Here is a 57,671-nt window from a genome sequence, read left to right as displayed (position 1 = left end):
CAGTTGTGTTCGAATCAGACGAAGGCCTCGTAGTGAACGAGGGCCTGCGCGAAATTTTGACAGAGTGATGGGCGACAGCACCATATCGGTCCCCACGATAATTTCCTGCACGACACCGCGCCTGGTGAGCAACAGCGAGATCGGTCGTCGGTATTCAGCCGAGAGCGTCGAGAGCTCGGTTGCCAGCTCAAGTGAAAGGACCTCATCGACCGCATTCCGTCGCCGGTAGAGATGCTCGATCGCGGCGAGTTGGCTGGCACGAAGCCCGAGGGTTTTGCCCTGTATGTCAGGAATAAGCGGCCTCTTGGTTAACGTGTGAGGACGGCTGCAGGACTGGCATAGGCGCCCGGCCGCAATGATGGAAGAATCTCAAGATCGGCGACGGGGCGTTGTCCGCTGAGGAGCGATTGTCTCCCGGCAGAGGCAATCATCGCGGCGTTGTCGGTACAGTAGGCCATCGGAGGTAACGCGAGTCTGATCTCTTCTGCCTGGGCTCTGGCGGTGAGCAACGCGCGGAGGCGTGAGTTAGCAGAAACCCCTCCGACGACCGCCAAGGCCCTCACGCCGGATGACCGCACTGCCACAAAGGCTCGATCGACGAGGACGCGCACGATCGCTTCTTGGTAGCCCGCTGCCAGGTCTGCGGCCTGGGCCGCGCGTGCAGCTGCGTCCATATCGCGAAGCCGATACAGCAATGAAGTTTTCAGCCCGCTGAAGCTGAACTCCAAACTGCTCTTCTGTAAACGAGACAAGGGGAAGCGAATGGTCTTGGGGTTGCCTTGGCGAGCCAGTCGATCAATCGCGGGCCCGCCAGGATAGTCCAGGCCGAGCATCTGTGCGCCCTTATCAAACGCTTCACCGGCGGCATCGTCTCTCGTACGGCCTAATAGGACAGTTTGACCGTCGGCTTCTCGTCTGAATAAATGGGTATGTCCCCCGGATACGACAAGGACAATGCATGGGAACGGGAAGGTGGGATCTGCCAACCAGGCAGAGGCGATATGACCTTCCAGATGATTGACGCCGATCAGCGGGAGAGATAAGCCATAGGCTAATCCTTTGGCGTAATTGAGCCCGACCAGGAGTGCGCCGGCCAGGCCAGGGCCTTGTGTGACGGCGATGGCCCCAAGGTCCTGCTTGGATAGATGTGCTTCGAGCAGTGCGGCCTGGACAACCCGGTCAATAGTACTCAGATGGGCGCGTGCGGCCAGCTCAGGAACTACGCCGCCGAATTGGCGATGCACCGAGTCTTGTGACGATACGATATTTGAGAGGACGGTCCCGTCGCGATCCAGAATTGCAGCCGACGTTTCATCGCAGGATGATTCAATCCCCAGTATCGGGCATGGGATCCAGGCTGTGGATTGTTGAGGTGCGGCGGATGGACTTATCGGCATGACGCTGTAGAGTTACCACACTCTGTCGCTGAAAAGCATGTACCCCCTGCGGTCATTGACCGCAGGGGGTACATGCTGAATCAATTCCTGTCTGTCGTGCGAGCGTATTCCTCTGGACGGGTTATACGCTCGCCAGCGTCTCTTGCTCGATGAAGGTTGGGGCTCCGTCGCGAAGCACAACCTTGATCTTGCGGCTATCCTTGAACCGTCCTCTGATGAGGTCATCGGAGAGCGGATCGCCGATGGCGCGCTGAATGGTCCGGCGCATCGGGCGGGCCCCATACAATGGCTCATATCCTTCTTTGATCAGCCATTGTTTGACTTCGTCGTCCAGTTCGATCTCGACACCCTTTTCCACAAGGCGTGAGTTCAGCTCACGGACCAGGATATCAAGAATGGTGTAGAGCTGTTCCTTCTCCAGCTGATGGAAGATCACGACTTCGTCGATCCGGTTCAGGAATTCAGGACTGAAGGAACGGCGCAATTCGCCCATCACTTCTTCCTTCTTTCTCCTCGCCTGCTCCCCTTCCGTGCTCTGGAAGCCGAGCGACACACCCTTCTGAATCATCTTGGTCCCGATGTTCGAGGTCATGATGATGACGGTGTTCTTGAAGTCCACTTTACGGCCGAGGCTGTCGGTTAAGACGCCGTCGTCCAGAACTTGGAGCAACACGTTGAACACGTCCGGGTGAGCCTTCTCGATTTCATCGAAGAGCACGACGGAATATGGCCGACGGCGGACCTTCTCGGTCAACTGGCCGCCTTCTTCATAGCCGACATAGCCCGGAGGGGCTCCAAAGAGACGCGAGCTAGTGAATTTCTCCTGGTATTCGGACATATCGACGCGAATCAAGGCATCTTCACTGTTGAATAAGAACTCTGCCACAGTCCTGGCCAACTCGGTTTTACCGACGCCGGTAGGACCCATGAAAATGAACGAGCCGATGGGCTTCTTCGCATCTTTCAAGCCGGCCCGCGAGCGGCGAATGGCGCGCGACACGGCGGAAATCGCTTCATTTTGACCGATGACCCGCTTGTGGAGGAAGTCCTCCATGTGCAGCAGCTTGTTCGACTCTTCTTCTTCCAATTTAAAGAGCGGGATGCCGGTCATCTTCGAGACGACGTAGGCCACGTCTTCTTTGCCGATGGTCGGCTTATTCTTTTCCTGGCTCTTTTTCCATTCACGCTTGGATTCGTCGAGCAACTTTCGCAACCGCTCTTCTTCTTCGCGGTGGCGTACGGCTTCTTCGAAGTTCTGCATCGAGATCGCGAGCTCTTTATCCCGCGAGACCTTCTTGAGCTCCTGCTCCATCGCCTTCAACTCAGATGGCAAGGCATAGGTCTGGAGTTTGGCGCGCGAACCGGTTTCGTCGATCAAATCGATCGCTTTATCCGGGAGGAACCGATCGGTGATGTATCGGTCGGACAGTTTTACCGCTTCGACGATGGCATCTTCTGAAATTTCGACGCCATGGTGTTCTTCATAGCGGTCCCGGAGTCCCTGGATAATGAGCACTGCTTCATCCATGCTCGGGGGCTGCACGTGAATCGGCTGGAACCGGCGCTTGAGCGCGCCGTCTTTTTCGATGTGCTTCCGATACTCATCCAACGTGGTGGCTCCGATGCACTGGATCTCGCCGCGAGACAGCGCAGGCTTCAGCATATTGGAGGCATCGATCGATCCCTCCGCCGCCCCGGCTCCGACGAGGGTGTGCAACTCATCGATGAAGATGATGATATTGCCGGCCTGCACGATTTCTTTCATCACGACCTTGAGCCGTTCTTCAAACTGGCCGCGATACTTGGTGCCGGCGACCAGCGAGCCAAGGTCGAGTGCGATGACTCGGCGCGACAAGAGATTGTCCGGCACTTCAGACTGTATGATTCGTTGAGCCAAGCCTTCGACGATGGCCGTCTTGCCGACTCCCGACTCTCCGATGAGGACCGGATTGTTCTTGGTTCGGCGGCTGAGAATCTGCAGGACGCGTTCGATTTCATCGGCGCGACCGATGACCGGATCCAAGAGCCCTTCTTGGGCCATCTGGGTCAAATCCCGTCCGAACTCATCAAGCGCCGGGGTATTACTTTTCCGGTCTCGCTCGCGCGGCGCGGACTTTCTCAGGAAGGTGACCGTTAATTGCCTGGCCGTTAGTAGATTGGCTCCGAGGCTGCGGAGAATTTTCCCGCCGATCCCCTCTTCTTCCCGCAAGAGGCCAAGCAAGAGATGCTCGCTGCCGATATGGTTATGGCCCAATAGTCTGGCCTCCTCCACACCGTACTCGATCACTTTCTTGACACGTGGGCTAAAGGGAATTTCCCCGAACGTCATCGTGGTGCCCCCGCCGGGAAGATTCCGCTCAATTTCGAGTCGGATCTGCTCCGTGGAGAGTCCCATCTTTTTCAGGATCATCAGGGCGATACCGTCGGATTCACGGAGAATTGCGAGAACCAAGTGCTCCGTCCCGAGATAATCGTTCTGGTGCCGCTCGGCCTCTTCCCGTGCCAGGATGATGATCTTCCGACCCTTGTCCGTGAATCGTTCGAACATCCTGCCTCCTTATGGTCTGGTCTAGACTGGTAGTACTGAGTTGGTTGCGCGAACCTATGGAAAATCTTGGCCTAATTCTAACTACCGCCTTTTCGAGTGTCAAGGTTGCATGCGAATCCGGCAAGGATGTGAAACGACCGTGAAGCGACTGTCATTATCATCGTGTGAAACTGGATCGCGAGTCATGCTGCGTTGACAGTCCGAGAACCGTCCCGATACAATCCCGCACCTTTCACCGATCCACGATCAAGACATCTGGAACTCCTATGCAGCGCAAGAGTATCGGCATTCTGACTAAGCCAAAGTTTCCTGAGGTGAAGGAAACTTTGCAGAGCGTGGTCTCCTGGTTACGCGCGAAAAATATCGTGGCGATCTTGGATATTACCTCCGCGGCGTTGCTCGGCGAGACCGGGGGGATTCAGAAAGCACAATTGGCCAGTCAGGCTGATGTGCTGCTGGTATTGGGTGGCGACGGAACAATGCTGAATGCGGCGCGTCTCGCCGGCGAGCGAGGTATTCCCATTCTTGGGGTCAATATGGGAGGGCTGGGGTTTCTCACCGAAGTTCGTTTGGAGAATCTCTACCCTTCCCTCGATCGAGTCTTTGCCAACGACTTTGTTCTGGATGAGCGGCTCATGCTCAAGACTCACGTGCACCGGCATGGGGAAACGGTCACGCAGGGGGCTGTCCTCAACGATGTCGTCATCAGCAAGGGCACCTTGGCGAGAATGATAGAACTGAAAATTGCCATCCAGGGCGAGTTCGTGACGAATCTGCGCGGCGACGGATTGATTGTCAGCACGCCGACGGGATCGACGGCCTACTCTCTTTCGGCTGGGGGCCCGATCTTAGCCCCAGCCGTGCAGTCGCTGGTATTGACGCCGATCTGTCCCCACACCCTGACCCATCGTCCGCTGATCGTTCCCGCGGAAGCGGAGATTGCCGTGACGTTGACCAGTAAGGATGACGGAGCAATGGCGACGATGGATGGCCAGGTCGGCGTGGCGATTTCGCAAGGCGATACGATCGAGATCAACGTCTCAGAGCATCGCACGAGATTGATCCGGTTTCCGGAGACGCGTTATTACGAAGTGTTGCGAGAGAAGCTGAAGTGGGGAGACGGCTGAACCATCTCCCCGTCGAAGTGGTCTAGCGCCGGTCAATCAAGTTGAGCATCTCTTGGTTGGTGGCGTACTTGAATTCCCCGATACAGTCTGTGGCGCCGCTATGGGCTTTCTCCGCGGCATCGAGCGCTTTGAGTCCGGCGAGATTCACCGGACGGCTCTTTCTTTCCTTCAGCAGGTTGGTGAGCGTATCTGTGACCGTCTTGGCTGAGGCTGGCTGGCCAGGGTTCTTGGCCTCCAGATAGCGCGTCACCACTTCCGCGCACCATTCCCCGTCCCGCTTGGCGACACCAACCAAACCTTCGCTGGCTTTGCGCGCCCATCCGGTGAGGAACACTCCATCCACCGGCTTGCCGGTCGCTTCGTCATAGGCCTGGAAGAGGGCATCATCGGGGTCGTTATTTGTTTTGTTGGGATTCGTGACGAAGAGTCCGTTCTTATAGGGGAGCCCCACTGTCTCATCCACCTTATCTCCGACAGCAAAGACAACGGCATCGCAGGGGAACTCGTAATACTGCTTCAGTCCAACGGCGGCCGTGTCGGTGCCTTTAGGCTCTAACTTGTTGTCTTCCATCTCCAGGCCGCGCACGCGATTGTTCCCGTCGACCAGGATGCGCTTCGGTGACGCCAAAAACTGGAACCCCATTTTCGTGTGGCTGACCGCGGGCTCGCACTTGGTGAATTCGTCCGTCAAACCTTTCAAGACTTCATCGGCGTTCTGACCGACCGCGGCAAGGCGGTCCTTGATGCGCGCGACTTCCTTGGTAATGCCTTCGACATCCATGTTCGAACAGACTGACCGGATCTCTTTCGGATTGTATTTTCGTTCCAACGGGCCGCGCCGCACAATGGCGGTCACGCGCTCTACTTTTTTATAGCAAATCAGCCAGTGAGCAATGTCGACCATGACGTCGCCTGCCCCGATTACGGCCACGTGCTTGCCTACTTCAAACGGCCGATCGCCGAAGCCGGGAAGCCGGTTGAAATGGTAGACAACATCCTTCGCGTGGAATACGCCCTGGGCGGAATCCCCTTCCACACCGATGGCCTTGGTGCCTTGTGCGCCGATCGCAAAGACAACGGCACTGGCGCCGAGCGCCCGAACATCTTCCACGGTCAAATCTTTGCCGTTGCCGATGGACACGTTACCGAAGTAGTGCACGTTCGGCTGTTCCAGCATGTCCCAATATTGCTTCTTGAGACCGCCGCGCAATTTCAGCTTGGCCGGGAATATTCCGTATTCTGCCAGTCCGCCGAATTTGATGTCGCGGTTGAGTATGATGACGTCATGGCCGGCTTTCGCCAGCATATTTGCCGCGGCCATTCCGGCTGGTCCGGCTCCGGCCACAATGATCACATGCTTACTCTGTGCGCTCATGCGATGTTCCCTGGAAAAGTGGATAGAAAATGACTGGAACTCCAACAGTTTCGGGACATTAGCATAGAGGATTTTGCACTGTCAAAGAGGTTAGTGTTTTTCTATGACCGTGTGAGCGGGCTGTCCCGGTGAATTCACCGTCACCGCTAAGGTTCTGTGCCTGGTGAGCAATGGGTCTCGTCGGCGCTGACAGGCAGAAGGCTCGCGCACAGGTCGCACTGGACGAGACAATTAAAACGTTGGATGTATCGTCGGATCCCCCGCGTCTACCGATTCCCGTCTTGCGGATCTCCGAGCTTGTATGGCACATCAATAGCTGAGGTGGATGCGCGATGCCGTCAGCCTCCTTCAGGAGGACATGCGTGTCCGGGTCGGCGGTCTCAATTCGAGACGGCGTGAGTCTATTCACACACTGTTGTTCCACGGCCTGCGAGAGGCTGTGCAATTGGCTGGAGGCACCATATGGCATCCACGAACCAAGATGATTCCCGGACACAAAAAGAAAAGATGCTTGCGGGAGAGTTGTACATCGCCAACGATCCTGAACTCGAAGCGGCGTCTCGACGTGCATACCGGCTGATGAAGGAATATGAAGCGCGCTATGCGATCGACAGGGATGAGGCGAATGGCGTTCTTCGAGAACTGCTAGGAGCAATAGGTCCCGGGGTGCACATCAAGCCGCCGATCTACGTGGACTATGGAACCTACATCACCATCGGGGCGCGAACCTTTGCGAACTATGGCCTTGTCGCCTTGGATGTGGCGCAGATCACCATCGGCCAGGATGTGCAGATCGGACCGAACGTCCAACTCCTGACCCCCACCCACCCCGTAGAGGCAGAGCCTCGCCGTCAAAAGTATGAAGCGGCTCAACCCATTGTGATCGGAGATAATGTCTGGCTCGGCGGTGGAGTGATCGTGTTGCCCGGTGTCACCATCGGAGAGAACAGCGTCATCGGAGCCGGCGCGGTCGTGACCAAAGATATCCCCCCTAACGTGGTTGCGGTGGGAAACCCTGCGCGAATTCTTCGCACGCTCTGACCGTCGCGCGCTCCCGCTCGCCTGCCCTCGCGGGAGCAGGTGCCAACTCAAGCACCGGCTCTGGAACTTCTGAGGATTCGCAATTCGTGATTAGGGTAACGTGAACATGGAGTTCCCGCTGACCGTCTGGCTGGCAGGTATCTCCGCTTGCATCACGTCCCAATGTTCGACCACCTTGCCACCCTCCACCCGGAAGATGTCCACTGCAACCAAGGGGTTTGGTCCCCACCCCGTATAGCGGCCATGAACCATAACCAGATCCCCCGAAGCGACGGTCATGCCCGGTTCATAGCGGAAGTCCGGCGCGAGGTTGGGGATCAATCCCTGAATGGCGGACGGACCATTCGGGATGGACGGATTGTGTTGGACATAGTTGGGTGAGAAATAGCGATCCACCACGCTAGGGTCGCGATCGATGAATGCTCCTTTCAGGACTGCAAGGACAAGAGTCTTGTTATCGTCGGCTTGTGACATGACCATACTCCTCCGCTACTGGCACAATAGAAACGGCCGCATCTTTCTGCCAGGGCATCGCTGAACCAAACCTTAGGCTGAGTGCTTAGATCGGGCTGCGATACTCTGCCGTTTGTGAAGACTCTGGCTGTTTCTCTCTATCCTCCGGCGCTTCCGACCGGGCCGCCGGGCATGGTCATGCGCCAGGGATCGAGCAATTCGGTGAGGCGTTTGTCTGAAAGGACTTTCTGTTCTTTCGCCACTTCACGAACGGTCTTGCCGGACTTGTACGCATCCTTCGCCAGCTTTGCGGCCGCCTCGTAGCCGATCTCCGGCGCGAGCGCGGTACACATCGCGAGGCTTTCTTCGATCAAGCTCTTGCAGCGTTCTTCGTTGGCCTTGATGCCGTCGATACATTTTGCGGCAAAGTTGTTGGAAACGGATGCGAGCAACTCAATCGATTGGAGGAGGTTGTAGGCCATGACCGGCAGCATGACGATCAATTCAAAGTTGGCCGCCTGCCCGCCGATCGTCACAGAGACATCATTGCCGATGACCTGGGCACAGACCATCGTCACGGATTCGGCGATCACCGGATTTACTTTTCCCGGCATGATCGACGACCCCGGTTGTGTTTCCGGCAGGTTGATTTCTCCCAACCCGCAGCGCGGGCCTGAGCCGAGCCAGCGCACATCGTTGGCGATCTTCATGAGGCTCACGGCAATCGTCCGCAACTCCCCGCTGGCTTCCACCAACGAGTCCTGCGCCGACTGGGCCTCAAAATGATTTTTGGCTTCTTTGAAAGTGCAGCCGGTCTCTTTCGAAATGATCGCCATCACTTTCGATGAAAATTTCGGATGGCAGTTCAGCCCGGTGCCGACGGCGGTGCCGCCGAGCGCCACTTCGCTGAGAGCGTCCTGCGCGCGCTTCACGCGCTGAATGCCGAGCTCAATCTGGCGTGCGTAGCCGCCGAATTCCTGCCCTAGCCGCACGGGGGTGGCATCCTGCAGATGGGTGCGGCCGATTTTAACGATCTTGTCGAACTCTTTGGCTTTCCGGGCGAGAGATTTCTGCAAGCGGGTCAGAGCCGGAATGAGTTGCTGCTGCATCAGCTCCCCGGCGGCGATGTGAATCGCCGTGGGAATCACGTCGTTGCTGGACTGCCCCAAATTGACATGATCGTTCGGATGGACCAATTTGCTCCCGCGCGCGCCGCCAAGGAGTTCGGTGGCCCGATTCGAAATCACTTCATTCGTGTTCATGTTAGTGGAGGTGCCGGATCCGGTTTGGAAAATATCGACCGGAAATTCGGCGTCAAGCGTCCCTTCGACCACTTCGGTGGCAGCCGCCTTGATCGCGTCAGCGGGTTTCTTGTCCAGGAGGCCCAGCGAGTAATTCACGCTGGCAGCGGCGCGTTTGATCAGCCCCATGGCCCGGATGACCGAGCGCGGCATGCGGAGAGAACTGATCGGGAAGTTTTCGATGGCGCGCGCGGTTTGCACGCCGTAGTAGGCGGCCGAGGGGACGGCCAACTCGCCCATCGTGTCGCGTTCAATGCGGGTGTTTGCGGGCGGTGTTCCTGCTGATTTTTTCATGCGCGTATCTCCTCGCTAGGCAATCATGTGTATAACGGAGCGCGCATCTTAAACGGTTGCTGCGTGGAAGCTCAAGAGAGCAAACGGGGAAAGTCACGCGGTGCAACCGGATCAAAAATGACGAGGTCTGGAGACAGCAGCGAAACTGGCATATTGAGGGAGGTGAGTGAGGGGGTGGGCGAAACGGCCCGCTCGAGCGGGCCGTCCAACCGTTCCCGGGATTCGCAAAATCCTCAGGCGACGTTCACCTCAATCGCGCGCGGTTTGGCCTTTTCCGATTTCGGGATGTGCAGGTTCAACACCCCGTCTTTGAATTCGGCTTTTACCCCGCTCTCGTTTACTTGGTCCGGCAGTGAGAAGCTCCGGACGAATGTTCCATAGGATCGTTCGATCCGATGATATTTCGTGGTCTTCTCATCCTTTTCCTGACGGCGTTGTCCTTGAATCGTCAGGACCCCCTCTTCCAATGTCACCTTCACGTCGTCTTTCTTTACCTCAGGCAATTCCGCCTGGATGACATATTCACCCTCGGTTTCGCTGATATCGACGGTCGGCATCCAGTCGGCCACGGTCAAGGCTTCCTTCCCGTTGGTTTTCGCTGCAGGACGGGCCACCATTCGATTCAGTCGAGCTGACATCTCTTCAAGTTCGCGAAACGGATCCCAACGCATCAAAGCGGTCATGGCATACCTCCTACGAATTATGTGTCGTGTTCGTCGTGCCTGACGCCGGCGCCGCGTCTGTCGTGCTTACAACAACAGAGATAATGGCGATGTGGGGCGAGTCAAGGGGCGCCGTGCGAAGAGGCGCGGTCAGCGCTGCGTCAAGGGGGTATAGGGGCGATTGTGTTCCCCTGAGTAAATCTGGTCAGGACGGAAAAGCTTGTTCCCCCGCAGCTGTTCCAGCCAATGGGCGAGCCAGCCGGATACGCGGGCCATGGCGAAGAGCGGTGTGTAGAGGTCCGTGTCGATGTGCATCTGATCGTAGATGATGCCGGAATAAAAATCGACGTTCGGGTACAGGCCTTTCCCCCGCAGGAGATCGTCTGCCGTTCGTTCGACTTCCACGGCGATGGCATAGAGGGGCGACGGCCCGCAGGCGGTAAAGAGCCGTTCGCAGAGCCCTTGAAGAATGGTGGCCCGAGGATCTTTCACTTTGTAGACACGATGGCCGAATCCCATGAGCTTCTGTTTGCCGGCCAGCTTGTGCTCCACGTAGGCCCGAGCTCGTTCAGGGCTGCCGATCTCGCGGAGCATCTGAATCACTTCTTCGTTGGCCCCGCCATGGAGCGGTCCCTTAAGGGCCCCGATCGAGGAGGCGACAACAGTATACGGATCGGCGAGCGTCGAGGCCGTTACCAGTCCGGTAAAGGTCGAGGCGTTCATCGTATGTTCGGCATGGAGGATAAGACAGTCGTCAAAGATGTCTTTCCAGAGCGGATGCGGTGTCTGTTCTGTCAGCATGTACAAAAAGTTTTCAGAGAACTCGAGGTCATCTTGCGGCGGGATGGGGTCGTTGCCGTGCCGGAGTCTAGCCCAGGCCGCGACGATCGTCGGCAGCTTGGCGATGAGCCGTACGGCCGACCAGTAGTTGTTTTCCGCGTCTTTGACCTGTCGACCAGGATAAAACATGCCGAGCGCGGCGACCGCGGCTTGCAGCGCATCCATCGGATGGCCGGTTTCAGGCAGGCACTTCAAGAGATCGTTGATGCGAAACTTAATGCGGCGATGATGGGTGATGTCACTAGTCCAGCGATCCAGCTCCGGACGCGTCGGAAGCCGGCCGAAGAGAAGCAGATACGATGTTTCGAGGAACGACGATTGGGCGCAGAGTGTCTCGATGTTGATGCCGCGATATTCCAGCACGCCGCGTTGGCCGTCGACATCGCTGATTGACGAAGTGGCGGCCGGTACACCGTCCAGGCCCGGCATGAAATCGTGCGGCATAGGCGATCTCCCTTGTGAACACGATTGCAATCTATGCATAGCGTATCATGAGAGGACTCTTCAAGGCGGGGCATTCTTGCAAGGCGAGTCATTCTTGAATTGAGAAATGCCGGTTGGCATACTGTCTGTGAGTTGCGCGCTGCGCGGCGGAAATGAGGTGCGGGTGTGTTTCGCGTCATGCTGATTTTGGGTGTATTAGTGTTGGTGCCCGCGGCGATTGTATTTTGGCGCCTGCGAGATCGGGCGGGCGTGGCTCCCCCACCGCCGACGGTTCCGCAGAAGGTGATTGGAACCAGTACGCTGAATCATGGCGATCCTCGTCAGGAAAAAAGATGATCGGCCTAGCCTGCTGCATCTTCTCGGTCCCCGTCAGGGGGCAGGAGCGGATCCGGCTTCCGGCCGGTTGGATTAGGAGGCCTTGAATGACACGCACGGCGATCATCGCGGGGACAGTGCTCATGGGACTCGTCTTGATGGGGCACGGGAGTGCGCCGGCCCAAGAGGGTCAGCTGGCATATGCGGTGGTAAGCGAAGTGCCCAAAGACAAAACGAGAATCTCGGCAAAGATTGCGATTGAGGGGACGGTCACCGACACCAAGCTGCTGGCCTCAGAGGCCATTACCGGCAATCTGATTTGGAAGAAGCTTGAAATCTGTCACGCGATGCGACTTGAGGGGCAGCGCTCTAGCGAAGGCTTTCGAGTGACCACGGTTCGAGTGGTCGACGGGAGTATGTTGCCGATGGCGTTACAGGGGTTTGCCGGTGATTGTTTGCTGAAGAAAGCGCTGGAGATTGCGCCGTTGGTCGATTAACTTGCGGGTGTATTGCTGAACAGCCTGCGGAAGTAACCGTTTACCGGACTTTATGTCCGGCAGCCCAGACACTCGGTGGGTTCGGTGTCGGCATCCCGCTCGGCGATGGTCAGCGGAAAGAGAATGCCGCATTGGGCACAAGGACGAATTTCAAAGTAAGCCACGCCCTTCTCGTCGATTTCCGTCGGCAGCAGGAGTTCCAGCGGATCGTAGCCGATGACCGCGCCATCGGGAAACTTCACCAGAGCGATCCGGTCATTGAAGACTTCGAACGTGGCTTCCTGGCCTTTTCGATCCAGTAAGTGGCCTAAGACGAAGACCGGCTGGCCCTTGCGTTTGGTGCGGAGTTCACGGAGTGTGTGCAGGGTGGTCCCGGTGCAGGAAAACTGACCCGAAGAACTTGTTCCGACGAGTGGCATAGTATTGTGTGGTGCAGTGAATGTGTACCGATCTAGAATGGTCTACCATAGCAGAAAAAATGGCGTCAAGGCAGGTTTCTTGAGAAGGAGTACAAATGGCCGACATCACGATTTATCATAAACCGACCTGTACCACGTGCCGACAAGCGGTGCAGATGTTGAAAGATAGCGGGACGCCGTTCACGACAGTGAATTACTATGAGCAGACGTTTACGAAAGATCAGTTGAAGAAGATTTTGAAAAAAGCCGGGCTTTCTCCGAAGGACGTACTCAGGACGAAAGAGGATATCTATAAGGAACTGGAGTTGGCGAAAAAAGATCTGTCGGAAGACGCGTTGCTGGACTTGATGGTGAAATATCCGGATCTGATTCAGCGGCCTCTTGTGGTCAAGAATGACCAGGCGATTCTGGCCAGGCCGGCGGAGACAGTGAAGTCGCTGCTGTGAGACCAGTGTGGCCGGTTGTGACCGACGGTCCGTTCGGCGCGCGCGCCTGGACAGTGCGGAAGCCGGCACGGACCGTCAGTCAGCAGATTAGTCAGCCTCGCCTTTCAGCTCAGCCGGGGCTTGGCGCGACGGATAGTCTGAAATCGTTCAGCCTATGACCAGGTAAGCCTTCCCGAGGTGGCATCGATTTTCACGGCGACCTCCCCGTTCAAGACTTGAAGCAGCAGATTCCCCAACAGCGTTCTCCGCCAGCCTCGCAACAGAGGAAGATCGGGCGTGGTGCCTTGAGCCCGCGCATCGACCAGCGCCTGGATATCGGCTGTCGTTGCGAGCAAGGTGGGCGCGATTTCCTGATCGGCGGATTGGGCCTTCATCACGGACTGAAGCAATTCCACCAAACCGGTCGATTCCGGTTCAGGCTTGCGCTCTTTCGGGACCTCCGGCCAGGCAGACGCGGGAAGCGCGTTGGCGGCGTGAATCGTTTTGAGGATCGTCTCGCCGTGGCGGTCCGCTTCCGATCCATGGAGGCCGCGTACGGCGCGCAGCTCGTCGACCGATCGCGGCGGATGGCGGGCGAGCTGCAGCAGGACTTCGTCTCGCATCACGCGCCCGCGGGGCACATTGCGGCGTTTGGCTTCGCTCTCGCGCCAGGCGGCCAGCTCTCGCAGGACGGCGGCAGACTTCGGCTTCAAGCTCTCCCACCCGCGAATCCGTTGGTAGCGCTCTTGCGGTTCGCGGCGCGTGTCGCCGACGATCGTTTCCAGTCGGGAGAATTCTTCATGTGCCCACTCACTCCTCCCGAGTTTGGTGAGGCGCGTGCGCAGATGGTCATGAATGGCCAGTAAGAATTCGACATCCTCCAGGGCATAGGCCAGTTGATCGGTCGACAGCGGGCGCGCGCTCCAATTGGTGAAGGTGTGAGCTTTCGCGAGTTTTTTCCCGTGGACACGTAAGACCAAATTGGCATAGGCGACTTGTGCGCCATATCCCACCATCGCGGCGGCTATTTGAGTATCGAAAAACGGTTTGGGGATTGTCCCCGCGTGGGTGGCAAAGAGATCAAGATCTTGCCGGCCCGCATGGACAATCTTTTCCACGTCCGGATTGCGGACAATGTCCCAGAATGGTTGCAGGGCGGATGACTGCTGAACCGCCGGAAAATCGATGACGGCGGACTGCGTTTCAGTAGCGACTTGTATGAGTTCGAGCCGCGGGACAAAACTTTCTTCACCGACAAACTCGGTGTCGAGGGCCAGGCGTGATGCGGTGGCCAGGTGATCGCACAAGCGTTCAAGGCCGTCTGTCGTCGTGATGTATTGTGTGGAGTCCACGAAGATTTAGTCTCCTACTCGGTCGGACGATAGGGGTGGTCTGCTTGGGGCATCGGTTCGACGTTGCTCAAGCTCAAATATTCTTTCAAAAACTGATAGGCTTCCAACATCCGCCGTAACGCCGGTTCGGAACTCCGGTCGCCCTGGTTTGAATCGGGATGGAGTTGCTTCGCTTTCTGTCTGAATGCGGCGGTGACATCCGCGAGTGAACTCCCGAATTCGACGCCCATGATGGCATACGCGTCCATCGCATTGTTGACGCCGGTACCGTCTTGGGAGAGATCCCCGCTTCCGCTGGCGGCTTTGAGCATGTCGGCCAAGCTGACCTTTTTGCGTCGCCGCCGCGGCCGTTCCCGGATTTCACTGTCGAACTCATCCCAGCGGTCTTCGACAAACTCCAGCCGCGATTCCAGGCGCATGGCGCCGGAAAGATCGTGGATGCTTCCCAGCTCATCGTCGATTTCAATCAGCGACAGAATCACTTCTTCCAACCCCTGTTCGACCCGGAAGAAGCTATCGACGCGCGATTCCATCATCGTATCGACGGCGAGTTCGAGGCTGGCCTCGGTCTTGAGACGCAGCGAATCGATCCGCTGGCGCATCCCCCGCTGAAACTTGATGAATTTGCTTTGTGTAAAGGGCATGGTCGGCCGGTCCACCGGCCGCCGCATTGTAGCACAGTGTGATTCCCGGCCAGTAGAGGGCTTCTGTCCACCCACGGGTCTTGTCTCGACCCATCAGAATGGGACAAGGCAGAGCACGGATTACTCTGCGGATGAGGAAGCTGTCCCTGGCATCCGTCGGCGCGCCACGCCGCTGTCGCGCGCGGCGGTGGCTACTGCCCGGGCGACCTGCGGGACGACGGTTTTGTCGAAGAGGCTGGGGATGATGTAGTCCTCACTGAGCGCGCTTGGGGGAATCACCTCGGCTATGGCTTTGGCGGCCGCCAGCTTCATGATTTCGTTGATCTCTTTGGCCTGCACATCGAGGGCCCCGCGAAAGATGCCGGGGAATGCCAGCGCGTTATTGATCTGATTGGGGAAATCGGATCGCCCGGTGGCAAAGATGCGACAGTGCGAGGCGGCGAGTTCCGGGGATACTTCCGGATCCGGATTCGCCATCGCAAAGACGATGCGTTCGGGAGCCATCAGCTCAAGGTCCTCGGCCACGAGAATATTTCCGACCGAAAGCCCGATAAAGACGTCGGCGCCCTTCAGCGCATCGCGCAAGGTTCCCGTCGGTGCCGCGCGGGTTATGCAGGTTGCCAGATCGGTTCGACAGGCGTGCAGTTGCTCCGGGCTGCCGGACAGAATGATGCCTTCTTGATCGCATCCCAGCAGATGCGAGACGCCGGCTGCCAGCAACATCCGGCAACAGGCCGTGCCGGCGGCGCCAAGACCGTTGACAACCACGCGGATGTCCTCGATCTGCTTTCCTGTGACGAGTAGCGCATTGGTCAGGGCGGCCAGAATCACTACCGCCGTGCCGTGTTGATCGTCGTGCATCACCGGGACGTCGAGTGAGGCTTTCAATCGCCGCTCGATATCAAAACAGCGGGGCGCACTGATGTCTTCCAGATTGATTGCGCCGAATCCCGGCGCAATGCCCTGGACAATGCGGACGATCTCGTCGGGGTCCTGGGTGTTCAAGCAGAGCGGCCAGGCGTCGATCCCGGCGAGCTCTTTGAACAGCATCACCTTGCCTTCCATCACCGGCAGGGCCGCTTCTGGCCCGAGGTTGCCAAGTCCTAACACCGCAGACCCATCCGTCACCACTGCAACGCTATTGCTCTTGCTCGTGAACGCATAGACCTTGGATTTATCGCGCGCGATAGCCTGAGAGACTCGCCCGACTCCTGGGGTGTAGACCATTGAGAGGATGTTTCTAGTGTTGATCGGGATCTTGCCTTCGACGCGAATCTTGCCGCCGAGGTGTAAGAGAAAGATCCGGTCGGAGGCCGACAGCACAGTCACATCGGGAAGGGCGTTCAGCCGGGCGAGCACCTTCTCGCCATGCGTTTCATTGCGCACATCGAAGGTAACGTCCCGAACCATGTGGGTTGTGGTCGCCGAGACGATATCTACCGCGCCGAGATTAGCTCCCTCATCGGCCAGCAAGGCGGCTACGCGGGCGAAGATGCCGGGCGTGTTGGCCAATTCCAGTCTGACGGTGAGACGATAGTTGGAATAGGGGCCGAGATCGACCATTGTGGAGACTCCGGTGAAATCTCAGTAATAAGCCTATCACATAAGCGCGCCGTTCCTGAAAAAGAAGGCGGATATGACTGCGGAAATGACGCGCGCACGTTCTTGGCTGAAGGAGTTGACTTTCAGCATATCTTTGGCATACCGTGCTCACGCAATTTGCCTGATCGTGACAGGCACTCATTCCAAACTTTCAAAACCTTTCAGGGGGAGAACAGTTATGAAGAGCATCTTGATGGCAATCATGGCAGTGGCAATCGCAGTGACGTTCAGCGCGCCGTCCTTTGCCGGCGAAGAGAAGAAGAAGGAAGAGAAGAAGGGCGGCCACGTGGTGCTCAACGAAGAGAAGAAGAAGGAAGAGAAGAAGGGCGGTCACGTGGTGTTCAACGAAGAGAAGAAGAAGGAAGAGAAGAAGGGCGGTCACTGATCGACAGACACCCATTGCGGTGTCGGTTATCCGTGCCTCTGACTGAATCTGTTCCAAGGCCTACGATCATTATGGTCGTAGGCCTTTTTTATTTCCTGCGGCGTTGACCCTCCTCAAGAGGCGATGGTACGGTGCGAGGATGACATCTACATCTGATCGCAAACCAAATCGCCTGCATACCGAAACGAGCCCCTATCTCCTCCAGCATGCCTTCAACCCGGTTGATTGGTATCCCTGGGGCCCCGAGGCGTTGACCGCCGCCAAGGCGTCGAACAAACCGATTCTGTTGTCAATCGGCTACTCGGCTTGTCACTGGTGCCATGTGATGGAACGGGAGTCGTTTGAGAACGACGCGATTGCCGCTATCATGAATCGCCATTTCATCTGCATCAAGGTAGATCGGGAGGAGCGGCCGGATCTTGACGAGATCTATATGGCGGCGACTGTGGCGATGAACAACGGTCAGGGCGGCTGGCCGATGACGGTGTTTCTCACCCCGGATCAGGAGCCGTTTTTCGCAGGGACCTATTTCCCTCCGGAGGACCGCTGGGGCCGGCCCGGGTTCGGCACGTTGTTGAAGAAGATTGCCGACTACTGGGAGAAAGATGCGGTCGGCGTTCGGACACAAGCCAAAGACCTGACTGAGCGATTAAAAGGCGAAGGCCGAATCCCCTCCCCGATCTCCGTCAGTGAGTCGGTGTTGGACGATGCCGTCACGCAATTCAAGGAAGATTTTGACAAAACCTACGGCGGTTTTGGTGGCGCGCCGAAATTCCCTCCGGCGGCTGGACTGTCGTTGTTATTGCGGTGCTATCGGCGGTCTGGGGATGCGCACACACTGGCGATGGTCACCAAGACACTCGACATGATGGCGGCCGGGGGCATCTACGACCAGATCGGCGGCGGATTCGCTCGCTATTCCACCGATGCCCGCTGGCTCGTGCCGCATTTCGAAAAGATGCTCTACGATAACGCGCTGTTGGCTCGCGTGTATGTGGAGGCCTACCAGGTCACCAAGAACCCCGATTACCGGCGTGTAGCCTGCGAAGTCTTGGACTATATATTGAAAGAAATGACCGGACCGACCGGCGGATTTTATTCCGCGACCGACGCGGATTCTGAAGGCGTCGAAGGGAAATTCTTCGTGTGGCAACCGGCGGAGGTGCAGGCCGCGGCGGGGAATGCAGAAGATGCGCGGCGATATTGTGCGCTCTACGACATTACGGAGAAAGGCAATTGGGAGCACGTCAGTATTCCCAATCGCCTGCGGCCCTTGTCCGAGATTGCGAAGGAACTCAATCTGACCGGCGATGAGTTGTCGGAAACGGCCGCGCGGGTGAAGCCCCTCCTCTATCGCGCGCGGCAGCAGCGTGTGCCTCCCGGCCTCGACGACAAAATTCTTACCGCGTGGAACGGCATGATGTTGTCGGCGATGGCGGAAGCGGCGCGAGTGTTCGGTGAAACCCGTTATCGCGACGCGGCCATGCTCACGGCGGACTTCCTCTTGAAGACGCATGTGCAGTCCGATGGACGACTCTTGCGCACCTCGCGTGCCGGACGTGCCCACCTTGAGGCGTATTTAGAAGATTACGCCTATCTGGCGGAGGGACTCATCGATCTGTACGAAGCCGGGGCGCCTGAGCGGTATCTGCAGGCAGCGGTCGGACTAGCCGACAGAATGCTGTCCGATTTTATGGACGGAGAACAGGGTGGATTTTTCACGACGGCCACGCATCATGAGGCGCTCATTCTTCGCGGCCGTGAAGGAGCCGACGGGGCCACACCCAGCGGCAATGCCGTGGCGGCGTCGGCGCTGGCGCGGTTGGCGTGGCATTTCGATCGGCAGGATTGGCGGGATGCGGCGGTCGGCGCGATTCGAGCCTACGGGAGACAGATCACGCGCTATCCCCGCGCATTTGCCAAGAGTCTGGCGGTGGTCGATTTCTTGACGGAAGGTCCGGTGGAATTAGCCTTTATCGGCGACGGTGAACAAGCGGCTACCCAAGCGCTGTATCGGGCGGTAGCGGACGAATATCTTCCCAACCGGATCATCGCGGCGATCGGATCAGGCGCCGGCTCCACCCTGCCCTTACTGCAGGGAAAGTCAGTCGTTGCGGGACGGCCCGCGCTGTATATCTGCCGGAACTTCAGCTGTCAGCGTCCCATCACGGATTCGAACGCTGTAGCCGAGGCCCTCCGCCTCCATCGGTCGAGCGTCGCCACAGCCGCTGGTCGAACAGAGACGTTGCTGAGTGGGGCACAGTTGTCCGGTCATGCGACGGTGCAAGGTACGGCGGCCTATGCGGCGAACATGGTGGGGCTGTCCCCGTCCGGTTCTCTTGCGCATGGCTATACGGCCGCTGGATCGACCGGGCTCACGGTGTCCCGGCTGGGGTTTGGCACATACCGGGTCGATACAAAAAATCCGGAACATCGGCAGGCCTTCAAGCAGGCGTTGGCGGCCGGCTGCAATCTCATCGATACGTCGACCAATTATATGGATGGAGACAGTGAACGCCTTGTGGGTGCGGTGCTGTCCGACCTCGTCAAAGCGGGGCAGTTGGCGCGAGAACAGGTTGTGGTCGTCTCCAAGATCGGCTACGTGCAGAGTCAGAATCTCAAGCTTGCCGAGGCTCGGGAGAAAGCCGGCCGGCCCTACCCTGACATGGTTAAGTATGGAGACGGGATTTGGCACTGCCTCCACCCTGAATTTCTCGCCGATCAACTCGCACTGTCTCTCGATCGCTTGGGGCTTGCGACGCTCGATGTGTGCCTGCTGCACAATCCGGAATATTTTTTGTCGGAAGCCGCGCACCGGAATGAGCCTGATTTGGTGGCCCTCCGCGACACGTTCTATGACCGGCTGCAACGCGCATTCGTGTATTTTGAAACGCAAGTCGCGGCCGGCCGGTTGCAATACTACGGAGTCTCGTCGAATACCGTGACCTCGCCTGCCGGTCATCCCGAAGCCACCTCACTGAGTCGCATGCTTGATGCGGCGCGGGCTGCCGCGCACGAGGCGAAGCAAACAGCGCACCATTTCCGCTGGTTGCAATGCCCGATGAATCTCTTCGAGTCCGGCGCGTTGCTGACGGCGAATACCGGCGCCGGCGGCGTTCAGACGGTGCTCGAGCTGGCCCGGCAGGAAGGCGTGGCCGTCCTGGTGAATCGTCCACTCAACGCCATGCCCGGCCAAGGCGGTGGGATCCTTCGCCTTGCCGACTTCCCCTTGGAGGATCAACCGGTGGATTTTGTCCGGCAACGGGAGCGCCTGGCTGCACTGGAGGATGAGTATCGCCGCACGATCGCGCCGTCGGTTCCACAGAGCGGCCAGGGCACCGACCCGGCTGAGTTTTTCAACTGGGCGCATGAGTTGGATCGCGTCAGGCCTCAGCTGCAAGGGTTGGAACATTGGGAGCAGATCGAACATCAGATGATTGCCCCTCACGTCAATCAGGTGCTGCAAGCCTTGTCGCGGACGCTGTCCGGTACGGCGGCCGAGCAATGGGAGGCTTGGCGCGACCGGTATGTGCCGGAATTACTGACGTTGCTGCGGGGATTGCGGCGCGAAGCCACGGAACGAAGTCTTCGACGGACCGCGGCGGTGGCGACGGCGGTTGATTCCGTGCTCCCGCAAGTTCGACGATCGGAATCCCTCTCACGAAAAGCGCTGTGGGTGTTGATCAGCACGCCGGGCGTCACGTGCGTGCTGAACGGCATGCGGACGCCGGCCTATGTCGCGGACTCGGTACGGGTCCTCCAGTGGCCCGCGCTGGAGTCGGCGCGGGCGGCTTATGAGATCGCCAAGACTATCGCCTTTCCCAAAGACTTAGGGTAATCTCCGGGTAGAACGGAAGGAGGCGGTATGATGCATCGACCAGTTCATGGACTCATCCTTGGGTTTCTTGCGGTATCGCTGACCGTCGGCGCGTCGGGCTGCGCCACCAAGTCCGGATACGGGGCTGGCGACGAGTTGAGTGCCAGTGAAGAGCGGATTCCCGATCAAGCTATTCGAGAACCCGCTCCACAAGAGGTGGGCACCCCGGTCACGCGTACCAGCCCTGGCATGCGCGCCGAGCTGTCTGCCAGAAATGCGACAGGCGCGGAGCGAAGCATCCTCCCGGATGTTCTATTCGATTTTGACCGGGCCACGCTCCGGCTCGATGCCTTGCCGATTTTAGATGCCAACGCGAAAAAACTGGCGGACGAGGGAACCACACGGATTCTTCTCGAAGGACGCGGCGATGAAATGGGGACGTCCGCCTATAACTTGGTCTTGGGCGAGCGGCGGGCGGCGGCAGTGCGCTCCTATCTCAAGCAGTTGGGACTCGACATGGATTTGCGCACGACCAGCTACGGCAAGGATCGTCCCCTCTGTTTTGAGCATCAGCAGGAATGCTGGCAGAAAAACCGCAGTGTCCACTTTGTGGTGAAAGAATAGGAGCGCACAGGCGTGGTATTTGGCTCTCCCGTCTGGTTTCCCCGCAATCCCTTCTGTGATGGCGCAGAGGGTCCTGTCGTCTAACCTGCAAATCTCTCCTATGTCCAGGGGCCTCTTCCATGGCTAAGCTCGCCGTCATCGATATCGGAACCAACTCTATCCATATGGTGCTGGCAGAAATACTGCCCGACGCTAGTTACAAGATTCTGGATCGATTCAAAGACATGACCCGTCTGGGCAATGGGGCCTTCGCCGCGAAGCGACTATCCGACGAAGCCATCGGCCGCGGAGTCGGTGTGTTAAAGACCCTGGTGACTTTGGCGAGGAATAAGGGATTTGAGCGGATTGCCGCGGTTGCGACCAGTGCGGTGCGGGAGGCCAAGAACGGCGGCGATTTCGTTGATCTGGTCGAGGAGCAGACCGGCATCAAGATCCGCGTGATCAGCGGGATCGAAGAAGCCCGGCTGATTTTTCTCGGCGTGCGACACAGCATGGCCTTGTCTGATAAGCCGACACTGGTGGTCGATGTGGGTGGCGGATCCGTCGAGCTCATTGTCGGGACGCGGGATGGATTACAGCATGCCAAGAGTCTGAAGCTCGGCGCGATTCGTTTGTCCGATCAATATGTGAGAAAAACTCCGCCCACCGAAGCCATGGTCATGCAGTTGAACGAAGCCGTCTCGCGGGCGTTGAAGGGGGCTCTGGATGCATTCAACGTGAAACCGTTCGATGCCGTCGTCGCCACCTCAGGAATGGCCGGCAATGTGGCGGAGATTGTTCATCTGAAGCAGACCGGCCGGCCGTTGCCGCAGCTCAACTTGGCAAAGGTGCGGTTGAAAGACCTGCGCATGGTCGAGGCCGAACTCAGCAAGTCATCTGTCAAAGCGCGCTTGGGCATTCCCGGGCTTGATCCAAAACGGGTCGATACGTTGTTTCCAGCGGTGGTCGTTCTGCGTCGTCTGTTGGAACTCTCGGGGACCGACGAGATGACGGTATGCGACAAAGCCATCCGTGAAGGAGTGATCTACGATTTCATCGATCGGCATCGCGACGGGCTTGATGCGGAGCGCGAGATTCCGGACGTGCGCCGGCGCAATGTGATCGGATTGGCTCGACGCTGCCATGCACCGGAAGTGCACTCGCTGCACGTGGCCAGCCTGGCCCTGCGGTTGTTCGATCAAACCAAGCGATTACATCATCTCGGTGAGGTCGAGCGCAGTTGGTTGGAATATGCTGCGGTCTTACACGATATCGGCTATCTGATCAATCCCCGGCAGCATCATAAACATGCCTACTATCTGATCAAGAACAGCGACATCGGCGGATTGACGGCGGAAGAAATCGAGGTGGTCGCCAATATCGCCCGGTATCATCGCCGGTCCATGCCGGCAGCCAAGCATGAGGGCTATGCGGATCTCTCGTTGAAGCTCAAACGGACCGTACGGATTCTCTCGGCTCTCTTGCGAGTGGCCGATGCCTTGGACCGGACGCACTTTTCCGTGGTGCAGACGGTCAATGTGAAGATCGGTCAGACCTTGACCATCATGGCCACGGTCAGCGGCGATGCGGCCATGGAGATGTGGTCGGCTTCGCAGCGGACGGATCTACTGGAACAGGTCTTTCGTCGGCGCGTGCAGTTCAGCGAAGTACCGCAGCCGGTGTGACCTCGCCTGTTCTCATCACTCTTTGTATGTACTCTTGTTCTTCCTGGCCTGTCCCAACGCGCGGAGTTGTGTGGGAGTGCACCACCAATGGAGCAGTCCTTCCCCTGCCCTGGCCTGTCCGGGCAGATGGATCAGGCCGACTCCGGCCTTCTTCATCGGATAATTCCGTGACACCTGTCCGCTGAGTAGGTAGCCGGCCATTGTCCCCAGCAACGGTTCGTGTCCCACACAGAGGATGACGGAATGTTCCGGGAGGGTTCGAACGAAAGCCGTCAGAAATTGCGGCGTGGAGCCTGGCTCCAAGGCCTTGCACACGGATATGGTGACAGAAGGACAGAGCACGGTGTTGATGATCGCGGCGGTTTCCCTGGCCCTAGTGAGAGGGCTCGTGAAGAGGTGTGTGGGCGCGAGTTCCATGGCAGCGAGGCCCTTCGCCACTTGGCGTACCTTCTTTCTGCCTTGATCGGTCAAGGGGCGCGTCTCGTCACGGTCGGACCATTCCCCTATCTCGACAGCGATGCCATGGCGCATCAATACACAATCCATACAGCGAATCTCCTTGGTGTAGAGGTACGCTAGCATACTTGTGAGGTGGAGTGAATGAATGCCGCGGGTGTCGTGTGGCAACTAGGCGCTGAGGGGAAGGACTCGTTCTTTTCGCAGAAGCCGGTAGCCGGTTTCTGCGACTTTGGCAATGAGGGGCTCAGCCCCGTCCCGGTCCGCAAATTTCTGATTGAGTGAGGCTGCGAGTTGATCAAGTTCACGATCGTGAGTGAGAGGATCGTTGCCCCATAACAGGCTGCGGAGTTCTTCTCGCGGCACCACCTTTCCCGTGGTCTTGGCCAAACGCAGGAGCGTGTGCCATTCTGGTTTGGTCAGGACCAGCCGGCGCCCACGGAACGTGGCGACGTATTGGGTGCTGTCGAGTACGAGATCATCGTCGAGATCGTCGAGACTTTCCGGCATGCTGGCGGCGAGACGCCGCAACACGGCGTGCACCCGAGCCACCAGCTCACGAGGGCTGTAGGGTTTTGTCAGAATATCGTCGGCTCCGCTTTCCAGCCCGGCCACGCGAGCGTCTTCCGAGGTCAGCGCCGTCACCAGAATGATCCCCATGGACTTGGTTTGCGGGTCTTCGCGCAGCCGTCGACACAAATCTTTTCCGCCGATACCCGGCACCATGAGATCCAGCACGACTAAGGCGGGCCGGTTCTTCCAGATATCCTGTATGCCGGTCTGTCCGTCAAAAGCGATATTGGTGCGAAACGAGGCTTTGCGGAGGACTTGATCGATGGCCCGGGCCTGGTCTTGATCGGCTTCAATGATTTGGATGATTTCAAGACTCATAGATGTACTCGTGTCTTATCTCTATCGGCGGAAATGGAAACAGGCTTGAGCGGGAGAACGTTGGTAGAGGCTGAAAGTTGGAGTCCAGAGGGGGATGCCTCAAACCTCAAACGGTCGGCTTGGTGCTTAGGGGCGATGCGTGCCGATCAAGCGGTGGAGGCTGTCAAATGCCTGGCTGACCCAAGAGTCGGACGTGTCGGATTTAGGGCCACCGTTCGTACGTCCGGTAGTGGAAGCGGCGAGTTGTTTGATTCGGCCAGTGACATCGCGGTAATCCGGTTGGGCGCGCGCGAGTTGGCGATACACCGTCAGGGCTTCCTTGTTCTGGAGAGCGGATTGAAGGGCCCGGGCGAGCAGGTATTGCACATCAAGGACTTCTTTGGGTGAGGCAGAGGAATCGTTCAGGGCGACGCGGAAAGCCTGGATGGCGGCACGCGTATTGCCCATAGTTCTGCAGCAAATACCGATTTGCGCATGTGCTTTCAACCACAACGCGGGGCTTTTACTCGCCTCTTCGAATAGGGCCAGGGCCTCCTCAAGACGGTTCTCGTTTTTCATGCGCAGCCCGTCTTGATAGAGCGCTTCGGAATTCTGTTCTGTCGAGCGCGCGCGCGTGACGGCTGCGGTCTGAGGGGCGCTTTGAGGGACAGTCCGAGCCTGCGGAATAACGGCATCGATCTCCGTCGTATCTTCGGGAGCGGCCGCCAGGATCGCCAGTTCCTCACGTCCGGCGAGCGGAAGAATGCCGCCTTTGCTTCGGTCCAACGCCGCCTGTGCGACGAGTTTAGAGGTGACGACCCTTGCCTGTTCGGCGAACCCATAAGTGAGTGCGATTTCGCAGACTTGATTGATGAGCCGGGGATTCCCCTTCGTCAGTCGATGGATCAGGGCGCAAGACTTGTTCGTGAACAGCGAGGGAGATCCGCCGGCAACCTGCAGCCGGTGGCGGATGCAATGTCCCGTTTCCGTTTCGGTGAGCGGCTCCAGATGATAGTCGACCACGATGCGCTGAGCGAACTGCGTCATGTCGATCCGTTGGAGCAGTGCCTGAAGATCGGGCTGGCCAGACAGAATAATCTGTAGTTTGAGTGTCTTCCCGTCGTTCAAATTCGAGAGCAGGCGAAGCTCTTCGAGCAACTCGACGCCGAGACTTTGCGCTTCATCGACAATGAGAATGACTCGGCGGTGTTGCTTCGATTCTTGTGCCAGGAATTGCGTGAAGACGTGATAGGCCTCGACCGGATCGAGTTGCTTGGTGCTTAAGCCGAGGGAGAGCAGAATCCAGGGTAACAAGTGCTCAATGTCGTAGCGCGCGTTGGTGATGAGCCCGATCGAATGTTTTTGACCATGTTCAGCAATAAGTTTTTGTAGCAGCGACGTTTTACCCATGCCGGGATCGCCGGAGAGGACCATGAACGGGGCTTGGCTGAGAATGCCGTACTCCAGCAGGCCATAGGCCGCTCGATGCATCGCGCCGGCATAGAGGAAGTCGCTGTCCGGCAGGAGCGCGAAGGGCTTGGCGCGAAGATTGTAAAACGTTTCGTACATAATAGGTCAGTTCCCCAAGAGTGTTCTCATGCTAGCCGGTGTGGCCGCCAGTTGTCCGGCCTTGTTGAGGACGGTGCCAAGAACGGGGCGTGAATCCTTCACTAGCGAGAAGGCCCGTTGTACATCTCCTGCGGAGGTTTTCCCTTCCTCCACCACCAGCAGCAGCGCATCGGTATAGGGAGAAAAGGCCAGCACGTCGGCGGTCTGTAACAGCGGAGGCAAGTCGAAGATCACAATCCGTGATGGATAGCGATGCTTGAATTCTTCGACGAGCGCCAGCATCTTCGGCGAGGTCAAGATTTCGGTCGAATTTTGGATGGCCCTTCCTCCCGGAAGCAGCACGAATCGGCCGATGCCAGGATGGACTAACAGATTTTCGACGGGCACGTCATCGAGAAGATAATCGGCCAGACCGGGACAGTCTTTCAATCCGAAGACGTCATGGATGCTGGGATTGCGCAGGTTGGCATCGACCAGTAAGACGGTCTGCGTGGATTCCATAGCCAGACTGACGGCCAGGTTCACGGCCGTCAGCGTTTTCCCCTCACCGTCTCCGGGGCTTGTGATGCCGAGCACGTTCCAGCCCTTTTCACGGAGCCGGTGCATGACCTGGGTACGAAGGATCTTGAATGCGTCGACGAACGGCCCTTTGTCATACGCCGCCATGACGCGCCGCTGGCGAAGAACCGAAATGGGCACGTCCAGCGTTTTTGTCCTGGTATAGACAATCGGAGGCGGCACCGCTTGCGGACCGGCGGATCGCCCTCCATGAATTTTATTGGAAGACCCGCTCTGTTGGTCTTTATACAGTTGTACCGCAGTGCGAAATCGGTCCATGAGAACTCCTATGAGACATCACTGACTTACTCTATGCCAAATCGCCTCAGGGCTGCAAACCACAGCACGTCGAGCGGCATGACGAACGCATGCAGCAGGACGAGGATCATCGCCACTGCGCCGACGCCGGCTCCTCTGACGAGCCGTCGGTATGCGACGGCTTTTGAGAGGTCCTGCTCATTGGGCATGAAGGGCACTACGGCTAACGGGAACATATGAGTCAGTTGTGCGAGTTGTTCAGGGGAGCGAATGGAATGGTCCAACGATTCTGCCGCGGCACCCGATCCGAGTCCACCGCCGACGGCCAGGATAAGTCCGAGCAGTACAATCGCAAGCCGGTTCGGTTTGTCCGGTTTTTCCGGAAGGCTGGGCGGATCGATGAGAGAAAACCGCTCGCCCTTGCGCTGGACTTCCAAGCCTTCAGACACCTTGGCTTCCAATAGTCTGGAGCGAATGTCTTGATATTTTTGGCCGGAAGTATCCCGGTCCCGAATCAAGACGAGATACTCCGGCTCAAGTTCCGGAGTTTTTTCCAGCCTGGTCGCATAGGACTGGATTCGTCGCTTCACGTCGGTTTTCGTTTTGCGAAGCGCGTCCAGCGTCGAGGTGGCTGAGTTTAGCTGTGCCTGGAGATTGATGTACGCGGGGTTTTCCGGCCGTTGAGCCGGGTTCTTGCGCAGCGGTACGGCTCTGAGTGTGCGCACTTCTTTCTCAAGCGCGGCGATGCGCTGCCGTGCGGTTACGACATCAGGATGTTCGCTCCCCAACCGTTCAGAGATAGTTGCCAGGCTAGCTCTGGCATCGACTAGTTGCTTCGACGCCTCTTCGACCTCCGGAAGGTGGCCGGTCTCCTTTTCCAGCGCCTCAATCTCCTGCTTCATCTTCACAATATCGGGGTGGTCTGGTGCCAGGTTGCCGGTTGCTCCCGCATACTCCGCGCGGAGGGAGCGAAGGCGATCGGCTGAGTCAAGAATGCGTTCACCACTGGCGGAAATCATCGGGCTGTTCGGCTTGATTGTGGCGAGTTCCCCTTCCAGATAATTCTTGCGTTCCTCAAGGGTACGGATCTGCTGGTCCACATCCATCAATTCCCGATCGGACTGATTCATGAGCTGCTGATTCAGCGGCATCAGTTCCGGCAGCGCGCCTTGCGCCCGCTGTTTGAAGCCGGCAATCTTGTCGTCGATTTCCCCAATGTGCTTGGCGAGATTCTCTGCTTCCTGCTGGAGGAATGACGTGGCTTCTTGTGCTTGGCGTTCGCGGCTCTTGAGGTTCTCTCCCAGAAATAAACTGGTCAGCTCGTTTGCTACTTTTTGGGCCAGGTCAGGAGACTTGCTTTGATAGGCGACGGTGAAGGCAATGGTGGCCTTGGTGGCATGTTGGGTTCGCTTATCCACGACGTCGGCGCTGATGACTTCTACTTGAATGTCCTTGATAAAGCGTTTGACGACCTCTTCGGCCGGACTCGCCGTGCGCAGGTCTTGGTAGAGGTCGAATTGCTCAACGACTTTCCACAGCGTGGTGCGGCTCATGACCTGCTGTTTGATGGTCTCGATGCGCTGGTCGGCATAGCTGGTAATGGTCGATCGAACGAGGTCGGTCGGGATTTCCTGCTCTTCGATCAAAATCGTGGCCATGGACTTGTAGGTCGGCGGCCAGAGAAATGCTGCCGCAAGGCTGGCGAGCAGCAGGATCCCTCCGGTCATCAGAATGAGCGTTCTGCGCCGAGAAAAAATCGCGACGTAGTCCTTGAGACTGTGAGGTGAATCGCTTGAGGGCATGTGAGGTTGAGGTCCCATAATTAGTTCACTCAGTTTGATAGTGCGAGTTTCGGTGGATAATAGGTCAGCATCAGCATTGCGGCGTTGGAGGTCGCCGTTGTGGCAAAGCCATCGACGTCGCGTCTGCCGTAGGTATAGAAGGCTTCCAGCTTCCACCACTCGAGAAACTTCCAGGCCAGCTTGGGCGATATGCCGACATAACGTTGTTCGGCAAGTGTCCCTCCCGAGATGGTGTGCGTGGCGCCGGAGGTAATATAGCCATTGGCATCAAGAGAGCCTGTGATGGTCTCGGAAATCTTATAGGAACCTGAGAGACTAACTCGATCTGTCTGGATCAGCAAGCCAAACCCGCTGGGAATGATATCGCGAGATGCGCTGAGTTGGAGAGACCCGCTCTCGAATTGCTTGGCGAGGCTCGCTCCATAGATCCAGATGGTTTCATGTGCTTTGATGTCGCCTCCCGGCGCCTGATTGGTTGTACTGATAAATCGGGGGCCGCCGAACGCGGTTCCCGTAAGGGATTCCGTGAACACATGGGCTACGGTCAGCATGAGGCCTGGTATTGAGGCTCGGAAGTCGGAGGACGCGGCCGTCGTATAGAAGCTCGTATAATTGCCTGTTATTTGGACCTGGTCCTGTTCAGTCAATTGATAGAGTAACCCGCCGGAGCCGCCAAGAAGCTGGTAGTTAACGAGTCCGAGTCGGCGGCCATCCTCATAGGTGGTGTCCGTAAATTGAACAGATGATTGGACGGAAAGCTTCTCCGTGAGGCGATGGGTCCATGTGGGGTTCGCATTCCACTGGTTCCGTTGCGTAAACCGCACTACGATTCCGGTCGTTAGAAGTTCGCTCATCAAGGTGTTATCACGGGTAAAGCCCCCGGTAAATCCCAAGAGGTCCTTTTCCGTTTTGTAGCGTACCGAAAGAGGCAGGAAGATGTTGGTAAAGTTTGTTTCCTCGCCCCCATAGTAAGAGACGAAATCGGCCGCCACTTTTCCGCTCACTTCCAGCCGCTCCGTTTTTCCGGCAAATTCGGCCGCAGGCGAGATCCAATACCCATAGGTCGCATCGTGCGGTAACGGAGTGAGAAGGAGGTTGTCGTTATACACGCCTTTCACTCCGAGCGATGGAACGATCGACCACTCAGCCGCGTGACTTTGGGATACCATGCCAATTCCTACGAGGCAGATCCAGAGGATGCCCCGGGTAAGGCCTCGCCGGAAGATTTGAAATCCGCCGCAGTCTTGACCTACTCGCCTCCAGTGCATTGTCTACGGCACCATCACGGTGTCACCGCGCTGGAGAAGAATGTTCTGTTCCAGATCCTGTCCTTTGCGGAGGTCTCCGTAGCGCACGGGGAAGACCTGCTGCTGTCCTCTCACCCGCCGGATCACCTTGATATCGTTTTCCGCGGCAAAGGGCGTCAGCCCTCCTGCCAGACTCAACGCTTGAAGCACGTCGGTATAGTGGCCGATCAGATATTCTCCTGGCTTGTTCACCCGTCCGACGACATAGATTTTATAGCTCAACACTTTCATAACCGCGACAGAAACATTCGGGTTCGGGATGTATTTGATCAGGCGTTTGATGAGATCGGTCCGAATGTCCTCCACGGTCCGATCCTCGGCCTGGATATCCCCGACGAGAGGAAACGAAAACATGCCGTCGGGACGGACGACGACTTCGCGGGTCAGTTGCTCATCTTTCCAGACCGAGATCAGCATGACATCTTCCGCTCCAAGCCGATAGCCGGGGTCGACTTGGGGTACAACCGGTGGCGCTGCCATGGCGGGTAACTCAATCGACAGCGATCCAATGCTGATGATCACGACTGCGGCAATCAGCCTCAGGCATGGCAAGAGTAACTGATGGTCAAACATGCGTCGGCCTCTATCCTTTCGTCTGAGACAGAATCTGTTCTGCTTCCTGTCTTCCCTGGAATGATTCAGTGCTCTTCAGCGCTTTGGCGAGGTGGACCCTCGCTTCAGATGTTTTGCCCGTCTGGAAATAGGCCATTCCAAGATGATAGTTCAGTGTCGGAACATCCGGAGCTTTTGTGACCGCATCCTTCATGATCCGCAACGCCTCTTCCTGCTGCCCCATCTTGAGACGCACCCAACCGAGTGTATCCAGAAAGAGCGGGTGCGGTGCGTCTTTTTCAAAGTCACGGCTTAACGAGAAGGCTTTCTGTAAACTCTGTGGGTCCCCTTTTGAGTCAACGAGCATGACAGCCAGGTTATTAGCTGCCAGTACATTGCGGGGGTTCAAGCGTAATGCCCCGTCATAGGCCGCGATGGCTGGATCGACTTGACCATTGGCGGTATGGGCTATGGCTAGCAGCATGTATAACTCTTCGCTGTTCTGGTTGGCCGTGAGACCGGCTTGGATAACCTGCACCGCTTGATCTGGCTGCTTTTGGGCGAGCCAGAGGGTTCCCCAATCAAGCCAGGGAGTGATCCACTTGGGGTTGACCCTGGTGGCCTCTTTGAATTGGCCGTCGGCTTCCGTCGGATGACCGGTCATGGCGAGTACTTCGCCCAGCAGCCCGTGGCCGAACAGATGATCCGGTTGAGCCGCCACCAGCGCTTCGAGTCTGGCTCTGGTCCGATCGGTATGGCCTTGTGCGATATCCAGTTTGATGAGAGATAAAAGCGGCTCTGGCTCATTCGGGGCCAGGGCCGTTGCCCGCTCATAGGCCCTGCCTGCCTGATCGAGCTTTCCCTGTGCCTCTCGTAGACGGCCTTCTGCCATGAACGCGACTAGACTATCTTTCGAGGCGGATCTAAGTCGTTCAAGCGTGCGTTCTGCGTCGGCCCAATTGTTTGTCGCAAGATCGAGATTCATCAGCATGTCGAGCGCAGCCAGGTCGTCCGGGCGTTGCTTCAAGAGATCGTCGAGTCTGGCGCGAGCCTGCTGAGGTTTGCCGCTCTGGGTGTCGAGCGCGGCCAATGAGCGGCGGGCATCCACTTGTCCCGGATAGAGGGCGACAGCCCGTTCGAAGCTCTCCTTCGCCAGGTTGATTTCGCCGGTCACCTGATGGGCCTGTCCGAGTAGAAAATGGACGGTCGCCAATTCAGGTTGGTCATGCAAGACGGTTCGAAAGGCCTGGACCGCGTCTTTGCCGTTGCGCTTTGCCAGGGCCATGCGTCCGGAGAGTACCAATGCTTCAGTTGATCGAGGGTTAATCTTTAGGACTTCCTGAATCTGCCTGGCCGCGTCGGCCTGCTTCCCTGCATAGAGGTCGAGCTCCGCCAATTTAACCGTCGCGTCCAAGCCGGCGGCCTTGTCCTTCTGTTCTTTGATCAAGGTTTGATATTGTTCGCGTGCCTGAGGCTCCTGCCCGTTCTTGAGATAGAATTCAGCCAGGCCGAAGCGAAGTTTAGTCGAATGGGACAAGTGGCTCACTGCCTCGAGGAGCACCTGTTCCGCAGCGTGCGAGTTCTTTCGGGTCTGAAGGAAATCGGCCAGCAGAAGCCGGCGTTCTTCGCTCTGTGGAGCGAGGGCAATCGCCTCGCGCAGGACAGTCTCTGCCCTGTCGGGAGTGCCCTGTTCGTCGTAGAGCCGGGCCAGTCTCAAGCGGTGATCGAACACGGTCGGTTCGGCATCGATCATGCGACGAGCGACGGATTCCGCACCGGCGAGATCTTTCGTCTGGAGCAGGATCGAATTCAAATTATTGAGGAGATCCATGTCCTTGGGGTGGGCATCCAGCGCCTGTCGAAGAGCGGTAACGGCATCTGCTGTTCGCTGTTGCTGCCCGTAGAGCGTAGCCAGCAGGATCGCGACATCCGGCTCCGTGGGAAATTCCTTGGCGAGGGTTTCGGCTTTAAGCGTGGCTTCCGGTAGCGATCCCTCCAGTGCCAGGACCGCGATCTTCAGCGCACCGGCCTGTGGATTCCTGGGATCGCTCGCGAGGACTTTATCGGCGGTCGCGAGCACTTGGTCGCTCAGACGGGCTTCCAAATAATACTTCGCCAAGGTGATCAACGCGGCGCTGTGGGTGGGGTCGAGTTCGACCACTTCTTGATAGAGCCCCACGGCATTGCGCCAGTTCTTTTCCTTCTCCTCGACCTGTGCAAACAGAAAGTACGCATTGGCGTCTTTGGGATCAATCTTGAGCACATTGCGCAGGGCCACTCGCGCTTTCGGATAGTTTCCGGCCGTGAGGTAATCCTGCGCCTTGGTCAGATACTTGGCTTTCCGTTCTTCCGGCCCACCGCAGGCGACGAGTACGACCGCCATACTTACGATGATGAGGTGTTTATAGTTCATGGTGTTACCTTTGTATTGCGCGATTCACACGCGTGAGGTCTGAAGTGAGAGAGTGGGCTGATCCCAAAACCGTCTCATCTCCAACCCCGGCAATTTGTCGTCCTCTCCTCTTAATCGTCCCACACTCCCCTGCTCGCTCATAGCCACATCTTGATCCCTAATCCGAACAACACCCAGAGTGAGACCAGTCCGAGTTGCTTGACTCGATCGGAAAAAGCATGGAGCAGTAACTCAAACGAGAAAAACAGCACGATGAGCTTGGCCGCAAAGAAGCCGAGCGATGACACATTCGCTTGCACCCCGGGAAGAAATGGGACAATCACAGCCAGGCAGATCATTAAGTAGTCAAGAGGGGTCGTTTGAAAACGGCTTTGGCTGTCGAATCGCATGGTCAGCAAGACCATGATCGCCATGGCCCCGAACAAAAGATGGTAGGTCGTGGGAATAGGAAATCCGGCGTTTAACCAGGAGGCATCACTGACATAGAGCAGGCACGTGCTGCCGAGATAGAGTCCTCCGCGGACAAAATAGGGTGCCAGTCGAGGAATAAATGCGAGTCCGAGCAAGACAATGAGGAATAGCCCCGTCGACAGGTAGCCGATATCGTGCGGAACTTCGGTCGGAAGAAATACCGTGGTAATCAGAAAGAGAGGGACGACGACCGCGAGAAAGCGAATGGGCAAATCATGGAGCCAGTGACGATTCAGGACATCTTCGAGCCATTGCTCAGACCGGACCCGCGCGCTTTCGGGGGATGGCTTGGCAAAGAAGCCTCGGCCCGCAGCAATAAATAGGGCCAAGACGATGCCGGCTAGGCCAAGGTAGAGTGGGATGATCAAGACATCCGATTGCCAGCGCAGGAAATAGGCCGATGCCACCATGAGACCCTGAATGCCATAAATAGCCGTGACGGCTTCATAGTGGTGTAGACCCATGGCCAGGAGTTTGTGGTGAATGTGCGTGCGGTCTCCGACGAACGGCGATCGTCCTTCAGCCAGACGTTGAGCTGAGACGCCCAGGGTGTCCAGAAACGGCAGTCCCAGAAGAAAAAGCGATAGTCCGGGGCTGAAGGGGCCTCTAGACGAATCGGTCAGGAGAATCGCCAGGACTCCCATCATGAAACCAAGCAGCTGACTGCCGCCGTCTCCCATGAAAATCCTGGCCGGATAGGTATTGTATCGCAGGAATCCCAGGAGGCCTCCCATGAAGGGAACAGCCAGCAAGAGTACCAACGAGTCGTTCGAAAGATGGGCAAGATACGCGATACCGCAGAGTGTGAGGAAGGAGAGTCCCCCGGCCAGTCCATCGAGGCCGTCGGTGAGGTTCACCGCGTTTGAGACGGCCACGAGGAAGAGCACGGTGACCGGGATACTGACCCACACGGGCAGTTCAGCGTCAAGGGAAAACGGGACACTCTCGAAGCGGATGCCTCCGATGAGAATGACCGCGAAGGCGGCAAGGACTTGTCCCAGCAATTTGGGTCGATAGCCGAGGTCCACTCGATCGTCCCAGACGCCGAAGCCCAGGATGATCAATCCGCCCAGGAGCACTGACAGCGTGGTGACGCTTTTCGGCGCCCACCAGGCGATGCTGACACAGGCCCCTAGTGCGAAGGCTATGCCCCCCACTCTGGGGACCGGATGTTGATGGACCTTGCGCTCGCCCGGCTGATCCATGAAATGGAACCGGTCCGCCAGGATCCGCAAGGGCGGAATGAGCGCCATGCAGATCAGCAGTGAGGTCATGAAGCTAAAAAATAGTTCGCTTGTCATGAATCTCTATCCATCATCTCTTAATCCGGCACATACCGGTTCAATTCGGACTGCATGGCTGATACGAATTGCCGCATGCGTTGGTCAACGATCTCTTCGGTTTCGCCGGGCCCGACAAGGGAGGCGATACGCACCAGGGCTCCGTCGGTTCTCGCGCGCAGGAGGGCATCCCAGAATAAGTAGAATTTCACCAGGTACTCGCTGGTGAGAATGCGCTCCCGTTGCTTAAACCAGTACAGGACGATTTGTTTTTGATGCCCCTTTTCTATGACGACGCGGTTGGCATGGAGCGTGTGAGTCGTGCCGGACACCGGAGCAAAATCCAAATTTTTGAGGGAGGAAATTTCCCATCCACCGCCGGGGAGACAACTTTGCGGAGAATGTGCCGATTGCCCTTTTCGCTGCGATCGGTAGTAGGCCGAATAGAACGTGACGGGCTGGCTACTGTCGTGGCGATATTCCACCAGCGCGTAGTCGTCGAACCGCAGCGCATCGATATACTGCTGCTCCAGCGACAAGGATGTGCCGGTCCATTCTTCGATGTGCAGGGGGAAATCGACGAACAACGCCCGGTCCGGTGGAACTTCTATCCTCTGGCTGAGGAAGGAGGAGGCCACTGCCACGGGAATCAACAGCCCCACGCTGAAGAGATAGGCGGATGGCAGCGCGCGCGAGGCTAAGACGGAGGAGGAAGCGAAGGCTGAGGAAGATGTCGGAGAGCGATCGATCCAGGAGAATCGGTCTTGAAGGGATACTGTTCCATCATTCGATCCGATTCTGGCGAGGATCCACATTTCCAGAATCAACAGACCGAGGCTTGCCATGAACAGCACCCAGCCTTCAAAGAGATGGGCGAAGCCTTCGGATGCTCCCTGCCCGTACCATTCGACGAGAACGCCGATCATGCCGATGCGAAACCCGTTTACCAGGATCGAGATCGGGATCGACGAGAGAACCAGGGTAATGCGTTTCCACATCCGGTCCTTGAACAGATAGGCGCAGAGCAACGCCAACGAGGTCAGCGGGAGCAGATAGCGAATTCCGCTGCAGGCTTCCACGACTTGCAGTTGCACCGGACCCAAGTCGATCACATTTCCTTCACGGAAGGCCGTCACGCCCACGAGTTGCAGACAGCCGACCCCGAGCGCGGATGACCACAACTGTAGTTGACTCGACAGTCCGGCGTAGAAGAACGTGGGTAGCGGAATACTGGTCAGCAAATAGAAAAGCGGAAAGGCGATTGTGCGGCTGGCCTTGACGCCGATGGCGCCGATCACCAGCCCTACGAGAACGATCCAGAGGGAGAGGTGTTGGAGCACATAGAGAGTGGCGAGTTCTCCGACCAGATATAGTAAGAGACCGGTCACAACAATGGTCAGGCCCCACCAGGAGCTGGTGATTCCTGCCGCAGCGATACGGTGCTGTGATTGCCAGATCAGAAAGAGGCTGATAAACGGGACGAACATGCCATGGCTATAGTCATCGCTGCCGATCCAGTGGTTAAACAGAAACACCAAGCTTTCAAAGTAGAGATAGCCCAGTGAAACTGTGGCGAGAACTGCGCTGAAGCCTAGTAAAAGCTTGCTGCTCATAAAGATGCGCCCGATGTAATGGATCTACAGCAGAGTGACCGCGTAGAGGGTATGTATCTGGATACCAGATTGACTGTTGTAAGGCAACCTTCTTACTAGAATTTCAGAGGGCATCTACGTAGTTCCCCATCCGTGATCTATTGTGACCGTCAATCGGCATGGAGGATATACAATCATTTGCCGTATTTCGATTTATGGAAGATCGAGCGTTGGATAGACAAAGGGCTTGGCGTATCCCTGCGATGGGGCGCCAAGCCCATGTCTATGCTCATGCCGGTGAGCTTAGGCCTGCTGAGTGCCGCGGAGGTTTCTTAAGCCCCCTGCACCGAGACCGACCAGCGAGATGAGCCCTGCTCCGAACAGGAACACGGCGGCTGGTAATGGTACCGCTGTCAGACTGTTGATTGCACCGCGCACTTGCGTCAGGTTACCCTCGGCATCCTGAAAGATGAGGCGCCATCTGGTACCTGTGAGGGAGCTCAAGCTGGGTGCATTTTGCAGATTGGTATTGCTGAACAACCCGCCGCCTTCCCGATCCAGCAGCAGTTCGAAGCTGTATGGGGTGTAGCCACTAGTCGGCAGGCCCGTGGCTGCAGTCGCCAGATTCCAACGATCTCCGAGCAACCCGCCGCCCAGGTTGGTGTTCTGTGAAATGGTGATTGCGTTTGCCCCGGGGGTGAATGACGAGCTGTAGCCACCGATGGTGACAGTCATGGCTTTCACGGCGCCGGGATAATTGCCGCCTACGCCACCCGTGGCATTATTGAATTGGAACGATCCGGTCACATGCGAAGTCAGGTTCATCGTGGGCGAGAGCAGCGCGCCGCTGATGTTACTGACTCCCCCTGTGAAGGAATAGTTCACCAACGCCGCTTGAGCCACGTTCCCTGTGACGAACAGGGAGCACAGCGCGATCGCCGGCAGAAAAAGCCCTTTGATCGACGACGGTTTGTTCTTCTGCATCACGTTAGACTCCTTGTAGAGGTGGTACATGCGCACAGCCAAGGGGTTCAGCAAGAGCCAGGCCATTACCAGATTGAGCTAACGTATTGGAAATTCAGAGGGTCAAAATAGACTGTTTGGAACTGTTGTGTGCAGAAGCCTACGAGGAGGGTTCAATTCTGAATCAGGTCACAACCAGCACAGAATGTACACAGATCGGTGAGAGGGAGAAAAACGGAACAGCCGACGCAGAAGCGCCGGCTGCTCTATAAAACCTATCCTGATATGGGCTAAGCAGCGATACTGTTCCTTCGTTGCCGCCAGCTCCCTGCTCCAAGGCCAGCCAAGGCTACCAGTCCGGCTCCGAACAGAACGACCGCTGCCGGCAAAGGAACGGCGGTGAGGGCAGTGAATTTCCCCGCAACCATTTGATTGCCATTGCCACTGAAAAGGATACGCCAACTGTTGCTGGATAAGAGATTTCCGATGCTTGGCGGTGCGCTCGCCTTCCCATCAAACTGAAAGCTAATAGGAGAACGGCCGTTCACAGACGTTCCGGTCAAGGGGCCGAGTGCCGAATACGTCGTATTAGAGCCGCTTGTTTTTATGAAAAGCGAATTATCCGTTGATCCGAGCGATGCGGTCATAATCGCCGGTCCTCCGATTGGGCCTAAAGAGAGGGTCAGGCTCTTAAAGATGTTGAGGTATTGGGTGGTATTGGGACCCGCCGATGTGCCGGAAGTCGTCGATTCAATCGTAAAGGAACCGGAAAGTTTCTGTGCAGTAGTAAGTGGTGGCTTCAATTGCCCGGTAACTGTATCAATGTCGCCTTGAAATGAAAACTGCATAAGCGCGGCGGATACTGGTGCGCTGGGCAACGCAAACGTAAGCAGGGAGGCTCCAATGATCGCCAGCATTGACAAACTCTTGGACTGTCTCATGATGTTCTCCTTGTGGTGTTGTACTGAAATACTCATTCTTTCCATCTGAAACGGCCTCTCCGCCGATGCCCTGTTGGAGGCACTGAGGAGAGAGGCTAGCGATGTAAGTTTTCTCTGCCGAACGAAGAAGCCGAAAACCCTTAGTGGGGGATCAAACAGCTCACTTCACGACGTTCGTTAGGAACCTTATGACAATCTACTTTTCTATGCAAGGAAAATTTATTCTAATGAAATACGTGTATTGTTGTTTCAATTCTTCTGAATATTGCGGTGATGCCTGGAGGATGATTAGAGCGTGTGGCTTCGCCTGTCTGTGATCTGGAAAAGCCTGTCGAGAATCGCTCGATATTTATGCCTGTAGTGCCGCAACGATCTGCTTTACAGCAACCTCAGGTGAGAATAGTCTCGCTGCTAGGGTTTTGCATCGATTCTTGAAGTTTTCATCCAGGGTAATATCGGTTACCAGAGCCTGAGCCATCGATCCAAGCGACTCAACATCGGTATCGGTGCTGACTCGACCAACCTTTCCCTGCTTGATCAGCGCAGCCAGATCATTGCCCGGGTTGATGCTGGCCAGCACCGGTAGGCCGCACTGCATGTACGATACAAACTTTCCTGGGATGTTGTGCGTTTTGTGTCGCGGATCCAATGCTACTAAGCCGACGTGGCATTGTGCGTAAAGTCCGGGAATTTCATTGGAGGCGATCTCATCAAAGAAGAGCACGTTATCCAGCCCACGCGCTGATGCATCATTGCGCAGACGCTGGGAGTCGCTCCCCCGACCGACGAATACGAAACCAATATCTTTTCTATTCTCTAAGCTCTCTGCAAGATCCAGCAAAATCCCCATCCCTTGCGCTACGCCCATATTGCCGGCATAAACAAAGATTGTTCGACCAGCCAGCGGGGTGTCACGAACCGAAATACTGCACCCGGTATCGGGCGCTTCCGCGAGCCAGTTTTGCAGAACTTCAACTCGACGTTTGGACCGGCCTGACCAATTAGAAAAATACGCCTGATTCCCCGGGGTCTGGACGCCAATCACATCAGCAACAGAATATTGATAGTTCTCGATTGTTTTGAAGAATCGATAGGGCAACCCGCGCCCCATAAGTCCCATATCGACAGACCATTCAGGGAAAATGTCTCTGAGAACCAAATAGCTTCGGCATGAACTTGCACGTTTGAGGGCGCTAACCAGCGGGCCATGAAAAATCGATGGTGAATACCAAACCACGCCATCCCACCTAACCTGTGAAAGTGTGCTTTGGCGAAGCCCTCGCAAAACGGCAAACGGCATGTACAGTTCGGTCAAGGTTCGTCGAATATAGCCGACGTCTTTCGTTCGAGGAGACCTGACTCTGAGGACCTCTACCCCTGCAATATTATCGAGAGCCCATGTTGATTGGAGGCCAGGGACAGGAATTAATACAGTCGGATGATGACCTTGCGCAATAAATTCAGCAGCTAAGTCCCGCAGCTGGATTGCTGCTGAGGTCCGAAGGGGGGCATAAGCGTCCGCGACAATGGCAATACGCATGGAATAAGTCTGCTTCAGACGGTTTCTGACTTGTGCCAGACTTTGCGATTAACAAAATCCGTGTAGCTTTGGATAATGCGCAGGACTTTGATCGACACATTGGAGGGAGTGTAGTCATTCACCATTCGAAGGGCACGCTCAGATCCACGAGGTTGAGTTTCAAGAATGCTCAAGCCTTGCAGAACACGTTCCAGGCTCAAGCCTACAAGCATGACGGCCGCTTCTTCAAACCCTTCAGGGCGCTCATGTAATTCACGAAGGTTGAGCGCGGGAAAGTTTAAAATCGAAGATTCTTCGGTGATGCTTCCACTGTCTGAAAGCACGCAACGGGCTTGTGTCTGCAGCTTGATGTAATCTAGAAATCCGAAGGGCTTCAAAAACTGCACCAAGGGGTGTGCCGTCAGGTCTAACGCGTCTACCCGTTTACGTGTCCGTGGGTGGGTAGAAACAATTACCGGGTTCTTGTACTGTTCTGCTAGACCATTCACAATTGTGAAAAAGCGCTGTAAATTTTCTGGAACATCTACATTCTCTTCACGATGCGAACTTACTATAAAGTAGCTTCTTTCCTGTAAGCCTAATCGAGTGAGGATGTCGGAAGCAGTAATTCTCGGCATGTAGTATTCTAGAACTTCACGCATCGGACTACCCGTCTTGATAACTTGATCCGGTGGCAGTCCTTCGCGCAGCAGATGGTCGCGCGCGATCTCACTATAGGTGAGATTGATGTCTGATGTGTGGTCCACAATGCGTCGGTTGATTTCTTCTGGCACCCGGAAATCAAAACAACGGTTGCCTGCTTCCATATGGAAGATAGGGATTTTACGGCGCTTGGCCGCTATTGCAGCCAAACAGCTGTTGGTGTCTCCCAGCAACAAGACGGCCTCAGGCCGATGCTCCTCCAAAGCCTTGTCTGCAGCCATAATGACCTGACCAATGGTGTCGGCTGCCGTGGCTCCCGCTGCTTCCAAAAATATGTCCGGCTTGCGGATTCCCAGATCTGAGAAAAAGACACCGTTCAACTCATAGTCGTAATTTTGGCCCGTGTGAACGAACACATGATGGCAATGTGTATCCAGCTCTGCCACCACACGGGACAGCCGAATGATCTCCGGCCGTGTGCCGACAATGGTCATAACTTTGAGCTTACGCATTGAGTGCCTCGCGAATGATGTCGAGCTTCATCAATGTACGTTTTACGCCTTCAACGTCCAACCGAAGGGTGTTGTGGGAGGTGTAGTCGTCGAAGTTAGAAATCTCAACTTTGCCTTCTACGAAATACTTATTGTAGTTCAAGTCACGTGAGTCAGCGGGTATGCGGTAGTAGCCGCCTAAATCATCAGCCCTAGCCATTTCTTCACGCGACACCAGTGACTCATACAGCTTTTCGCCATGTCGGGTGCCAATCACCTGGACCTGATTGGCTTTGCTTAGTATTTCTTTCATTCCTTGCGCTAAATCGCCCATTGTCGATGCAGGAGCTTTATGCACGAAAATGTCTCCCGGACGGGCATTCTCAAACGCATAGAGTACCAGGTGTACTGATTCATCGAGAGACATCAAGAAGCGAGTCATGTTGGGGTCCGTAAGGGTGAGCGGTTTTCCTGCTTGCAACTGGCTTAGGAAAAGCGGGATCACCGATCCGCGAGACGCCATTACGTTCCCATAGCGGGTCGCACAGAGCACGGTTTCCCCTGGGTCACATAAACGTGATTGGGCTACCATTACCTTTTCCATCATGGCTTTGGAAATACCCATGGCGTTAATTGGATACACAGCCTTATCCGTACTCAGCACTACGCAGCGTTTCACCTTATGGGCAATGGCAGCCCGGATGACATTTTCAGTGCCCAGCACATTCGTGCGTACCGCTTCCATCGGGTAGAACTCACATGAAGGGACCTGTTTGAGGGCAGCCGCATGAAACACGTAGTCCACGCCTCGCAGGGCGTCATGCACACTGTGGTAATCGCGTACATCGCCGATGTAAAATTTGACCTTGTCGGTTTTTAAGGCGATACGCATGTCTTCCTGTTTCTTCTCATCGCGGCTAAAAATGCGAATCTCGGAAAAGTCAGCGGGTAAGAAATGCCGGAGGACTGCATTGCCAAATGAGCCGGTCCCCCCAGTGATCAACAAGGTCTTATCTTTGAACATCATCAGTCCCTCTTGAGAGTATTAACTGAAAGCATGCATGAGACGAATCAACTCAGGCCAAGGTGCAGGATCAAAGCCCGTCGCAGCTCGAAAGCGTGTTGAATCCAACGAACGATCAAGCACAAACGTCTCATCTGGCACAATGCCAATGGATTTTCCATACTGCGTTGCTACTATGGTAAGTAATTCAAACTTGCTAATTGGCTTTGCCGACACGTGGTACAACCCATGAAGCTCAGGGTGAGGGATAACATGGTCGCGTATGAGCCGGGCTATTTCCACGGTGGGTAGGCCTGAGAAAATTGCCCTCTTAAAACCCTTGACGGTACCCTCTTGCGACAAAAACCATCCCACAAGGCTGTGCGCCCCGTTCAATTCGTGGCCAATGATGGAGGTGCGCAACGTAATGGCATGTGGGTAGTTGACTTCACCCAGGAATTTACTGCGACCGTAGAGGTCTTTGGCATCGGAAGCGTCGGTTTCAGTGTACATGCCTTTGGTCCCTGAAAAAATACAGTCGGTGCTCAGGTGTACCAAGCGTGCCCCGGCCACTTCACAGAGCTGTGCCAGGCGGTGCGGGAAAAGTGCATTGATGAGAATGGCTGATAGTGGGTCGTTTGCTTCAGCCAACTGCTTGACCAAGCCGACGCAGTTGATGACCATATCTGGTTGAACAATGGCGAATAGACGCGTCAGATTGTCTGCATTTTCCACATCTACATCCACAATGACATTTGGATGCAAGTGGCTTGGTAGAAATCGTAACGCACCGTTGGAGCGGACAGAACCATAAGCCTGGTGCTCAGGACTTTCTGCAAAGAGGCGAAGCACTGCATTGCCAAGCATGCCAGACGCCCCGATAACTAATACTTTCACAAGTTACCTCCCCTCCCCGTAGATGCTTCATGAGCAATTCTTGCCAGAAATCCAAACGTTTCATTCGCACACCGGGTCCATGAAAAGGTTCGTGCACGATTAAATCCTGCCTGCGCGAGCTCTGCCCGTAACATAGGCGATTCAATCAATTCACGAAGGGCTCGAGCAATGCTATGAGCATCTTCCGGATCAAAATAAATCCCAGCATCGCCTAAAATTTCCGGCATAGGGCCCATACGGGAGCAGGCCATCGGCAGGCCTGCTCCCATCCCTTCCAGCAGAATATTGGGCATGTTCTCACAGCTGGATGCAAATATACCGATATCTGCGGAGGCATAAATTGCGTCAAGCTTTTCGTAAGGAACTGCACCGCGATAGGTGATAAATGTCTCTTTGGGATCTACGCGATGTAATGTTTCTTTCAGCTGATTCATGCCCCCAGCAGGGGGCCCAACCAACTCCAAAACAATCGGTATATCTTCTGATCGAAGTTTCGCAACAGCCTCGGCAACCTGCCATTGGTGCTTGTACATATCAACAATGGAAACATACAGCACGCGGCAGGGTTGAGCTTTTGTGAAATCAGTGAAAAGGCGTTGTGTTCGTGGAGGCTTCGTAAACCTGGGGTTGATCCCGTGCGGGATAATCATGCATTCGCCTTGCAATGTACCGGTTACTTCCAAGACTGCATTACGAGCATACGCCGTGAGAAAAATCACTCCATTGGCCTTTCTAAACGAGCGGCCCTGTATCCATCGTAAAAGGAGGAACTTCAAGGTGTGTAAATTCCAACCGTATCGTCTCAACTCCTTCCATTCAAAAGGCAGGAGATTTCGGCTCATAGTTACCACTGGCCGGAAATCGGTGGCGAATGAACCGCCAGGTGCGAACAGAAGGTTGCAGCCTTCTGTCCTCGCGAATACTCCTAAGCAATTGTGTTGCCAGAGCGCACGGCGAAGGTAGTGGCCTTCCAATACAGGGCTCGAACGCTTCGTCAGCCAGGGGCGATCTTCAATACGAGCTAGGGTCGCCTGTGAAGCCCAAACTATCACCTTGGCAAAGCCTTGTGCGGATGGGCTCGCAGCCCGTAGGACCTCTTCCAAGTGAGTTACTCCACCCCCTGTTCGAATGTTGGAAGCATCGATGCCAAGGGTCAGGCCTGTTGATTTGTGCCTATTTAATTCCACGTGCAACCAAATGTTCTGGTCTTCAAGACCATAATTGTTTTCATCCAGGCAGGCTCTCTCTAATTTCTCATCCTGTCGGCAGTCTTCGGGTGTCATACTGAAATACAAGCCAATTGAAAGTGTCTAATAGAAACCATTCAATCAGCCCTTTGGCGATTCCGAATAGACGAAAGAGTATGCCGTAATAGTTAGCGATGGGCGATAAATATATTGCCTAAGGTGAAAATATTGAATCATACTCATGAATTTGACTTAGGATGTAGCAGTTCAGTATTGTCAGTTACCTTCAGGGGCAAGCGCTGTCCAGTCTTTGAACAATGCAGCTGTTCACTTTTGTTATTTGTATATCCTTATGTTCCTACAGCTACACTTTAAACATCGGTCACCTTCTCTTTAGAGAGAAATCGCCTTCCGCAAATTAGTGTTCAGGAAAATCGTGTGGCAAGATGCGCGCCTAACGCAAGTACAATTCAGCGTACCTCTGTGCAACATCTTTAATGTCAAATCGTTTCCGAAATTGGTTTACCTCGGCTGTGTCCACACTAGGCCGCTCCATTGCCACCCAACTCAGTGCATGTGACAAAGCCTCAGGATCTCCGACCGGCACCCACAGTACTTGGGGTACTTTTAGTTCTCGAAGTGGCGCGATATCGGAGAAGACACACGGAAGCCCTGTCCCCGCCGCTTCTATGCCTGCAATAGGCAAGCCTTCATAGCGACTTGGCATTACAAAGCAGTCTGCGGCTAATAACCATTCATGGACGTTGCTCTGGATTCCGTGAAAGATAATGCTGTTGTCGCCTTCCGCCAATGTTGTAAGCTTTTGACGAAGATCGCCATCACCCACTATATGAAGTATGCAATCTCTCTCTCCGAGCTTTCCTCGTTTCCATGCATCTATCAGAGTGTCGTGACCCTTAATCGAGTTCTGGCGGTTCCAGTGGTTCATTCTTCCAACAATTAGGAAGTGAAATTGGTTATTCTTAAAACCATGCTTTAATTTCGCTGCTGAGCTGATCTCATCTGTTCTAATCGGCCAGTTAAAGCGCACACCATTTTCGACTGTTATGATCCTGTCACTCATGACCTTCCGATGGGCTTGATAGACTGCTTCGCCGCAAGCAATCGAGATAGCAGCTTTATTTGCTCGTATAGCCAGCCTCATAGCAAGAGCATCCGGTGGTTTCACACTATGTAGGGTTCTGTAGATTCTATGAGGGTACCTATAGAAGCGGGTTGCTAAATAGTGTGCGAGCTCTGTGTTGGGGGTATGCAAATGAACGATGCTAGGTTTTTGCTCAAATAATTTATGGATGTACCAAAGAACTGTTCTAGCTCCTACTTTGACTGTCGGGCCAGTATGCAGTTTAATCCCCGCTCGCTTTAGATCAAGAAGCATCTGACTGCCAACGGCATCCACTCTATTGCTCAGAATAATGAGAGCTACGTCAATGCCGCACTTTATGAAGTGCGGGACTAGTTCTGATACGAACCGCTCCGCCCCACCCGCAGCTAGAGCACCAATTACATGCACAACCTTCCCTGGACGGCATGATGTAGAAGTATTCATGCTTGCGGCATCTTCAAAACAAGACTCACTCTCGCTACGAGCAATGCTACTCATGTGTGTGCTTCGTGCATTCATGTTCAACTCATATTAAATTCTCTGTCAAAACATACAGCTAGCAGGGAAGATAGTATGTGGGAATAAGAATCAAGGAGTGCTTTGTAATGTTTCGGAAAACCGTGAATTTTGTGCAGCCCTAGTTGGCGGGGTTGCCCAGATACGCCGCCCTCCAGACAGCAAGAAGACGAGTGCCGAAACATAGAATGCATAAGAAAATGGGACACTTGCGATCCCAGGCGCTCCTCGAACCAACATATAAGCATGCCAGACATAATAAGGAAGCATCAATGCAATCATGGTCGGATATCGCAACATGAAGGCTTCCCAGCCCGTCAGGATTAGTGCCCACAAGGTTGCAAGCACAAGCCCTGCGATGCCGAAGGAAATATATGCATCAGAGTACCAAAGTGTCGGATAGTGGAAATAGACAGGCCAATCTTTTGGAACTCCGTCTATCAATGAGGCCATGTATACCGGGGTATCGATGAGATGAGGCCGCTCAAGGCCGAATAGCTTTAGAAATGGATTTATGAGGTTCAGGCCATAGATCTCTAAGCTGTTAAACTCAGTGTAGTGCTTGGCTTGCTGCACGGCCTCGACGATAATAGGCACACCATAAGCCATATCCGAATCCGGTAAGCCAATATGCGCGCCTTTTTGTTGCATGATTGCCGCGCTTAGCAGAAACAGGCCTAATAGCAAAAAACTTGCTTTGATGAGCCGTGAAACCAGATATCCATTCGTACCTGACTCCTGCCACATGTGGAATAGGCCAATAATCACTGCTGGGACTAGGGATAGCAGTGCAAACGATCTGACATTCAACATGATGGCGAATAAAATAAACGGGATCCCTGCCAAGGCTCCGGCCCAGTAGCGGCGTTGCATCATAGAAATTGTGATAAACGGAGAGGATGCCCACAAAAATACTTGTGGCCAATTTGATCCTGTGCCTTCAACATAGTCTTGATAACCAAGCCCCTGCATCTTCCACCAATACCATGACCCGCCAATACACAAAAAGGCGAGCAATACACCGAGGGTTGATGAAAGATGCTTTTGGGATCTTGGTAGTTCCCAAGTAACCCGACTGGCTGGAATGCCAAGCAGCTTCCATACCGCCCATTCAGTGAATGCAAATATCAGATGGAATGTAGCAATGTAGTAGCAAGTAAAATCTATAGTCTCCTGCTTGACGAAAAGTGTATCGTTCGTAAATCCACGGTGTTTGCTAAAAGGTCCATCGACAAGGACAAAGATAAAAAAGAAAGAGAAATACGCTGCTAGTGCCCACACTACAGCAGATAGCCGCCCTGATCTGAACGTCGACAGAAGCCGCTGAAGGCAGAAGAGCAGATTCGCAATCGCGATAAAGAATTCAATCTGCATTGCGTTGAGTATCCCAATCCGTACTTCTCTGAGCTTCTATCCCTGTCAGCAGGGTTGCGTACTTCGCGCGATGTTGGTGGGCGACAGTCTTCCATGAAAAGTGTTGCGTCATGTGGGCTCTTGCTTTCTCGCCCATCTTTCGTGTCACGTCTTGATCCTCTGCCAACGATCTCATGGCGTTTGCTAAAGCGTCTACATCACCAGGTGGAACCATCAACCCTGTCTGCCCTGCAATCACCATCTCTGGCAACCCTCCAATATCTGAGCAAATTACAGGTCGTGAAAACTCATATGCGAGAGGTATTACCCCTGATTGCGTTGCCGACACATAAGGGAGAACTACCACGCTAGCGCGCTCCAATATCGACCTGATTTCAGTATCTTTAATAAAACGATTGATCAGTATGCATTGGCCAGATGGAAGTCGAATGTCCTCTTTGATGGCCCCGGCCCCGGCGATAACGAGTCGGCCGCAAAAATTACTTTCGACTAATTTGTCAAAGGCGGATAAGAGTATGGAGAGTCCTTTGTAAGGCTCTATTCTACCGAAGAATAAAAATGTAAAAAGGTCGCTTTCCTCTTGCAGTTCTTTGGGTATATCTGTGCCAGACAGTATCGCTGTCGTCGCCCCGCCGCCATGTTGAACGATATAGGCTTTATCCGTTCGCTGGTTGCCATATTTCATGCGCAGTGTATTGACATGGCCTTCTGTATGAACATGGCTCGCAGAGCAATTGGATAATATTCTTGGCATTTGAAGAGTGTATTGATATCGCTCGACCAACATATCCCATAGCCTCTTCTTACGCTCGTGCGGATCTGGATCGTGTATTGTGTATACCACCTGAATGTTCTGTTGCCGCAGGCGCGCAATGAAGGGCATCAATCCAATAGATGAGCTAGTTATGTGAACAAGTTGAGGTTCGAACTGTCTGATTATCGTGTCTGCCAATCGGCGGTAGTAGAGCGGGTTGTATTTCTTTATGATTTTCGTCATGAATCTATCATCTGAAATACGAAATCCTTCTAGGCCCCCCGGTTCCACAACTCTGCAATCAGCAATGGTAGACATTGCTGAAGATAGAGACTCAGCATAGTGCCGCATCCCTCCACTGGGTTCGAAAACGACATAAACAACTCTTGTTGATGTTTTTGTGGAGGCGGATTCAGAATACATATGTTTTCCTCAACAGGTAATTGACGCTGTGAGTAGCCAGCACTAATGTGGCGGCAGCGAGGACCGTAAACAGTTCTGAGCCAGCCAGGGTTTTCACAATCAGAAGCACAACCGCGACGGATGTTACATACAGTACTTCTCGCGATAGCCATAGGGCTTGAGGGGCTAGGTTTACGCCGGCAATATGCAATAGCCAAATGATCTTGCACGTCAGTAGTATTGATGCTGCTATGCCAAGAGACCCTATAGCCAGGTGCTCACTTGCCCCTGCACGACCCAGCCACAGTGCGCCAGGGAGGACGCTTAGGTAAACAAGCTGAAAAAGAAATTCCTGCTTTTGTTTTTGTAACACGGTTACTAATATGGATAATGATGTTGAGATAAATGACACCATGATCCACGGCATGATTAACTGGGTGTACACTCCTGCTTCACGCCATTCTTGACCAAATACCGTACCAAACAGTTCTGGTGCAATTATCGCCAAAGGCACGAACGAGTGCAGTGCGAAAGTCGTCTGGACTCGCCATGTCTTTGTGACGACGTTTTCAAGGGAACCGTTACGATGGGCTTCAGCTGCCATGCTGAAAAATACTTGGGATAGGGAGTCACCTATGAATCTCATTGGCACCTGGAGAATGCGAATCCCGAGGGCATAGAGCCCAACAACTCGTATGTCGAACCAGGCTGCGAGCGCAATAGTTGGTAGCTGTGCCACGGCCGCATTTATGAAGCTTGATGGGGTGCTTACCATCGGAAAGTTCTTGTGCCTTCCTGCAAGCACAATGAATTTCGATTTGTGAGATGACCATCCACGTGTGATCTCCTGCCAAAACCCGCTTTGTCCCAATATGTATATTGCGATGCATTGTCCCATGATTGTCCCGTAGATCAGACCGCTCGCGCCGAATCCTAAAAGCCCGTAACCTATCTGCGCCCCAGATTGAACAACTCCTTGTAGTGCCTTTCCTGCGGCAGTTAACCGAAACGTTTTAAACCTTATAGCGCGATACGTTAGAACTGTGACTAAACTTGTTGCGAACAGGCTTATTGGGAGAAGCCATTCAATGGATGTCAGTTCCGGCGTGCCTAGCAACTTAAGCGCTGAGTCACCAGTGGCGATAACGACACCTAACAACAGAAGCCCCACGACGAAGGCAACTAGAAGTGCTAGTTTTGTCAGCAACCGTGCGTGCAGATCACATTTGGAAAGTGGGATTGCCAGCTCATAGTGGAATGCAACCACGGTCGCAAATAAGCCAACCGACGCAGTAAATACGGCGTACAAGCCCATCTCGCCAGGCCCGTATAGCCGAGTAATAAATGGCATGCTGACAACAACCATCAACTGCCCGGTCGTTGAACCAATAGCGATCAAGAGTGTGTCTTTTAGTCCGTGCGTTATTTGTTCCTCCCCTCAGATATGCTGGATGATTTAGGGGTAGTCGTGCTTGTCATATTTTACTAATTAAGTACGCAATCGAAAAAATATGTCCTAACTACCGGCCAACGATTGTCACTTGCCCTAGAGGGAGGCGCGCTTCCGTTAGCTGGTAATCTATATTGGCGAATGGGATTGCGTATTCGTAGCGGTTGTGGAGCTTGGGGTCTGAATCAGGGGCTGAAAGATAAATAGTGTATTCTCCGCTTTTCATGTCTTGGGGCAGGCGAATTGTCGCTCCGAGTTTTGTTGTTTTCCCGGGCTGCAGTCTCCGGGCGTCTGGTGTTAATTCGGATTTCACTAGTACGCCATTGAGGGATTCTAGGGTTACAATGACCCTTCTGGGATTAAAAGGTGGAGCCCAACCAGTATTTTCTAGCAAGGCCTCTATATTAAGAACCGACCCTACTTTTGTAGTCTTATCAAATATGGCCTCACGAACAACTAATCGATACCCTAAATGAGTATCGATTTCTTCGTAACAACCCTCAGACCGCCAGTTGTCGATTACTTCCTGCAAATAGTTGTTATTGAGATAGCTGTAGTGGAGTTGTTTTAGTACAGATTGTGCGACGGCGCAGTTGGTACGCGGGGGGTATTTCTTGCAAGTTTCCCCTCCCATTGGAACAAAGAGGCTATCTTGAGCAACGTACTCCGTGTAGTACGCAATCTTGCCTAGTGGATAGGTTAAGTCGTTCTCGCTCGCAAAAATACAATCATTGTGGTGGCCTGTTCGGGATGTGTGGCTATTGGTGTATGCCTTGGCTTCGAGAAGCGGTGGTCCGTAAATGTTTTCCTTGTATTGAGGTGTACGCAGTTGAACGCTGCGCTCCCTCGGCAGGGAATCCAGTAGTGCTTCTAGTACAGCTCTGCGAGCTTCACTATTATCTAAACCGTGTGTTGACGAGTGCCACTCTCCCCATGCTCCTATGAATCCTGCCTGGACAACGGCAATAACATCAGCATTGGCATTAAGAACGCCGCGGAGCTGCATGATATGCCGTAGCATCCATGGCAGACTGGTGTCCGCTCCAGGCGTATTTCCATTATTATAGTTAAAGCGAAGAACTACTTTGACGCCTCCAGCCCTAATCGCTCTGAATCCTTCGTCGAGTTGCTTGAGAAACTCTTCCGAAATGTCGCTATAGCGATATTTCTCTAGAGAAATACGAGCTGCTACGAGACTGAAACCGCTCTTTCGTACCCAGGTAAAGTCACGATTATGGACAAGATCAATGTACTCTGGAAAGCCGTACTCATTCTGGTGAAAGTACTTGTAAAATCCTCGCTCAGGGGCAATTAGTCTTGCCGTGCTCTCTTCGTATTTATGAATTTCTGATGCACCAATACTTGCACTGAATATTGTGAAGTATGAAAACATTATTATCGAGACCACTTGCCGCCGGCTCATAAAATTTCCTCTTTTTATATCAAATGATTTTGCTCGACTCCTGCTACGAGCCATCCATGATGTTATTTTAGTGGGATGTTGTGGAGAATCGTTAATAGGGTCCTGTCAGGTAGATGCGTAGAGGAGAAGAAACCTCTACGCATCAATCGCCATTCCCATGCATGAGATTGGTGTTTTGGTAGGTAAATGTTGCGTCTCTGTCTAGTTGTCAGGGTAGTTGTTCGTCTATAGGCGTTAGTTTTACTGGTATTTTTGCGATTCATACTGCTGTTTTACTATCTGCTTGCGAAGCGGATGAGCAATTCTTCGCAAGCTTACCCTGGTATCAGTGGCGAACCAGAAGATGAATGCTTCGCCAAGTGTGGCGGAATGTTTGCGCTACCGATGAACTACTTAGCTGATTTGGTCGTAATGGGCAATAGGAAGTGATCTGTTTTCAGTACTTCGTGTTCCGCAGAAGACCTAGTCCTGGTTGGAATACTGCTTTCATTAATACTTGGTTTTTCAGTTGAGAGGATCATCTTCGTTCCTGTCTCTCCTACTCAATTGCCTAGTTTGTTTCGTCTGCCACGCCACAATCCGGCCCTATTCAGCAATCCCTGTTGGTTGAGCAAGACTCAGACCACATGGCTCTCCAATGAGCCTCTGCATGGTCAACGAGTTAGGATCTTTAGCTAATAGGGGCCTGTACTGATGAATGTCAGGCTGTACAAAACGGAATAGAGTTGAAGGTTGAGGCTGACAGCAATTCGGATGACTGCTGTCTGCTCAGACTTCGATCTCAGCTGTCAGAACTGCACTTCACGCAGTGTACTGCGGTTGTCTTGGAACCATTGGACGGTCTTCTTGAGCCCTTCACGCAGCCGATGGCGCGCCTGGAATCCAAAGAGTTCTTTAGCGCGGGTGACGTCGAGGCAGCGGCGTGGCTGGCCGTTTGGTTTGGTGGTGTCCCATTTGATGGGACCGGCAAAGCCGACCTCTTTGGCGATGAGTTCCGCCAGATCACGAATGGCGACTTCCTCCCCTGTTCCCAGATTGACGGGCAGGCTGTCGTTGTATTGTTCAGCGGCAAGGAGAATGCCTTCTGCCGCATCTTCGACATAGAGGAATTCCCGGCTCGGTGATCCATCGCCCCATAGTTCGACGTAGTCTTTTTCTGACTCTTTGGCTTCGGCAAATTTCCGGATAAGCGCCGGGATCACATGGGAGGTCTTCAGGTCAAAATTATCGCGTGGTCCATAGAGGTTGACCGGAAACAAGACGATGGAATTAAAACCATACTGTTGGCGGTAGGCCTGGGACTGCGCAAGCATCATTTTTTTTGCAAGGCCGTAGGGGGCATTCGTTTCTTCGGGATAGCCGTTCCAGATGTCGTCTTCTTTGAAGGGAATGGGAGCGAACTTGGGATAGGCGCAGATGGTGCCGAGCGCCACGAATTTCTTGAGTCCCGTCTGGCGTCCCACTTCGATGAGCTGGGTGCCCATCATCAAGTTGTCATAGAAGAACCGGCCAGGATTGGCCTGGTTGGCACCGATGCCGCCGACACGCGCCGCCAGATGGATGACGAGATCCGGTCTTGCATCACTGTAGAGTTGTTTGACGGCGTCCATCTGGACTAGGTCGTAATCTGTGCTCCGCGGGATGACGAGGTTCTTGCACCCTTTGGCATGCAGTTGTTCGACGACGAATGAGCCCAAAAACCCCGCTCCACCGGTGACGACGACGCGTTTGTCCGTCCAAAAGGCAGTCATGCTAATCGATTATCCCTTCTTCCTCGTTCCATCCAACTTTTCTTTTTCGGCTGCGAGGTCGGCGTCGACCATCATATTGACGAGCTCGTGGAAGCCGACCTTGGGTTTCCAGCCAAGCTCTTTGTGGGCTTTCGCAGGATCGCCGATCAGGAGGTCGACTTCGGTTGGGCGATAGTACTTGGCATCAATCTTTACATATTGCTTCCAGTCCAGCTTGAGCCGGTCGAAGGTCAGTTCGAGGAACTCCTTGACGGTGTGCGTCTCCCCTGTTGCCACGACATAGTCGTCCGGCTTGTCGGCCTGCAGCATCATCCACATGGCTTCGATATAGTCGCCGGCAAACCCCCAATCGCGCTTAGCATCAAGGTTACCGAGGAAAAGATCCTTCTGGATGCCCAGCTTGATGCGCGCGGCGGCTTGGGTGATTTTGCGGGTCACGAAGGTTTCGCCTCGACGCGGCGACTCGTGATTGAAGAGAATACCGTTACAAGCAAACAGATTGTATGCCTCTCGATAGTTTACCGTGATCCAGTACGCATAGACTTTGGCCGCGCCGTAAGGACTGCGTGGATAAAAGGGGGTGGTTTCCCGTTGCGGCACTTCCAACACCTTACCGTACATTTCGCTCGATGAGGCTTGGTAAAACTTCGGTGTCAGTCCCGATTCACGAATGGCCTCTAAGAGGCGAATGGCACCCAGGCCGGTAATTTCACCGGTATATTCGGGAATATCAAAGCTCACTCGCACGTGGCTCTGTGCTCCGAGATTGTAGATTTCATCCGGCTGGATTGTGCGGATGATGTGATTGAGAGAACTCGCATCATTTAAATCCCCGTAGACGAGTTTGAGTCGGGCGTTAGGTACGTGCGGGTCTTCATAGATGGGATCGATCCGGCCGGTGTTGAACGAGCTGGATCGGCGAATGATTCCGTAGACTTCATATCCCTTGGCCAGAAGAAATTCGGCGAGATAGGATCCATCTTGCCCGGTAATGCCGGTGATCAAGGCTTTCTTCACGATCAGATCTCCATATGAGTGTGTCTTGCCTAACGTGGTATCGGTGTTCGACCCGTTGACCGATCAGTCCGTAATCCTACACAGTGCGAGAGCCTCGCTCCCCTCCCGCTGCGATTATATTGACCGGTGTACTTGGTATGTGGGCGACAGATCCTTAGAATGCATGATGCTTGATGAAAATACTTATCGTATTCTTGGCAATTGGGCAACTAGGAATGCATTACTTGACGTTCCGCAGGAGGTTCTGCCAGGCATGAAGCTGCTGCCTGGTTTCCGCTTTCGGGTTGTTTTGTGTAGATCGCGGCTCAGCCTGGGTCCGTCTCATGCTCAGCGCATCGATACGTTCTCCAACATCCCGATACAGCGGGTCTTCCCGCCTGAGCCAGCGATAGGCTTCGAGGGCTTCGGCAATTCGGTCGAGCGATTCGAGGGTGCGGCCGAGCACATACAAGATCTGCACGATGTCTTTGGTCGATGCCCCGGGTGACTTGAGCGCATTGCGAAAGGCCGCGACCGCATCGGCGTATCGATCACAGGACTTTTGAGAGAGTCCGATTTGCGCATAGGCTTTCAGGGCGAAAACAGGATCGTTCACGGCTTTTTGGAATTGCTCGATCGACTGCTTGAAGAGGCCGGCTTTCCGCAAGGCAAGGCCCCGTTCGTACGCTTCGGCAGCGACATCGTTGAGGGTTGGTTCGGGAACGTCTGACTCAGGCATGCGAGCACAACTCCTTTAGTGAGTAGACTGGAGTCAGCAAGACCCAGACCATAATGTCCGTTTGAGCAGACCTAAATGTATCAATAGATTAGGATTTGGCAAATTCCGGTCAGCGGCCAAGATGATGCCCACTGTACACAAGGGTTTCTCTTAAACTCAGCATTGGTACTTCCTTAGCACTGGGATAACCTGCTTTAACAACTCGACAAAAGTATTGCCTGTCGATGGTCTGATGCGTAGTATGGGTCGACTCTTTATCGACTGGAAGACACAGACTGGTATGGAGATTCTCGGCGATCAACCCGTCCGGCGGCTAACCATCGGCGCCTATCTCGCTGTGGGCGCATTGCTCATCGCGCATGGCGTCAATGCGTTTGTGGCCGCGGCGTTAGCCCTTCCTCCGGCGAAAGGCGCGGCGCCTCAATCCGCTCAAATCGCAGCTTCGGTCGCGTTGGTGCCACAGCAATGGGTGGATCAAATTCAGTCGAGCGGCCTTTTCCTGCTGCCCGCTGCTCCGCTGGGAATGACCGGTGTACCAGGGACCGCTTCGCCCACACCGGTTCGGGCAGCCTTGGGTGTGGCGAACAAGTTGCGACTTTTAGGTGTCGTGTTAGGACGTGAACGCGGTGTGTTCGCAATCGTCGAGGAATTGGCCACGAAGCGGCAGGTGCTCTATCGGTTGCATGATCAGATACCGGATTTGGGAGAGGTCAGCGCTATTCGCCGGGATGGCCTGGTGATTCGGAGCGGCGATCAGGAAGAGCTACTGGAGCTTTCCACGACCGACAAACCGGCGGCTCCGGTTGTGACAGCCGGTTCTCCGGTTATAGGGGCACCCGGGGTTCCTATTAAGAAAGTGATCGATCGACGAGAAGTTGAGGCGGCGATGGCAGACTTGCCGAAGCTGTTGACTCAGGCGCGGGCCGTGCCGTTTATGGTCAATGGTTCCCCTAACGGATATCGTATGGACTACATCGCTCCAGCCAGTTTTTATGAGAAGATCGGCATCCAACATGGAGATGTGTTGCAGCGAGTCAATGGAGTGGACGTGCGTGATCCTTCCACGATGCTGAGTCTATTTCAACAATTGAAAAACGAACGGACGGTGAACGTTGATATGGTCCGCAACAACCAGAAGACCACCATGACCTTTGAGCTCCGATAAGTCTCTTCCACGTTCCTCGGGGCCTCTTCCAGGCTCGTTGGCTTTCTTGACGAGCCCCGTTCTTTCAGCCGTGCATGTCGATGTGGGCCCTCGGGGTTGATCTTGAGCCTTACCCGCGTTGCGCCTCTGAGTCTGTCCTTGTTGCCGGAAATGAAAGACTGGATCTATTTCTGGGATGTCCTTATTTTACTTGTGGTTAAGCGAACAAACTTGGAATTGATCTTGAAGCCGGTTAGTCTAAGGACTTGGCCTCTCTATAATGGGGAAATGGGGCGCGGAGCATTGTGAGCGATTCCGAACAGCAAGTGACATTTGGTAGGCCGCTTCTCGGGCGGATTCTCGGAGAGAAGTTTAATCTCCTGGATTCCAAGCTCGATGAGGCATTGGCTTATCAGCGTGAGAAGGGCGGCCGTCTTGGCGAAGCCCTTCTCCATTTGCGTGTGCTTCGAGAAGAAGAACTGTTGGAAGCCTTGGCCCAGCAATTTGAGTTGGCGTGGTTGCCGCATCTAGAAGTCTCACAAATCGATCATGAACTGATTAAGCGAGTGCCCATCAGCTTTGCCCGGCGGTACCGGATCTTACCCCTGCGGTATGAAGACGGCGTCGTTGTCGTCGCGACGACCGACCCGCTTGAGACCGTAGCGTTGGATGATCTGCGCCTATTATTGGGGAAACCGATTCGTTCAGTCCTGACCACGGGAATCGCCTTGTTGGCGTGCTTGAACCGCATCTATGACGAGGCGGCCAGTCCCGTCGGGGCTGCGCAGGTCATGGAGGACATGGCGGCAGCTGAAAATCTTGACCAGCTGGCCCATGAGCTGGATGAGCCGCAAGATTTGCTCGATGCGACGGACGAGGCCCCGATCATTCGCCTGGTCAACTCCGTGTTGTTTCAGGCGGTTCGGCAGCGGGCCAGCGACATCCACTTCGAATCATTCGAGCGTGGTCTTGTGGTGCGCTATCGGATCGACGGCGTGCTCTATCCCGTGCTGACCCCGCCGAAGCGATTGCAGTCCAGTATCATCGCCCGCCTGAAGATCATGGCGGGGCTGAATATCGCGGAAAAGCGTTTGCCGCAAGACGGCCGGTTTGCCATCAGGACGGCGGGAAAAGACGTCGATTTGCGCGTGTCCGTGTTGCCCACTTCGCACGGTGAACGTGTGGTCCTTCGCCTGCTCGAAAAAGAAAACCGCCTCCTGAACTTGACAGAGATGGGATTTTCAACCGACCGGCTCTCGTCCATCCAGCAACTCATTCAGCTGGCTCACGGCATTATTCTTGTGACGGGCCCGACCGGAAGCGGCAAAACGACGACGCTTTACGCCGCCCTCAGCCAGATCAACGCGCCTGATAAGAACATCATTACCGTTGAGGACCCGGTCGAGTATCAGCTGCTCGGGATCGGGCAGATGCAGGTTAATCCTAAGATCAACCTTACTTTCGCTGCCGGCTTGCGGTCTATTTTGCGCCAGGATCCCGACGTCATCATGATCGGAGAAATCCGCGATCGTGAGACGGCGGAAATTGCGATTCATGCCTCCCTCACCGGACATTTGGTGTTTTCCACGCTGCATACCAACGATGCGGCCAGTGCCGCGACGCGCTTGATCGATATGGGGATCGAACCGTTTCTGGTCGCCTCCTCGGTCATGGCGGTGCTCGCGCAACGCTTGCTGCGGCAAATCTGCCCTGATTGCAAGAAGCCCTATAAGCCCACCGTCGATGAGCTCGGCCGCCTTGGGCTCGATAGCAAGGGGGCCTTTACGTTCTACCGTGGGGCTGGCTGTCCGAACTGTTCGCAAACTGGGTATCGCGGTCGTACGGGCATTTATGAATTGCTCGTACTCGATGACGATGTACGCCGGCTCATCGGCGCCAAAGCCGATTCATCGGCGATCAAACAGACGGCCGTCGCCAAGGGTATGATCACGTTGAAGCAGGAAGGCGCGATGAAAGT

Annotated in this window: 49 protein-coding genes (1 of these 49 running past the window's edge); 12 read left to right on the top strand and 37 right to left on the bottom strand. The window is 55.0% G+C overall.

Annotation, left to right across the window (positions count from 1 at the left end; all coding sequences use genetic code 11):
- The 3 genes from hflX to NITLEN_RS14930 form a co-directional block, all read right to left on the bottom strand.
- Nucleotides 1–111, bottom strand: the 5' portion of a protein-coding gene (gene hflX, locus NITLEN_RS14940; RefSeq protein WP_245924521.1) for a GTPase HflX. The gene continues 1,398 nt to the left of window position 1, outside the view; the window shows 111 of its 1,509 coding nt (coding positions 1–111); its start codon is at nt 109–111; its stop codon lies beyond the left edge, outside the window.
- Nucleotides 112–308: 197 nt separating this feature from the next.
- Nucleotides 309–1,397, bottom strand: coding sequence for a tRNA (adenosine(37)-N6)-threonylcarbamoyltransferase complex transferase subunit TsaD (gene tsaD, locus NITLEN_RS14935; protein ID WP_121990443.1), 1,089 nt, complete (start codon nt 1,395–1,397; stop codon nt 309–311).
- Nucleotides 1,398–1,518: 121 nt separating this feature from the next.
- Nucleotides 1,519–3,945: an ATP-dependent Clp protease ATP-binding subunit gene (locus NITLEN_RS14930; RefSeq protein WP_121990442.1), complete on the bottom strand. Its 2,427-nt coding sequence runs from the start codon at nt 3,943–3,945 to the stop codon at nt 1,519–1,521.
- 266 nt (nt 3,946–4,211) lie between these two features.
- Here NITLEN_RS14930 and NITLEN_RS14925 point away from each other — a divergent pair, with 266 nt between their 5' ends.
- The gene (locus tag NITLEN_RS14925) at nt 4,212–5,072 is read left to right on the top strand and encodes an NAD(+)/NADH kinase (protein ID WP_121990441.1); all 861 of its coding nucleotides are present in this window, start codon (nt 4,212–4,214) and stop codon (nt 5,070–5,072) included.
- 22 nt (nt 5,073–5,094) lie between these two features.
- Here the strand turns inward: NITLEN_RS14925 and NITLEN_RS14920 are convergent, their stop codons facing one another.
- Nucleotides 5,095–6,447, bottom strand: coding sequence for an FAD-dependent oxidoreductase (locus NITLEN_RS14920; protein ID WP_121990440.1), 1,353 nt, complete (start codon nt 6,445–6,447; stop codon nt 5,095–5,097).
- Nucleotides 6,448–6,909: 462 nt separating this feature from the next.
- On the opposite strand from NITLEN_RS14920, the gene NITLEN_RS14915 reads away from it, so the two are divergent.
- A complete protein-coding gene (locus NITLEN_RS14915) occupies nt 6,910–7,488 on the top strand; it encodes a sugar O-acetyltransferase (RefSeq protein ID WP_121990439.1) in 579 nt (192 codons plus the stop codon).
- Between the two features lie 90 nt (nt 7,489–7,578).
- On the opposite strand, the gene NITLEN_RS14910 is transcribed toward NITLEN_RS14915, so the two are convergent.
- The 4 genes from NITLEN_RS14910 to NITLEN_RS14895 all read right to left on the bottom strand — a co-directional run bounded on the left by NITLEN_RS14910 (nt 7,579) and on the right by NITLEN_RS14895 (nt 11,482).
- Nucleotides 7,579–7,962 carry a nuclear transport factor 2 family protein gene (locus NITLEN_RS14910; protein ID WP_121990438.1) on the bottom strand — a complete coding sequence of 128 codons (384 nt, stop codon included), beginning with the start codon at nt 7,960–7,962 and terminating at the stop codon, nt 7,579–7,581.
- Nucleotides 7,963–8,099: 137 nt separating this feature from the next.
- Entirely contained in the window at nt 8,100–9,536 is a 1,437-nt protein-coding gene (locus NITLEN_RS14905; protein ID WP_121990437.1) for a class II fumarate hydratase, read from the bottom strand.
- 233 nt (nt 9,537–9,769) lie between these two features.
- Nucleotides 9,770–10,219 carry an Hsp20/alpha crystallin family protein gene (locus NITLEN_RS14900; protein ID WP_121990436.1) on the bottom strand — a complete coding sequence of 150 codons (450 nt, stop codon included), beginning with the start codon at nt 10,217–10,219 and terminating at the stop codon, nt 9,770–9,772.
- A 129-nt stretch (nt 10,220–10,348) separates the two neighbouring features.
- Nucleotides 10,349–11,482, bottom strand: a complete 1,134-nt coding sequence (locus tag NITLEN_RS14895; RefSeq protein WP_121990435.1) for a citrate synthase — start codon at nt 11,480–11,482, stop codon at nt 10,349–10,351.
- A gap of 165 nt (nt 11,483–11,647) precedes the next feature.
- On the opposite strand from NITLEN_RS14895, the gene NITLEN_RS18200 reads away from it, so the two are divergent.
- Nucleotides 11,648–11,818: a hypothetical protein gene (locus NITLEN_RS18200; protein WP_181416898.1), complete on the top strand. Its 171-nt coding sequence runs from the start codon at nt 11,648–11,650 to the stop codon at nt 11,816–11,818.
- 86 nt (nt 11,819–11,904) lie between these two features.
- Nucleotides 11,905–12,294 carry a hypothetical protein gene (locus NITLEN_RS14890; RefSeq protein ID WP_121990434.1) on the top strand — a complete coding sequence of 130 codons (390 nt, stop codon included), beginning with the start codon at nt 11,905–11,907 and terminating at the stop codon, nt 12,292–12,294.
- A gap of 50 nt (nt 12,295–12,344) precedes the next feature.
- Here the strand turns inward: NITLEN_RS14890 and NITLEN_RS14885 are convergent, their stop codons facing one another.
- On the bottom strand, nt 12,345–12,713 hold the full coding sequence (locus NITLEN_RS14885) for a hypothetical protein (RefSeq protein WP_121990433.1): 369 nt from the start codon (nt 12,711–12,713) through the stop codon (nt 12,345–12,347).
- Between the two features lie 95 nt (nt 12,714–12,808).
- Here NITLEN_RS14885 and arsC point away from each other — a divergent pair, with 95 nt between their 5' ends.
- Together arsC and NITLEN_RS18195 are read left to right on the top strand one after the other, a co-directional pair.
- A complete protein-coding gene (arsC, locus tag NITLEN_RS14880) occupies nt 12,809–13,159 on the top strand; it encodes an arsenate reductase (glutaredoxin) (protein WP_121990432.1) in 351 nt (116 codons plus the stop codon).
- Nucleotides 13,156–13,317, top strand: coding sequence for a hypothetical protein (locus tag NITLEN_RS18195; RefSeq protein WP_181416897.1), 162 nt, complete (start codon nt 13,156–13,158; stop codon nt 13,315–13,317). The genes arsC and NITLEN_RS18195 overlap by 4 nt, the downstream gene beginning before the upstream one ends.
- On the opposite strand, the gene rnd is transcribed toward NITLEN_RS18195, so the two are convergent.
- The 3 genes from rnd to NITLEN_RS14865 form a co-directional block, all read right to left on the bottom strand.
- Nucleotides 13,312–14,490, bottom strand: a complete 1,179-nt coding sequence (gene rnd / locus NITLEN_RS14875; protein WP_181416896.1) for a ribonuclease D — start codon at nt 14,488–14,490, stop codon at nt 13,312–13,314. The two genes, NITLEN_RS18195 and rnd, sit on opposite strands and share 6 nt — an antisense overlap.
- A 14-nt stretch (nt 14,491–14,504) precedes the next feature.
- Complete coding sequence (locus tag NITLEN_RS14870; RefSeq protein ID WP_181416895.1) at nt 14,505–15,134, bottom strand: J domain-containing protein; 630 nt, start codon at nt 15,132–15,134, stop codon at nt 14,505–14,507.
- Nucleotides 15,135–15,254: 120 nt separating this feature from the next.
- Nucleotides 15,255–16,697, bottom strand: a complete 1,443-nt coding sequence (locus NITLEN_RS14865; RefSeq protein ID WP_121990429.1) for an NAD-dependent malic enzyme — start codon at nt 16,695–16,697, stop codon at nt 15,255–15,257.
- Nucleotides 16,698–16,770: 73 nt separating this feature from the next.
- On the opposite strand from NITLEN_RS14865, the gene NITLEN_RS18480 reads away from it, so the two are divergent.
- The 4 genes from NITLEN_RS18480 to NITLEN_RS14845 all read left to right on the top strand — a co-directional run bounded on the left by NITLEN_RS18480 (nt 16,771) and on the right by NITLEN_RS14845 (nt 23,226).
- Complete coding sequence (locus NITLEN_RS18480) at nt 16,771–17,121, top strand: hypothetical protein (protein WP_245924519.1); 351 nt, start codon at nt 16,771–16,773, stop codon at nt 17,119–17,121.
- A gap of 139 nt (nt 17,122–17,260) precedes the next feature.
- Complete coding sequence (locus tag NITLEN_RS14855; RefSeq protein ID WP_121990427.1) at nt 17,261–20,959, top strand: aldo/keto reductase; 3,699 nt, start codon at nt 17,261–17,263, stop codon at nt 20,957–20,959.
- 27 nt (nt 20,960–20,986) lie between these two features.
- Nucleotides 20,987–21,562 (top strand): OmpA family protein, encoded by a 576-nt coding sequence (locus tag NITLEN_RS14850; RefSeq protein WP_121990426.1) that lies wholly within the window; start codon nt 20,987–20,989, stop codon nt 21,560–21,562.
- Nucleotides 21,563–21,681: 119 nt separating this feature from the next.
- On the top strand, nt 21,682–23,226 hold the full coding sequence (locus tag NITLEN_RS14845; protein ID WP_121990425.1) for a Ppx/GppA phosphatase family protein: 1,545 nt from the start codon (nt 21,682–21,684) through the stop codon (nt 23,224–23,226).
- A 15-nt stretch (nt 23,227–23,241) separates the two neighbouring features.
- Here the strand turns inward: NITLEN_RS14845 and NITLEN_RS14840 are convergent, their stop codons facing one another.
- The 25 genes from NITLEN_RS14840 to NITLEN_RS14720 form a co-directional block, all read right to left on the bottom strand.
- Nucleotides 23,242–23,772, bottom strand: coding sequence for a SixA phosphatase family protein (locus tag NITLEN_RS14840; RefSeq protein ID WP_181416894.1), 531 nt, complete (start codon nt 23,770–23,772; stop codon nt 23,242–23,244).
- Between the two features lie 81 nt (nt 23,773–23,853).
- Complete coding sequence (locus tag NITLEN_RS14835) at nt 23,854–24,573, bottom strand: response regulator transcription factor (protein WP_121990423.1); 720 nt, start codon at nt 24,571–24,573, stop codon at nt 23,854–23,856.
- Nucleotides 24,574–24,699: 126 nt separating this feature from the next.
- Complete coding sequence (locus NITLEN_RS14830; protein WP_121990422.1) at nt 24,700–26,121, bottom strand: AAA family ATPase; 1,422 nt, start codon at nt 26,119–26,121, stop codon at nt 24,700–24,702.
- A gap of 6 nt (nt 26,122–26,127) precedes the next feature.
- A complete protein-coding gene (locus NITLEN_RS14825) occupies nt 26,128–26,958 on the bottom strand; it encodes a CpsD/CapB family tyrosine-protein kinase (RefSeq protein WP_121990421.1) in 831 nt (276 codons plus the stop codon).
- Nucleotides 26,959–26,984: 26 nt separating this feature from the next.
- The gene (locus NITLEN_RS14820; RefSeq protein ID WP_121990420.1) at nt 26,985–28,757 is read right to left on the bottom strand and encodes a GumC family protein; all 1,773 of its coding nucleotides are present in this window, start codon (nt 28,755–28,757) and stop codon (nt 26,985–26,987) included.
- An 11-nt stretch (nt 28,758–28,768) separates the two neighbouring features.
- A complete protein-coding gene (locus NITLEN_RS14815; protein ID WP_121990419.1) occupies nt 28,769–29,908 on the bottom strand; it encodes a porin family protein in 1,140 nt (379 codons plus the stop codon).
- Nucleotides 29,909–30,010: 102 nt separating this feature from the next.
- A complete protein-coding gene (locus NITLEN_RS14810) occupies nt 30,011–30,619 on the bottom strand; it encodes a polysaccharide biosynthesis/export family protein (protein ID WP_121990418.1) in 609 nt (202 codons plus the stop codon).
- 10 nt (nt 30,620–30,629) lie between these two features.
- Complete coding sequence (locus NITLEN_RS14805) at nt 30,630–33,011, bottom strand: tetratricopeptide repeat protein (protein ID WP_121990417.1); 2,382 nt, start codon at nt 33,009–33,011, stop codon at nt 30,630–30,632.
- A gap of 137 nt (nt 33,012–33,148) precedes the next feature.
- Nucleotides 33,149–34,783, bottom strand: a complete 1,635-nt coding sequence (locus tag NITLEN_RS14800; protein ID WP_121990416.1) for a glycosyltransferase family 4 protein — start codon at nt 34,781–34,783, stop codon at nt 33,149–33,151.
- Nucleotides 34,784–34,803: 20 nt separating this feature from the next.
- The gene (xrtD, locus tag NITLEN_RS14795) at nt 34,804–36,375 is read right to left on the bottom strand and encodes a VPLPA-CTERM-specific exosortase XrtD (RefSeq protein ID WP_121990415.1); all 1,572 of its coding nucleotides are present in this window, start codon (nt 36,373–36,375) and stop codon (nt 34,804–34,806) included.
- 282 nt (nt 36,376–36,657) lie between these two features.
- The gene (locus tag NITLEN_RS14790; protein ID WP_146216214.1) at nt 36,658–37,341 is read right to left on the bottom strand and encodes a hypothetical protein; all 684 of its coding nucleotides are present in this window, start codon (nt 37,339–37,341) and stop codon (nt 36,658–36,660) included.
- A 266-nt stretch (nt 37,342–37,607) separates the two neighbouring features.
- A complete protein-coding gene (locus NITLEN_RS14785; protein WP_121990413.1) occupies nt 37,608–38,258 on the bottom strand; it encodes a hypothetical protein in 651 nt (216 codons plus the stop codon).
- A gap of 349 nt (nt 38,259–38,607) precedes the next feature.
- Nucleotides 38,608–39,798, bottom strand: a complete 1,191-nt coding sequence (locus NITLEN_RS14780) for a glycosyltransferase family 4 protein (RefSeq protein ID WP_121990412.1) — start codon at nt 39,796–39,798, stop codon at nt 38,608–38,610.
- A gap of 14 nt (nt 39,799–39,812) precedes the next feature.
- Nucleotides 39,813–40,952 (bottom strand): non-hydrolyzing UDP-N-acetylglucosamine 2-epimerase, encoded by a 1,140-nt coding sequence (wecB, locus tag NITLEN_RS14775; protein WP_121990411.1) that lies wholly within the window; start codon nt 40,950–40,952, stop codon nt 39,813–39,815.
- Nucleotides 40,945–41,955: a polysaccharide biosynthesis protein gene (locus NITLEN_RS14770; RefSeq protein ID WP_121990568.1), complete on the bottom strand. Its 1,011-nt coding sequence runs from the start codon at nt 41,953–41,955 to the stop codon at nt 40,945–40,947. The genes wecB and NITLEN_RS14770 overlap by 8 nt, the downstream gene beginning before the upstream one ends.
- Before the next feature lie 21 nt (nt 41,956–41,976).
- The gene (locus NITLEN_RS14765) at nt 41,977–42,831 is read right to left on the bottom strand and encodes a dTDP-4-dehydrorhamnose reductase family protein (protein WP_121990410.1); all 855 of its coding nucleotides are present in this window, start codon (nt 42,829–42,831) and stop codon (nt 41,977–41,979) included.
- Nucleotides 42,828–44,114, bottom strand: coding sequence for a glycosyltransferase family 4 protein (locus NITLEN_RS14760; protein ID WP_121990409.1), 1,287 nt, complete (start codon nt 44,112–44,114; stop codon nt 42,828–42,830). Before NITLEN_RS14760 ends, NITLEN_RS14765 begins: the two co-directional genes overlap by 4 nt.
- A 358-nt stretch (nt 44,115–44,472) precedes the next feature.
- Nucleotides 44,473–45,642, bottom strand: coding sequence for a glycosyltransferase (locus NITLEN_RS14755; protein ID WP_181416893.1), 1,170 nt, complete (start codon nt 45,640–45,642; stop codon nt 44,473–44,475).
- A 90-nt stretch (nt 45,643–45,732) separates the two neighbouring features.
- Nucleotides 45,733–47,034: a hypothetical protein gene (locus NITLEN_RS14750; RefSeq protein ID WP_121990407.1), complete on the bottom strand. Its 1,302-nt coding sequence runs from the start codon at nt 47,032–47,034 to the stop codon at nt 45,733–45,735.
- The gene (locus tag NITLEN_RS14745) at nt 47,024–48,211 is read right to left on the bottom strand and encodes a glycosyltransferase family 4 protein (RefSeq protein WP_121990406.1); all 1,188 of its coding nucleotides are present in this window, start codon (nt 48,209–48,211) and stop codon (nt 47,024–47,026) included. Before NITLEN_RS14745 ends, NITLEN_RS14750 begins: the two co-directional genes overlap by 11 nt.
- A complete protein-coding gene (locus NITLEN_RS14740; RefSeq protein WP_121990405.1) occupies nt 48,201–49,616 on the bottom strand; it encodes an oligosaccharide flippase family protein in 1,416 nt (471 codons plus the stop codon). Before NITLEN_RS14740 ends, NITLEN_RS14745 begins: the two co-directional genes overlap by 11 nt.
- Before the next feature lie 94 nt (nt 49,617–49,710).
- Nucleotides 49,711–51,063, bottom strand: coding sequence for a DUF4832 domain-containing protein (locus NITLEN_RS14735; protein ID WP_181416891.1), 1,353 nt, complete (start codon nt 51,061–51,063; stop codon nt 49,711–49,713).
- Nucleotides 51,064–51,851: 788 nt separating this feature from the next.
- Nucleotides 51,852–52,814, bottom strand: a complete 963-nt coding sequence (locus NITLEN_RS14730) for a GDP-L-fucose synthase family protein (protein WP_121990403.1) — start codon at nt 52,812–52,814, stop codon at nt 51,852–51,854.
- Nucleotides 52,815–52,823: 9 nt separating this feature from the next.
- Nucleotides 52,824–53,831, bottom strand: coding sequence for a GDP-mannose 4,6-dehydratase (gene gmd, locus NITLEN_RS14725; RefSeq protein ID WP_121990402.1), 1,008 nt, complete (start codon nt 53,829–53,831; stop codon nt 52,824–52,826).
- 220 nt (nt 53,832–54,051) lie between these two features.
- Nucleotides 54,052–54,549: a tetratricopeptide repeat protein gene (locus tag NITLEN_RS14720; RefSeq protein WP_121990401.1), complete on the bottom strand. Its 498-nt coding sequence runs from the start codon at nt 54,547–54,549 to the stop codon at nt 54,052–54,054.
- Nucleotides 54,550–54,781: 232 nt separating this feature from the next.
- On the opposite strand from NITLEN_RS14720, the gene NITLEN_RS14715 reads away from it, so the two are divergent.
- Nucleotides 54,782–55,714 (top strand): type II secretion system protein N, encoded by a 933-nt coding sequence (locus NITLEN_RS14715; protein ID WP_146216213.1) that lies wholly within the window; start codon nt 54,782–54,784, stop codon nt 55,712–55,714.
- 284 nt (nt 55,715–55,998) lie between these two features.
- On the top strand, nt 55,999–57,671 hold a 1,673-nt coding region (gspE, locus tag NITLEN_RS14710), incomplete at its 3' end, for a type II secretion system ATPase GspE (RefSeq protein WP_219999467.1).

It is taken from the genome of Nitrospira lenta (assembly GCF_900403705.1).
In the GTDB taxonomy this organism is placed as follows: Bacteria; Nitrospirota; Nitrospiria; order Nitrospirales; family Nitrospiraceae; genus Nitrospira_D; species Nitrospira_D lenta.
This window is presented reverse-complemented; position numbering and strand designations above follow the sequence as displayed.

What these genes read in the sequence shown, in the direction of transcription:
- tsaD (WP_121990443.1), bottom strand. Translation starts at nt 1,397, where the DNA reads ATGCCGATAAGTCCATCCGCCGCACCTCAACAATCCACAGCCTGGATC.
- NITLEN_RS14930 (WP_121990442.1), bottom strand. Translation starts at nt 3,945, where the DNA reads ATGTTCGAACGATTCACGGACAAGGGTCGGAAGATCATCATCCTGGCA.
- NITLEN_RS14925 (WP_121990441.1), top strand. Translation starts at nt 4,212, where the DNA reads ATGCAGCGCAAGAGTATCGGCATTCTGACTAAGCCAAAGTTTCCTGAG.
- NITLEN_RS14920 (WP_121990440.1), bottom strand. Translation starts at nt 6,447, where the DNA reads ATGAGCGCACAGAGTAAGCATGTGATCATTGTGGCCGGAGCCGGACCA.
- NITLEN_RS14915 (WP_121990439.1), top strand. Translation starts at nt 6,910, where the DNA reads ATGGCATCCACGAACCAAGATGATTCCCGGACACAAAAAGAAAAGATG.
- NITLEN_RS14910 (WP_121990438.1), bottom strand. Translation starts at nt 7,962, where the DNA reads ATGTCACAAGCCGACGATAACAAGACTCTTGTCCTTGCAGTCCTGAAA.
- NITLEN_RS14905 (WP_121990437.1), bottom strand. Translation starts at nt 9,536, where the DNA reads ATGAAAAAATCAGCAGGAACACCGCCCGCAAACACCCGCATTGAACGC.
- NITLEN_RS14900 (WP_121990436.1), bottom strand. Translation starts at nt 10,219, where the DNA reads ATGACCGCTTTGATGCGTTGGGATCCGTTTCGCGAACTTGAAGAGATG.
- NITLEN_RS14895 (WP_121990435.1), bottom strand. Translation starts at nt 11,482, where the DNA reads ATGCCGCACGATTTCATGCCGGGCCTGGACGGTGTACCGGCCGCCACT.
- NITLEN_RS14890 (WP_121990434.1), top strand. Translation starts at nt 11,905, where the DNA reads ATGACACGCACGGCGATCATCGCGGGGACAGTGCTCATGGGACTCGTC.
- NITLEN_RS14885 (WP_121990433.1), bottom strand. Translation starts at nt 12,713, where the DNA reads ATGCCACTCGTCGGAACAAGTTCTTCGGGTCAGTTTTCCTGCACCGGG.
- arsC (WP_121990432.1), top strand. Translation starts at nt 12,809, where the DNA reads ATGGCCGACATCACGATTTATCATAAACCGACCTGTACCACGTGCCGA.
- NITLEN_RS14870 (WP_181416895.1), bottom strand. Translation starts at nt 15,134, where the DNA reads ATGCCCTTTACACAAAGCAAATTCATCAAGTTTCAGCGGGGGATGCGC.
- NITLEN_RS14865 (WP_121990429.1), bottom strand. Translation starts at nt 16,697, where the DNA reads ATGGTCGATCTCGGCCCCTATTCCAACTATCGTCTCACCGTCAGACTG.
- NITLEN_RS18480 (WP_245924519.1), top strand. Translation starts at nt 16,771, where the DNA reads ATGACTGCGGAAATGACGCGCGCACGTTCTTGGCTGAAGGAGTTGACT.
- NITLEN_RS14855 (WP_121990427.1), top strand. Translation starts at nt 17,261, where the DNA reads ATGACATCTACATCTGATCGCAAACCAAATCGCCTGCATACCGAAACG.
- NITLEN_RS14850 (WP_121990426.1), top strand. Translation starts at nt 20,987, where the DNA reads ATGATGCATCGACCAGTTCATGGACTCATCCTTGGGTTTCTTGCGGTA.
- NITLEN_RS14845 (WP_121990425.1), top strand. Translation starts at nt 21,682, where the DNA reads ATGGCTAAGCTCGCCGTCATCGATATCGGAACCAACTCTATCCATATG.
- NITLEN_RS14840 (WP_181416894.1), bottom strand. Translation starts at nt 23,772, where the DNA reads ATGGATTGTGTATTGATGCGCCATGGCATCGCTGTCGAGATAGGGGAA.
- NITLEN_RS14835 (WP_121990423.1), bottom strand. Translation starts at nt 24,573, where the DNA reads ATGAGTCTTGAAATCATCCAAATCATTGAAGCCGATCAAGACCAGGCC.
- NITLEN_RS14830 (WP_121990422.1), bottom strand. Translation starts at nt 26,121, where the DNA reads ATGTACGAAACGTTTTACAATCTTCGCGCCAAGCCCTTCGCGCTCCTG.
- NITLEN_RS14825 (WP_121990421.1), bottom strand. Translation starts at nt 26,958, where the DNA reads ATGGACCGATTTCGCACTGCGGTACAACTGTATAAAGACCAACAGAGC.
- NITLEN_RS14820 (WP_121990420.1), bottom strand. Translation starts at nt 28,757, where the DNA reads ATGGGACCTCAACCTCACATGCCCTCAAGCGATTCACCTCACAGTCTC.
- NITLEN_RS14815 (WP_121990419.1), bottom strand. Translation starts at nt 29,908, where the DNA reads ATGGTATCCCAAAGTCACGCGGCTGAGTGGTCGATCGTTCCATCGCTC.
- NITLEN_RS14810 (WP_121990418.1), bottom strand. Translation starts at nt 30,619, where the DNA reads ATGTTTGACCATCAGTTACTCTTGCCATGCCTGAGGCTGATTGCCGCA.
- NITLEN_RS14805 (WP_121990417.1), bottom strand. Translation starts at nt 33,011, where the DNA reads ATGAACTATAAACACCTCATCATCGTAAGTATGGCGGTCGTACTCGTC.
- NITLEN_RS14800 (WP_121990416.1), bottom strand. Translation starts at nt 34,783, where the DNA reads ATGACAAGCGAACTATTTTTTAGCTTCATGACCTCACTGCTGATCTGC.
- xrtD (WP_121990415.1), bottom strand. Translation starts at nt 36,375, where the DNA reads ATGAGCAGCAAGCTTTTACTAGGCTTCAGCGCAGTTCTCGCCACAGTT.
- NITLEN_RS14785 (WP_121990413.1), bottom strand. Translation starts at nt 38,258, where the DNA reads ATGAGACAGTCCAAGAGTTTGTCAATGCTGGCGATCATTGGAGCCTCC.
- NITLEN_RS14780 (WP_121990412.1), bottom strand. Translation starts at nt 39,798, where the DNA reads ATGCGTATTGCCATTGTCGCGGACGCTTATGCCCCCCTTCGGACCTCA.
- wecB (WP_121990411.1), bottom strand. Translation starts at nt 40,952, where the DNA reads ATGCGTAAGCTCAAAGTTATGACCATTGTCGGCACACGGCCGGAGATC.
- NITLEN_RS14770 (WP_121990568.1), bottom strand. Translation starts at nt 41,955, where the DNA reads ATGTTCAAAGATAAGACCTTGTTGATCACTGGGGGGACCGGCTCATTT.
- NITLEN_RS14760 (WP_121990409.1), bottom strand. Translation starts at nt 44,114, where the DNA reads ATGACACCCGAAGACTGCCGACAGGATGAGAAATTAGAGAGAGCCTGC.
- NITLEN_RS14755 (WP_181416893.1), bottom strand. Translation starts at nt 45,642, where the DNA reads ATGAGTAGCATTGCTCGTAGCGAGAGTGAGTCTTGTTTTGAAGATGCC.
- NITLEN_RS14750 (WP_121990407.1), bottom strand. Translation starts at nt 47,034, where the DNA reads ATGCAGATTGAATTCTTTATCGCGATTGCGAATCTGCTCTTCTGCCTT.
- NITLEN_RS14745 (WP_121990406.1), bottom strand. Translation starts at nt 48,211, where the DNA reads ATGTATTCTGAATCCGCCTCCACAAAAACATCAACAAGAGTTGTTTAT.
- NITLEN_RS14735 (WP_181416891.1), bottom strand. Translation starts at nt 51,063, where the DNA reads ATGAGCCGGCGGCAAGTGGTCTCGATAATAATGTTTTCATACTTCACA.
- NITLEN_RS14730 (WP_121990403.1), bottom strand. Translation starts at nt 52,814, where the DNA reads ATGACTGCCTTTTGGACGGACAAACGCGTCGTCGTCACCGGTGGAGCG.
- NITLEN_RS14720 (WP_121990401.1), bottom strand. Translation starts at nt 54,549, where the DNA reads ATGCCTGAGTCAGACGTTCCCGAACCAACCCTCAACGATGTCGCTGCC.
- NITLEN_RS14715 (WP_146216213.1), top strand. Translation starts at nt 54,782, where the DNA reads ATGCGTAGTATGGGTCGACTCTTTATCGACTGGAAGACACAGACTGGT.